Origin of the sequence: Amycolatopsis sp. 505 (assembly GCF_031625235.1) — a bacterium.
GTDB lineage: Bacteria > Actinomycetota > Actinomycetes > Mycobacteriales > Pseudonocardiaceae > Amycolatopsis.
In genome coordinates, this window is sequence record NZ_JACKQP010000006.1 from 343173 (window position 1) to 398513 (window position 55341).

Genomic DNA, 55341 nt, shown 5'->3' on the forward strand with positions numbered 1-55341 from the left:
ATCCCGGTCCTGCTGGCGGCGGCTTCGGAGGCCTCGTCGGCGTTGACATCGGCGTCCCCGGGCACGGCGTTCGCCCCGGCGGACACCCGCCTGTCGGCCCGCCGCTTCTGGCTGGGCTACGCGGCGGACACGACGGGCAAGCTCCGCCTCGACGACGGCGCCGTGACGGCGGTGGTCCGCCGCCGCCGCTCGCTGCTGGCGGCGGGCATCACGGGCGTGGACGGCGAATTCCAGGCCGGCGACGTGGTCGACCTGGTCGACGCGAAGGACCGCCCGGTGGCCCGCGGAGTGGTCGCCTTCGACGCGACCGAACTCCCGGACCTGATCGGCCGGTCGACCCCGGAGCTGCCGGAGGAGCAGCGGCGAGAGGTCGTCCACGCCGACGACCTGGTCCCGCTGCGCCGCTAGAAGCAGCCCCGCCGGCTCCATCGCCAACGAGACCTCCACCCCGATCGCGCGGCGCCGGCTCCAGCGGCCCCGCGCGGCCGATCGCGCGGCGCTGGCGAGTCCCCGCCGCCCGCCCCTCCACGCGCGGTCCTCGCCCTACCCGGCGCCTGCACAGGAAAGCGCCATCACCCGAGCGAGACCAGCCGGGCACCGCCGTCGGCTTCCAGCACCGTTCCGGTCAGATTCCGGTTCGTCGCCGCCAGCGTCACCACCTCCGCCACGTCGTCCGCCGTCGCCACGCGCCGTGCCGGGATCGAAGCCGCCGTCTGCGCGAAGAACCCCTCCCGCACCTCCGCCGGGAATCCGCTCCACCACGCCGTGTCCACCACCCCCGGCGAAACCGCGTTCACCCGCCGCGGCGCCAGTTCCACCGCCAGCGGCTTGACCAGCGCTTCGATCGCCGCGTTCAGGGCGCCGATCCCGGCCGTGCCCGCCATGGCCGCGCGGGCCGTGATCGCGCTCAGCAGCGTGATCGAACCGTCCGCGGCCAGGTGCGGCAGCACCGCCTGGACCGTGGTCAGGTGCGCCCAGAACTTCGCGTCGAACGCCCGCCGCAGCATCGCCAGGTCCAGCGCCTCGATCGGACCCATGCCCTCCACGCCGGACAAGCTCACCACCAGCACGTCGACCGTCCCGAGCGACGAGGCCAGTGCGCCCATCGCCGTGGCGTCGCCGCCGTCCGCCTGGTGCCCGGTCAGCGACGGGTCACTCGCGGCCACGTCGTCCAAGCGCTCCTTCCCCCGTCCGGTGACGTGGACGGTGTACCCCCGTTCGTGCAGCCGCCGCGCGGTCGCCAGGCCGATGCCCGAAGTGCCGCCGGCGACGAGTGCGATGCTCATGCTTGTTCCCCATTTCGAACCGGTACGTCTCGTTTCGAAATCGACGCTACCATCGGATCCCATGACCGACCAGACCCGTCCCGGCCGCAAGCGCAGTGAGCAGAGCCGGCTGGCGATCCTCGCCGCCACGCTCGACTTGGTCGCGGAGGCGGGCTACGGCACCCTGACCGTCGAAGGCATCGCTGCGCGCTCCGGCGTCGGCAAGCAGACGATCTACCGCTGGTGGCCGTCGAAGGCCGACGTCCTCCTCGACGCGCTCGCGACGAAGGCCGACCTGCAGATCCCGATCCCCGACGAAGGGTCCTTGCGCGCCGATCTCGGGCACTTCCTGGACAGCACGTTCGAACTGGGGGAGAAGAACCAGGTCGCGGACACCCTCCGGGCGCTGATGGCGCAGGCGCAGCTCGATCCGGAGTTCGGCAAGCGGTTCCGCGAGGACTTCCTGTACCGCCGCCGCGAAGCGCTGGGCACGATCGTCGCCCGCGCCCGCGAGCGCGGCGAACTGCCCGCGGGCGTCGCGCCCGGCACGGTCGTCGACGTCGTGTTCGGCACGCTCTGGTACCGGCTCCTCGCGACGCGGGAGCCGATCGGCCGCGGCCTGGCCGGCGAACTGGTGACGCTGCTAGCGGATCACGGCGCCTCGACCGCCGAAATCCGATAGCGCGCCACCGACGCTTCCAGGATCCGCGCCGTCTGCTCGTCCGACGGCCCGGAGCCGCGGAACCGTTCGAGGTCCGCGTCGGATTCCCAGCGTTCGTACACCGTGATCCGGCCGGGGTCGAGCAGGTCGGCGCCCAGCGCGTACTCCAGGCAACCGGGCGCCTCCCGGGCGAGCCGGACGGCTTCGGCGCAGCTGTCCAGGTAGGCGGCCCGGTCGTCGGGAGCCACGGCGAGCCAGCCGGCGATGATGATCACGACGTGATCCGGTCCGCTTTGATCGTGAGCAGCAGCCGCGTCTGGTCGCGCCCGCCCCACCACGGGTACGGGCCGCCGAGGTAACGCTGTGCAAGCTCTTCGATGTGCTCGACGGCGCCGTCCTCGGTCATGTCCAGGACCCGCCCGCGGATCGCGTAGTAGCGCGACGGCCGTTCACGGTCGGCGACGTTCAGCGCCACCCGCGGGTCGCGCGCGATGTTGCGCTGCTTCTGGTGGCCCAGCACGGTGTTGACGAGGATGTGCGTGCCGTCGGTGTCCACCCAGGTCTGGGTGAGCTGCGGCGAACCGTCCGGCATCACCGTCGACAGGAAGCAGAGGCTGGGCCCGCGCAGCAGCGTGAGCAGGTCGCCGGGCAGTTCCACAGTGGTCTCCCGCTAGAGCTGGTCGGGCGCTTCGATCCCGAGCAGGGAAAGCCCGAGCGCGAGCGTGTTCGACGTCAGCGTAGTCAACCTCAGCCGTGACGCGCGCAGTGACGGCGAAGGCGCCTTCAAGACCGGACATTCCTCGAAGAACCGCGAGAAGGCAACCGCCGTCTCGTACAGGTACGTACAGAGCTTGTGCGGCGCGTACGCGCTTGTCGCCGCCTTCAGTGCTTCGCCGAACCGGAGCAGCTTCGGTGCCAGCGCGCGTTCCGCCGGTGCTTCGAGCTCGATTCCGGTCCTGTCGGGCAGGCCGCCCGCCTTCCGGAGGATCGACTGCGTCCGCGCGTGCGCGTACTGGAGGTACACCGACGTGTTGCCCTCCTTGGCCAGCATCCGGTCCCAGGCGAAGACGTAGTCGCGCTCGCGGTCGCCGGACAGGTCCGCGTACTTGACCGCGCCGATGCCGACCGCCCGCGCGACTTCGGCCTGGCCTGCGGTGTCGAGCTCACTGCGTTCGGCGACCACCGCCGCGGCCTGCGTGACGGCTTCGGTGAGCAGGTCGGCCAGTTTGACGGTCTCGCCGGCCCGGGTCCGCATGGCCTTGCCGTCCGCGCCCAGCACCGTGCCGAAGCCGATGTGCTCGGCGTGTCCGGTCAGCCAGCCCGCCGCGCGGCAGGCGGCGAACAGCATCGCGAAGTGCTGCGCCTGCGGCGTCCCGACGACGTAGAGCAGATCGGTGGCGCCACGCTCGGCCGTCCAGTACCGGACAGTCGCCAGGTCTGTGGCGGCGTACCCGTAGCCGCCGTCGCGCTTGCGGACGATCAGGGGCAGCCGGTCGCCTTCGCGGTTGCGGAACCCTTCGGGGAACACGCAGATCGCGCCGTCGCTGACTTCCGTCAGCCCGGCTTCTTCGAGGTCGTCTACGACCGAGGCGAGGTAGGGGTTGTAGAAGCTCTCGCCGTAGATGTCCTTGTCCGTCAGGGAAATGCCGAGCAGCGCGTAGACTTCGTTGAAGTGCCGGGTCGACTCGTCGACGAGCTCCTGCCAGACGGCGAGGGTGTCTTCGTCGCCGCTCTGCAGCTTGACGACCCTGGTGCGCGCCCGCGTCGCGAACGCTTCGTCGCTGTCGAACTTCCGGCGCGCTTCGCGGTAGAAGGCGTCGAGGTCGGCGATCGCGCGTTGCCCGGCGGAGACGTCGAGAAGGTGCTCGATGAGCATGCCGAACGGCGTGCCCCAGTCGCCGAGGTGGTTGTGCGGCAGCACTTCGTGTCCGGCGAACCGCAGCAGGCGGGTGAGCGCGTCGCCGATCACGGACGAGCGCAGGTGCCCGACGTGCATCTCCTTGGCGACGTTCGGGCTGCTGTAGTCGAGCGCGATCCGCCGCGGCGCCGTGGTTTCCGGCACGCCGAGACGCGGATCGCCGAGCAACTCGTCGGCCGTCGCTTCGAGCCACTCTTTGCGCAGCACGAAGTTCAGGAACCCCGGCCCGGCGACTTCCGGCGGATCGGCGATCCCGTCGAGTTCCAGCGCTCCGGCGATGAGCGCGGCCACCTCGCGCGGCGGACGGCCGAGCCGCTTGCCCAGGCTCATCGCGAGGTTGGCCTGGAAGTCGACGCCGTCGCGTGGCGACGCCTGGACGAGCGCCTGCTCCGGCGTCAGTTCGACGTCGAGTGCCCGGCCGGCGGCGGCCACCACGCGGCGCGCCAGCTCCTCGGTAACGTCGGCGGTCTGCTGCACGGTGTCCCTCCTTCGGCTCGGTCACGGAAACCCGCACCCTAGCGAGCGTGAGCGGCCGATGCCGAAGGGTTTACCGCAGCTCGCTGCCCTTGGTTTCCGGGAGCGTGAGGATGACCGCGAAGGCGATCGCGGCGCCCACGGCGACGTACCAGAAGTAGAGCGTCTGCGACACCGTGCCGAACAGGGTGATGAGCAGGGGAGCGGTGCCGCCGAAGATCGCGACGGTCAGGTTGTACCAGGCCCCGATGCCGAGCCCGCGCAGTTCGGTGGGGAACAGCTCGCTCATGATGGCCGGCGCGATCGAGGTCATCGCCGTGTACAGCCCGAGCCCGACGCAGAACACCACGAGCAGCCCGCCGACCCCCGGACCGATCAAAGTGGACAACGGCACGACGGCGACCGCGGTCGCCCCGGACCAGACGAGCAGCTGAGGTTTCCGGCCGAACCGGTCCGACAACGCCCCGAGCGGGTACTGCAGCGCGATGAACAACGCTGTGCCGACGGACAGGGCGAGGAAGACGGTGTCGGCGTCGGCGTGCCGGTTCTTCACGGCGAACGACGTGAGCGCGCTGAAGAACGTGTAGTAGCAGAGGGTCGACAGCATCGTGAAGCCGACGAGCCTGCCGACCGCCTTGGGGTGGTGGGTCAGCGTCGTCAGCAGCGGTCGCTCGATCTTGCGCGCCTTCGTCTTCGTCTGCTCGAACAGCTCGGTTTCGGCGAGGCTGCGGCGCAGCCACAGCCCGACCAGGCCGAAGACGCCGCCCAGCAGGAACGGCAGCCGCCAGCCCCACGACGCGAGCTGTGCCTTGTCCAGCGTCCGGGCCAGCACGTAGCCGAGCACGGTCGCGACGAGCACCGCCGAGCCGGTCGAGATGTAGAAGAACGCCGAGTACCGGCCGCGACGCTCCGGTGGCGCGATCTCGCCCAGGTAGGCCGACGCGTTCGACACCTCGCCGCCGAGCGACAGCCCCTGGGCGACGCGCGCGAGCAGCAGCAGGATCGGCGCGAGCCAGCCCACCTGCGCGAACGTCGGCAGCAGCCCGATCGCCACCGACCCGCCTGCCATGAGCAGGATGGTGAGGATCATGGCCGGTTTCCGCCCGCGGGTGTCGGCGAACCGCCCGAGCAGCACACCACCGAGCGGCCGGAAGAAGAACGCCAGCGCGTAGGTCGCGAAGGTGTTGATCAGGGCCAGCGTGTCGTTCCCGGCCGGGAAGAACGCACTGGCGAAGTAGATGCTGAACGTCGCGTAGATCGTCCAGTCGAACCACTCCAGCGCGTTCCCGGCGCTCGCGGCGAACAGCTTGCGCACCGGCAGCCGGTGGCGCTGCGACACCTCGACGGCGGATTCGGTCATGGCGGCCTCCACGTCACCCGAAGGTGGAACGGGACTTTGCCACATTCGTTCGCAGTGCGAAAGGTTCCAACCGCTCTCCCTTCTCCTAAGCCGTGCTCGCCAGCGCGAACGGGAGTACCGCGGGCGCCCCGGCCCGTCGCAGCAGCCGTGCGGCCAGCGTCATCGTCCAGCCGGTGTCGATGACGTCGTCCACCAGCAGCACCGGCCCGGACGGCAGCGTCGCCGCCAGGTCGGCCGGCATGCTCAGCCGCCGCCACAGGTCGGCCAGCCGCTGCGCGCTGTTCGCCTGACGCGGCGGCGGGCCGTCCGCGTCGAGCGCGCCGAGGAAGTCCAGCCTGCCGATCTCGGCCAGCCGGGTCGCCAGGCTGTAGACCAGCTGCGGCCGCGTCGACGACGGCACCGCCACCACCGCCACCGGCCGTTGCGCCCACTGCCAGCCGGCGAGCACCTGGACGCAGGCCTGGAACACCGAATCCGGGACCTCGGCGTCCACCGCCTGCGGCCCGACGAGCTCCCGCAGCCGGTTGCCCCACCCGACGTCGGTGAGCCGCCCGAGCACCTGACCGGGCTCGGCCTGGTCGTCGGCCGAGATCCGCCCGGACACCGGGACGTCCAAAGAGGACATCCCGGTGGGCCACTGCTTCCGTGGCGCGACCTCGACACCCGGGCGTTGCAACCGTTCCCGGGTCGCGTCGACGACCTCGTCCGCCACCGCCGTGTCCCAATGCTGCCCGGTGCAGTTGTCGCACCGCCCGCACGGCGCCGCTTCGGGGTCGTCGAGCTGGCGGCGCAGGTATTCCATCCGGCAGCCGCCGGTCGCGAGGTAGCCGAGCATCGCCTCCTGCTCGCGGTCGCGCGCCTCCGCGACCCGCCGGTACCGCCCGCGGTCGTACTGCCAGTCCTCGCCCGTGCTCGTCCAGCCGCCCTTGACGCGCCGGACCGCACCGTCGACGTCCAGGACCTTGAGCACCATTTCCAGCCGGGACCGGGAAAGCTCGACCGACGGCTCGAGCGCGGCCGTCGACAGTGGACGGTCGGCGTAGGAAAGGGTGTTCAGCACCTGGGTCACCCGCAGCTCGTCCGGGAAGGCCAGCGAGCCGAAGTACGCCCAGATCGCCTTGTCCTCCTCGCCGGGCAGCAGCACGACCTCGGCGCGTTCCACGCCACGCCCGGCGCGGCCGACCTGCTGGTAGTAGGCGATCGGCGACGACGGGGCGCCGAGGTGCACGACGAACCCGAGGTCCGGCTTGTCGAACCCCATGCCCAGCGCGGACGTCGCGACCAGGGCCTTGACGCGGTTGCCGAGCAGGTCGTCCTCGGCGGCCTGCCGGTCGGCCGGGTCGGTCTTGCCGGTGTAGGCCGCCACCGGGTAGCCGCGGTCCTTCAGCAGCGACGCGACGTCGTGCGCCGCCGCCACGGTCAGCGTGTAGATGATCCCGGACCCGGGCAGTTCGGCCAGGTGCTCGGCGAGCCAGGCCAGCCGCGCCTGCGACGTCTGCAGCCGGCACACCGACAGGCGCAGGCTTTCCCGGTCGAGGCTGCCGCGCAGCACCAGCGTGTCCGCGCCGGTGCCGAGGCCCAGCTGCTCGGCGACGTCGGTGACCACGCGGTCGTTCGCGGTCGCCGTCGTCGCCAGCACCGGCACGCCTTCCGGGAGATCACCGAGCAGCGTGCGCAGCCGCCGGTAGTCCGGCCGGAAGTCGTGGCCCCAGTCCGAAATGCAGTGCGCCTCGTCGACCACCAGCAAGCCGGTGCTCGCGGTCAGCTTCGGCAGCACGTTGTCGCGGAAGTCCGGGTTGTTCAGCCGTTCGGGGCTGACCAGCAGGACGTCCACCTCGCCGGCCGCGACCGACGCCTGGACCTGGTCCCACTCCTGGGGGTTCGCGGAGTTCATCGTCGCCGCGTGGATCCCGGCGCGCGCCGCCGCCGAGATCTGGTTGCGCATCAGCGCCAGCAACGGCGAGACGATCACCGTCGGCCCGCTGCCCTGTTCGCGCAGCAGGGCCGTGGCCAGGAAGTACACCGCCGACTTGCCCCACCCGGTGCGCTGCACGACCAGCGCGCGGCGCCGCTGCGCGACCAAGGCCTCGATGGCCGTCCATTGGTCTTCGCGCAGCTTCGCCGCATCGCCGGCCAGTGCCCGGAGGAGGGTCTCGGCGCGGTCGCGGAGGGCTGAGGTGGTGCTGGTCGTGTCCACGTCCCCACGTCTACCCCATGACACCGACAGAACGGGAATCGGCGGCGCCGCGAACGGAGAGTTTGCGACCGATACGGCCTGTAATGTGACCTGATTCACACCTGTTGCCCGGTCGGGCGGGGTGGCGAAGAGCACCCGGCTTCCCGGCGTCCGGCCTTATAGGCTCTCCGGTCATGTCACCACGGCGGATCGGGGTCATGGGCGGCACCTTCGACCCCGTGCACCACGGCCACCTCGTCGCGGCCAGCGAGGTCCAGTCCCGGTTCGGGCTCGACGAGGTGATCTTCGTCCCCACCGGGCAGCCGTGGCAGAAGACCGCCCGCGAGGTGACCAAGGCCGAGGACCGCTACCTGATGACGGTGATCGCGACCGCGTCCAACCCGGTCTTCTCCGTCAGCCGCGTCGACATCGACCGCGGCGGCCCGACCTACACCGTCGACACGCTGCGCGACCTGCACGCCGAATACCCCGAAGACGAGCTCTTCTTCATCACCGGCGCCGACGCGCTCGAGCAGATCCTGACCTGGCACAAGGCCGACGAGCTGTTCGACTTCGCGCACTTCATCGGCGTCACGCGGCCCGGCTACCGGCTCAACTCCCACCACCTGCCCAGCGGCAAGGTGAGCCTCGTCGAGGTCACCGCGATGGCCATTTCGTCCACCGGCTGCCGCGATCGGGTCGAGCGCGGGGAGCCGGTCTGGTACCTCGTGCCCGACGGCGTCGTCCGCTACATCGCCAAAAAGGACCTTTACCGGAAGAGCGACTGAACCACCGCCGGTGCCTGCGGGTACCCTTCTCGGGCGAACCCGATCCGGAAAAGGAGCACTGTGGCAGCCACGTCCGAGGCTCGAGAGCTGGCCGTAGCGGCCGCCCACGCGGCGGCGGACAAGAAGGCCAGCGACGTCGTCGTGCTGGACGTGTCCGAACAGCTCGTCATCACCGACGCCTTCGTCATCGCCTCCGCGTCCAACGAGCGCCTGGTCGGCGCGATCGTCGACAACGTCGAGGAGAAACTGCGGGAGAGCGGCCACAAGCCGGTCCGCCGCGAAGGCGCCCGCGAAGGGCGCTGGGTCCTGCTCGACTACGTCGACGTCGTCGTGCACGTCCAGCACGTCGAAGAGCGCACGTTCTACGGCCTCGAGCGGCTGTGGAAGGACTGCCCGCGCATCGAGGTGGCCGGCCTGGAGGAACCACCCGCCGACGAGGACCCGGACGTCCCGTGAGCCCGCGGCGGCTGGTGCTCTGGCGGCACGGCGAGACGGACTACAACGCCGCCGGGCGGATGCAGGGTCACCTCGACTCGGCGCTGACCCCGCGCGGCTGGAACCAGGCCCGGTTCGCGGTGCCCGCACTGGCCCGCTTCTCCCCGGACCTCGTCATCGCCTCCGACCTGCGCCGGGCCACCGACACCGCCACCGTACTCACCGACGCCATCGGCGTCCCCCTCCGGATCGACAAGCGGCTGCGCGAGACGCACCTGGGCGAATGGCAGGGCCTCACCGGCGAGCAGGTCGACAAGGCCTACCCCGGTGAACGCGACCGCTGGCGCACCGACGCGACCTGGGCCCCGCCGGGCGGCGAGAGCCGGGTCGACGTCGCCGAGCGCGCCGTCGAGGTCGTCACGGACCTGCAGCAGGCCAATTCCGCGGTGGGCGAAACCGTGCTGCTGGCCGCGCACGGCGGGCTGATCATCGCGCTGACCGCGCGCCTGCTGGAGCTGCCGGTCGGCACCTGGCCGTCGTTCGGTGGCATCTCGAACTGCCACTGGGTCGAGCTGGGGCGTCGCGACGGGAAGTGGCGGCTGCACGCCTACAACGCGGGGATGCACGGCTAGCCGATGGGGCCGCGCCTGCTGGTGTTCGGCGATTCGCTGAGCTTTCACGGTCCCGAAGGACCCTGCGCCGCCGACGAGCCGCGGCTGTGGCCCAACGTCGCGGCCGCCGCTCTCGGTGGCACCGCCGACCTGGTGGCGGGGATCGGCTGGAACGCCCGGGACGCCTGGTGGTCGCTGACCGGCGACCCGCGCGTCTGGGCCGACCTGCACCACGTCGACGCGGTCGTGCTCGCGATCGGCAGCATGGACACGCTGCCCTCGCCGTTGCCGACCTACCTGCGCACCGGGCTGCGCTACCTGCGGCCCGACCCGGTGCGGCGCGTCGTGCGGAAGGCTTACCTCGCGGCGCAACCGCGGCTGGCGGTGGCGCTGCGCGGCCGGCCCGCGGTGCTGCCGGCCAAGCTCACCGTGCAGTACCTCGACACCGCCGTGGGCGCGCTGCGCGTCCTGCGGCCGGAGCTGCCGATCTTCGGCTGGCTGCCGTCGGTCCACCGCGCCGCGGCCTACGGCGGCGTGCACACGGCGCGCCCGGCCGCGGCGGCGGCCATGGCGGCCTGGGGTGCTCGGGCCGGAGTTCCGCTGCTGGACCTGGAAGCCGTGGTGGGGGAGCACGTCCTCGGCGGCGAGGGCAATCCGGACGGCATGCACTGGGGCTGGAAGGGGCACGCCGCGGTGGGCGACGCGATGTCCGTGTTGCTGGCGCCGGTGCTGGCCCCCGGCCACGTAGGCTGACGGCGTGTCGGTCGCCGTAGTCACGGATTCCACCGCCCACCTGCCGGAGGGCTTCGCCGAACGGCACGCGGTCCGGGTGGTGCCCCTGCACGTCCTGGTCGACGGCGTAGTGTCCCTCGACGGCGTCGAGACCGGACCGGCGGCGGTCGCGGAGGCGATGAAGCAGCGGAAGATCGTCACGACGTCGCGGCCGACGCCTACCGAATTCGTCAAGGAGTACCAGGCCGCCTTCGCCGACGGCGCGGACGCGATCGTGTCGGTGCACCTGTCGCGCGAGCTGTCGGGCACCTGGGAAGCGGCGGTGCTGGCGGCGCAAGAGGTGGGGCCGGACCGCGTCCGCGTCGTCGACTCGCGGACTACGGCGATGGGGCTCGGGTTCGCGGCGCTGCACGCCGCTGCGGCGGCCAGCGAGGGAGCTTCGGCGGCCGCCGTCGAAGCCGCCGCGGTGACGGCGGCCGGCTGCTCGTCGACGTTGTTCGTCGTGGAGACCTTGGACCACCTGCGTCGCGGCGGCCGGATCGGCCCCGCGGCGGCGCTGCTGGGCACGGCGCTGGCGGTGAAGCCGGTGCTGCACATGTCCGAGGGCCGGATCCTGCCGCTGGAGAAGGTCCGCACGATGAACCGGGCGGTCGCGCGCCTGGTCGAGCTGGCGGCCCAGGCAGCGGCCGAAGACGACGTCGAGCTCGCGGTCCACCACCTGGCCTCGCCGGAGCGGGCGGTCGAGCTGGCGAACCGGCTCGAAGTGGCGGTGCCGCGCTCGGCGGGGTGCGTGGTTTCCGAGCTGGGCGCGGTCATCGGGGCGCACACGGGTCCCGGGGTGCTGGGGGTGGTCGTCCAGCGGACGGTCCCGCGCGCCACACTCCCGCAGGATTGAAACACCAGGTCCCGGGCGCGCCACCGGCAATCCATCCACAACACCCCGGTTGTCCACAGGACGCCCCACCACCCCTGTCGCACCCCTCCCCACGCCCCCTAACGTCGATCGTGTGTTCGAGCAGTCCGCCCGGGATCCGGGCTCACCCGTCAACGACCGGCTCTCCTGGCTGGCCGACCAGCTCTCGCCCGATGCGAGCACGGTCGGCCCGGGCGGCCGGCTGATCCGGCGCTGGCTGCCGGGCGGACCGGCCACGGCCGGCCGCCGCCGGTGGGCACTGGCCGGCGTCCTCGCCGCAGTGGTGGCGATCGTCCTGGGCGCGGTCGGGCTGGCGGGCGGCGGTCCGCCGCCGGAGCCCCCGCCCGCACTGCCCACCGCAAAACCGGCGGCCGAGGTGCGCGCGGCACCCCCGCCGGGCCTGGTGATCAGCGTGATCGGCCGCGTCCGGTCTCCGGGCCTGGTCACGGTGCCGCAGGGCGCCCGCGTGGCGGACGTCCTGCGCGCGGCCGGCGGCCCCGAGCCGGGAGCGGACCTGGCCACCCTGAACCTCGCCCGCAAGGTAGCGGACGGCGAGCAGCTGGCGGTCGGCGTCCCGGCACCACCACCGCCCCCGGACCAGGACCCGGCCTCCCCAGTGGCCGGCGCAAAGGTCGACCTCAACACGGCCTCGGCCGCCCAGCTGGACACCCTCCCGGGAGTGGGCGAGGTGATGGCCAAGCGCATCGTCCAGTGGCGCACAGACCACGGCGGCTTCACGAAGGTGGAGCAGCTGCGGGACATCGACGGCATCGGAGAGAGCAAGTTCGCCCGCTTGCGAGACCAGGTGACGGTCGGATGACCACCTTCTCCGTACCCGGCCCCCACCCCACCGGCGGCGCGGACTCCGGCCTCAACCAGCGACTCGCCGCCTGCCCACACCCCAGCGCGGCGTCGCCGGTCTCGTCCGACAAGCCGAGCCGCCGACGGGCGGCCGGATGCGGCAGGCCGGTCATCCGCGGGCTCGCTCGCTTTTTTTGGGCGGGCGATCGGATGAGTGCCTGCTGTCGCCGGCACCCGGCCGGGCGTGTGGCTCTCCGGTCGCATGGGCTCGTTCTCAGGCTGCGGCTCGCCGCTCACCTGCAGCCACGGCGCCTGTCGACCAACCCGCACCGCTCGCGGGTCGGCTGCCGGTGCATCTGGGAAGCGGTCCGCTCGCATGCTTTCGGGGGTGGCGGTCCGACGAGTACCTTCTGTCGTCGGCACTCGGCAGGGCGTGTGGCTCTCCGGTTGCGTGGCTCGTCCTCAGGCTGCGGCTCGGCGCTCACCTGCATCCACGGCGCCGGTCGACCAACCCGCACCGCCCGTGGACCGGCGGGTGCAGCGGGCCGGGTGCCGGTGCTTTCGGGAGCGGTCAGCTCGCTCCTTTGCGAGATGGCAGTCCTACGGATGCCTCCTGTCGCCGGCACTCGGCAGGGCGTGCGGCTCTGCGGTCGCGTGGGCTCGTTCGAGCGGCGGCTCGCCGCCCACCCGCATCGACAGCGCCGATCGACGAATCCACACCGCCCGTGGACCGGCGGGTGCAGCGGGCCGGGTGCCGGTGCTTCTCGGAAGCGGTCCGCTCGCATGCTCTCGGAAGGTGGCGGTCCGATGAGCACGGTGCCTTGTACCCGGCTGCCATGGCCGGCGCCGACGGTGTGGCCGAGACGGCTCCCTCGCGGGCGGTGGCCACCGGATGACCACCGTCCCGGGCACCGCGCTCCCGGTTCACCACAGCACGCACCAGCGGTGTGCCCATGTTCGCCGTCACGCAGGAGGTGACACCAGAATGACCACCCTCCCAGCAACCGACACCCGCCAGGACATGCGGCTCGTCCCGGCGGCAGCGGCCTGCTGGCTGGCAGCGCTGGCCGGCTTGCTGCTCGGCTGGTGGACGGCCGTCGCGACCGGCCTGGCCACCACAATGATCGCCGGCCTCGTCCTGTGGCGAGCCCGCAACCACCCCCGGGCACGCGACGCGGTAGCGGCCCTCCTCATCCTCGGCCTCCTTGCCGCCGGCCCGGTCGCTTGGCGAATCCGCGACGCCCAACGTGACGAGCTCCGCACGGCAGAAGGCCTGCCGGCCGCATTGCGAGTCGTCGTCGCCGAGCGCCCGAAACCCGTGCGTAGCGCTGGATACGCCGACCGCCAAGCAGGCGCCCGGTCGGTTGTCCTCGCGGCCGACGTCCGCACTGCCTCGGTCGACGGACGGCCGGTTCCTTCGTCCGGCCGCGTCCTCCTGCTGGCCCCCGTCGAGCAGTGGACGTCCCTGCTGCCAGGCCAGGAGGTGACCGCGAGCGGCCTACTGATGCCGCCGCGCGGCTCGGACCTGACCGTCGCGGTGCTGTCCGTACGCGGCCCACCGGCCGACCCAGGCCCTTCACCGTGGTGGCAGCGGGCTGCTGCCGAGCTGCGCACCGGGCTCCACGACCTGTGCCAGGTCCTGCCGGACGAACCCGCAGGTCTTCTCCCAGGCCTGGTGCTGGGCGACACGAGCGCGTTGTCCCCTCGCGTCGAGCAGGAGTTCATCTCCGCCGGCCTCGCGCACCTCACCGCGGTCAGCGGGGGCAACCTCGCTGTCGTCTGCGGGGCGGTCCTGCTCCTGCTGCGCTTGCTCCGGCTCGGCCCCCGGCTGTCGGCCGCCGCGGCCGGGGCGTGCCTGGCCGGGTTCCTCGTCCTGGTCGGCCCGGAGCCGAGCGTGCTGCGCGCCGGCGTCATGGCGGCCGTGGCACTCCTGGCCCTGGCGCTGGGACGCCGTGGTTCGGCACTGCCCGCGCTGGCCTTTGCGGTGTGCCTGCTGGTAGTGGCGGATCCGGCGATGGCCACGGACTTCGGTTTCGCCCTGTCGGTGTGCGCCACCGGCGGGCTGGTCCTGCTCGCGCCGCGCTGGGCCGGTGCCCTGGTCCGTCGCGGGATCCCGCCGGGGTTCGCGGAAGGGCTGGCCGTCCCGCTGGCGGCCTTCCTGGTGACGGCGCCGGTGCTCGCGGGCATGGCGGGGTCGGTGAGCCTGGTTTCGGTGCTGACCAACGTCCTCGCCGCGCCCGTCGTGGCCCCGGCGACGGTGCTCGGCGTGCTGGCGACGATCACCGGTCCGTGGTGGCCGGGCGCCGGGAAACTCCTGGTGCACCTGGCCGACCCCGAGGCCCGGTGGCTGATCGCGGTGGCCCGGCACGGTGCCCGGGCTCCCGGCGCGGTCATCGCCTGGCCCGGCGGCTGGGTGGGCGGTCTCCTGGCCGCCACCGTCCTGGCGGTGCTGGCGCTCGCGGTCCGGCACCGGAAGGTGCGGGTGCTGATGGCCGTGCTCGTCGCCGGTGCGCTGCTGGTGTTCGTGCCGGTCCGGGTGGTGGCGCCGACGTGGCCGCCGCGGAACTGGGCGATGGTCGAGTGCGACGTCGGCCAAGGCGACGCGGTCGTGCTGGCGACCGCCGAGCCGGGGCGCGCGGTCGTCGTCGATGCCGGGCCCGAGCCGGGGCCGGTCGACGAGTGCCTGCACCGGCTGGCGGTCGACCGGGTTCCGCTGCTGGTGCTGAGCCACCTGCACGCCGACCACATCGGCGGCCTCGCCTCGGTCTTCGACGGTCGCGCGGTCGGTGCGATCGCCGTCGGCCCCGGGCGGTCGCCGGGGTGGGCGTGGCGCCAGGTCGCCGCCGAGGCCGGTCGGCGGGCAGTGCCGCTGGTCGAGCTGAGCCCGGGGGAGCGGCTGGACTGGCCGGGCCTGGCGCTCGACGTCCTCGGTCCCCGTTATGTACCGGCGCGGCAAGACGGGCCGCAGGACGGCACGACGATCAACAACAGCTCGGTGGTGCTCCGAGCGGAAACCACGGCCGGGCGGGTCCTGCTGACCGGCGACGTCGAACTGGCCGCGCAGGCGGACCTGCTGGCCGACATCGGAGATCTGAAGGCGGAGGTGCTGAAGGTGCCCCATCACGGCAGCCGTTACTCGCTGCCGTCGTTCCTCGCGGCGGTGGCCCCGCGGGTGGCGTTGGTCAGCGTGGGGGCGGGAAACACGTACGGCCACCCCAGCAAGTCCACAGTGGACACGCTGGTGGCGCTCGGCGCGCGAGTCACCCGCACCGATTTGGACGGCGACACCGCGGTGGTCACCGGAACGGCGATAGTCCGGCGAGGCGAGCCGCGCGGCCCGCCGCGCCGCTGAGTGCCGGGGCGGGCCCGAAGCCCGCCCCGGCCGGAGCTCAGTAGCCGAGGGCCTCGTTCACGGCCGCGGCCGAGGGCGGCAGGGTGGCCTTGGGGCCGACGTGGTTCTCGATCGCGTCGAGGGTCTTGAGGCCGTCGCCGGTGATCAGCAGGACCGTCTCGGCGTCCGGGTCCAGCTTGCCCGTCTCGACCAGCTTCTTCGCCGTGGCGACGGTGACCCCGCCCGCCGTCTCGGTGAAGATGCCTTCGGTGCGGGCGAGCAGGCGGATGCCCTCGACGACCTCTTCGTCGGAGACGTCCTCGATCGCGCCGCCGGTGCGGTTGACGATGTCGAGCACGTACGGGCCGTCGGCCGGGTTGCCGATCGCCAGCGAACGGGCGATCGTGTCCGGCTTCACCGGCTGGACCACGTCGTGGCCCTCGCGGAACGCGGCCGAGACCGGCGAGCAGCCGGTGGCCTGCGCGCCGAACACCTTGTACGGGCTGGCGTCCACGAGACCGAGCTGACCCAGCTCGCGGAAACCCTTGTCCACCTTGGTCAGCTGCGAACCGGAGGCGATCGGGACGACGATCTGCGGCGGGATGCGCCAGCCGAGCTGCTCGGCGACCTCGAAGGCCAGCGTCTTCGAGCCCTCCGAGTAGTACGGCCGGACGTTCACGTTGACGAACGCCCACTTCGGGTGCTCGCCGGCGAGCTCGGTGGCGAGGCGGTTGACGTCGTCGTAATTGCCGTCGATGGCGAGGAGGTCACCGTCGTACACCGCGGTGGTGAGGATCTTGGCGCGCTCGAGGGTCTTCGGGATCAGCACGACCGACCGCCAGCCGGCGCGGGCCGCGGCGGCGGCCGTCGCGTTGGCCAGGTTGCCGGTCGACGGACACGCGAGCACCTCGAACCCGAACTCGCGGGCGGCGGCCAGCGCGACGGCGACGACGCGGTCCTTGAACGAGTGCGTCGGGTTGCCGGTGTCGTCCTTGACCCACACGCGCTTGAGGCCGAGCGCCTTGGCGAGGCGGTCGGCGCGGACCAGCCGCGTCGCGCCCGGTTCGGTGTTCGGGATCTCTTCGACGTTGGACGGAACCGGAAGGAGCTTCTTGTAGCGCCAGATGTTCTTGGGGCCGGCCTCGATGTCCTCGCGGCGGACGCGGCCGAAGTCGTAGGCGACCTCGAGCGGCGAGAAGTCTTCGGCGGAGACGAACTCCGGGGCGAGCGGCTGCCGGTGGCCCTCTTCCTTCGACACCAGTTCGACGGCGGGACCGAGATCCGGGGTCTTCGTGGTGGAGGTCGTGCCGAGGGTGGCGGTCATCGCGAGGTTCCTTTCCTCATCTGCCCCGCCGAAGCGGGCCGGAATTGGCACCGTGGTCGTCAGCTACCCCGCGATCGCGGGATGACGGGCTGTACGCCGGTTGCCGGGGCTTCGTCGGGCCGTTCCCTCTGCCCCTCTGGATGAGCGGTATTCGGTTGTCGGTGCCGCGCACGCCGGATCGTCCGGGGCGGGCTGCCTCGGCTACACCGTACGACATCGCGCTCGCGCCGTGCCACGGTGGCCGCCCGACATCACCGGAGCGGGGGCATCGGAGCGCAAGTGAGAGGATTCCCGGGTGACCGCGCAAGCCACCGCCCCGACCCCGCTGCAGCTGGTGCTGGGGGAGGAAGAACTGCTGATCGAGCGGGCCGTCCGCGAGACGCTCGCCGCCGCCCGCGCGACGGACCCCACCGCGGAGCTGACCCGCGTCCGGGTGTCCGATCTCACAGCGCCCGAGCTGGCCGAACTGGTCAGCCCGTCGCTGTTCAGCGAGGGCCGGGTGATCGTCCTCGAGTCGGCGCAGGACATCTCGCAGGAGCTGGCCGACGCCGTCGCGAGCTACCTGAAGGACCCGGCGGACGGGGTCGTGCTCGTCGTCGTGCACACCGGCGGTGGCCGCAGCAAGGCCGGCAAGTCGCTCCCGGCCGCGCTGAAGAAGGCCGGCGCCGAGGTCACCGAGTGCCCGAAGCTGACCAAACCGGCCGAGCGGGAGCAGTTCGTGCGCCACGAGGTGCGCCGGGTGGGCGGCAAGATCGACCCGGCCGGGGTGGCCGCCCTCCTCGACGCCGTCGGCTCCGACCTGCGGGAACTCTCCTCGGCGGCGACGCAGCTGGTCGCGGACACGGGCGGGACCGTCGACGCCGACGCGGTCCGCCGCTACCACCGCGGCCGCGCCGACGTCACCGGGTTCGCGGTCGCGGAGAAGGCCGTCAGCGGGGACCGCTCGGCGGCGCTGGAGTCGCTGCGCTGGGCGATGCAGCTGGGTGTCCCGCACGTCCTGGTCGCGGACGCGCTGGCCGACGCGGTCCGCACGATCGCCCGGGTCTCCGGCGCGGGCCGGGGCAACCCGAACCAGCTGGCGGGCGAGCTCGGCATGCCGCCGTGGAAGATCCGCAAGGCGCAGGGCCAGTCCCGCGGCTGGAACCCGGACGGCCTGGCGACGGCGATGCGCGTGGTCGCGCGGCTGAACGCCGAGGTCAAGGGCGCGGCGGCGGACCCGGGCTACGCGCTGGAGCGAGCGGTCCTCGAGGTGGCCGCGGCCAAGGGGTGACATGAAGAAGGCCCCGGCCGAAGCCGGGGCCTTCCCAGAAATCAACCAGCTCAGAGCGCGTTGACGCGCTTGGCGAGCGCCGACTTCTTGTTGGCGGCCTGGTTGGCGTGGATGACGCCCTTCGAGACGGCCTTGTCCAGCTTCTGGGCGGCGTCGCGCTGCAGCTCGACGGCCTTGGCCTTGTCGCCGGCCTCGGCGGCTTCGCGGACCTTGCGGATCGCGGTCTTCACCGAGGACCGGATCGCCTGGTTGCGCTGACGCGCCTTCTCGTTCGTCGTGATGCGCTTGATCTGCGACTTGATGTTGGCCATAGGGCAACTCCTGTTTCACTCGGTGAGATCGCCGCCGCGCTGAAGTGGCCCCGGTGAAACCGGGTTTCCTCCATGACGGAATGCCGCACGGGCAGCGAGCGACCACTCTAACAGCCGGGCCGCGGGCGTCCGGAGCCGGGAGTACGGTGGACGGCGGTAGTGCCTAGGGTTCCGTCGCCGGTCCGCGCTTCCAGCTCGACACAACCAGGACCGGTGGGCCTGGTCCGAGCGGCACCATCGGCGGGCCCGGACGGCCGGTCGTTCATCTGACGGGGCAAAAGCCTGGAGGACCCGGCTTTCGCGCGCGCGAAAACCCGAAGGGGTCCGATGAACGCCACCGCCTTGTCCCTCGTCCTCGTCGCGGCCGTCGTGCACGCCGCCTGGAACCTCGCCGCCAAGCGGATTTCTTCCGGTGGCACCCAGTTCGTCTGGCTCTACTACACCGTCGGCGCCGTCGCGCTGCTGCCGATCACGGTCGTCCAGCTCGTCGTCGAAGCCGACCGTCCACAGTGGAGCTGGCTGCTCGCCGCCGTCGTCACCTCCGTGCTGCACATCGCCTACGGCATCGTGCTGCAACGCGGGTACCGCGTCGGGGACCTGTCCGTCGTCTACCCCGTCGCGCGGGGCACCGGGCCGCTGCTGTCGGTGCTGGCCGCCGTCCTCGTGCTCGGCGAACGGCCCGGCCCGCTCGGCCTGCTCGGTGCGTTCCTGGTGATCGCCGGCGTCCTGGTGATCAGCACCGGCCGCAAGGCGGGTGACCCGCGGGCGGTCAAAGCGGGGATCTTCTACGGCCTGCTGACCGGCGCCGTCATCGCCGGCTACACGCTCTGGGACGCGCACTCGGTGACCGGCCTCGGCGTGCCGCCGGTCGTCTACTTCGGCCTCGGCTCGGTCCTGCAGAGCGTCCTGCTCGTGCCCGGCGCGCTGGCCGGGCGCGCCGAGGTCGGCCGCGTCTGGCGCGAGCACCGCCGGGAGGTGCTGCTCGTCGGGCTGCTGTCGCCGGTCGCCTACATCCTCGTGCTGTTCGCCCTGACGATGGCGCCGGTCAGCCTGGTCGCGCCCGCCCGCGAGCTGAGCATCGTGCTCGGCGGCCTCGCCGCGTGGCTGGTCCTGGGCGAGCGGGACGCCGTGCGGCGGCTGGCCGGCTCGGTGATCGTGCTGTCCGGCATCGCGGCGATTGCGGCCGCCTGAGCCCGTCCGGTAGGGATGGTCGGATGGAGATCCTGAAGAGCCGGCTGCTGATCCGCCCGCGGGACGCCGCCGCTTCCACGGCGTTCTACCGCGACACCCTCGGCCTGGCCGTGGAGCGGGAGTTCCCGGGCGGCACCGTGTTCTTCCTCGGCCACGGCTCGCTGGAGGTCTCCGGCGCGGGCGAGGCGGGCGCGTCACCCGATCTGGTGCTCTGGCTGCAGGTCCGGGACCTCGCCGGCACCCTGGCCGACCTCGCGGCGAAGGGCCTGGAACCGGTGCGCGACGCCCGGCGCGAGCCGTGGGGCCTCGACGAGGCCTGGATCGCCGATCCGGACGGCACGCGCATCGTGCTGGTCGAGGTGCCCGAGGGCCACCCGATCCGCACGGACACCCGCTAGGCGGGCTTGACCGCGCGCAGCTGGGCGGCGAGCGCGGCGAACCCCGGCGGCTCCCAGGTCCAGGTCTGCAGGTCGGCGAAGCCCGCGGCGGCGGCTTCGTCGGCCAGGACGTGCCTGGTCACGGGCAGCCACTTCTCGTGCGCGGACAGCAGCAGCCGCCCGCCCGGGCGCAGCACCCGGAACAACTCGGCGAACCCGGCCGCGCGGTCTTCCCACAGCATGACGTTGTTCACGCTCAGGACGACGTCGACGGACCCGTCGGGCTCGCCGGTGTGCGCCGCCGACCCTTCGCGCAGCTCGGCGCGGTCGCCGCAGCGCTCCTGGCACAGCGTGAGCATCTCGAGGGAGGGGTCGACGCCGACGGCGCGCCCGGCCAGGCGCGCGGCGGCTTCCAGGCCGACGCCGGGGCCGGGGCCGACGACCAGGACGGTCTCGTCCGGCTCGATCTTCGCGAGGTCGACGACGCGGTGTTCGGTCGCCGCGTTGCCGCGGGCCATGACCCAGCCGCCGAGGCGGCCGAGCGCGCCGGAGGGGTGACCGAACGTCCGGTCGAGGACGCGGGCGAACCCGCTGGTCTCCGGCTGGGGAGGGGGTGCCGGCTGGTGCGGAGTGCTCATACTTCGAGGGCACCACGGATCGCGGAACCCCGCATCGGGGATGACCCCCACCCGCACCCGGAGGGCCATGGGAACATAGAGGTGGCCATCCCCGACTTTCCGAGGACTCATTCGAGTGACGACGTTCGCCGACACCACCTTCACGCCGCCGGAGCTGATCCGGAACTTCTGCATCATCGCGCACATCGACCACGGCAAGTCGACCCTGGCCGACCGCATGCTGCAGCTCACCGGCGTCGTCGAAGAGCGCGCCATGCGGGCCCAGTACCTCGACCGGATGGACATCGAGCGCGAGCGCGGCATCACGATCAAGGCGCAGAACGTCCGGCTGCCCTGGAAGGTCGACGGGCAGGACCACGTCCTGCACATGATCGACACGCCCGGCCACGTGGACTTCACCTACGAGGTCTCCCGGGCCCTGGAGGCGTGCGAAGGCGCGATCCTGCTGGTCGACGCGGCGCAGGGGATCGAGGCCCAGACGCTGGCCAACCTGTACCTGGCGCTGGAGAACAACCTCCAGATCATCCCGGTGCTCAACAAGATCGACCTGCCCTCGGCCGACCCCGACAAGTACGCGGGTGAGCTCGCCCACATCATCGGCTGCGAGCCGGAGGACGTGCTGCGGGTCTCGGCCAAGACCGGCATGGGCGTCGGCGAGCTGCTCGACGAGGTCGTGAAGCAGGTCCCGGCGCCGCAGGGCGACGCCGACGCGCCCGCCCGCGCGATGATCTTCGACTCGGTCTACGACACCTACCGCGGCGTCGTCACCTACATCCGCGTCGTCGACGGCAAGATCACCCCGCGCGAGCGGATCCGGATGATGTCGACCGGCGCCACGCACGAGCTCCTCGAGGTCGGGATCATTTCGCCGGAGCCGAAGCCGAGCAAGGGCCTCGGCGTCGGCGAGGTCGGCTACCTGATCACCGGTGTGAAGGACGTCCGGCAGTCGAAGGTCGGCGACACCGTGACCTCCGAGCGCCACGGCGCCAAGGAGGCGCTGGCGGGCTACCGCGAACCGAAGCCGATGGTCTACTCCGGGCTGTACCCGGTGGACGGTTCCGACTACCCCGAGCTGCGCGAGGCGCTGGACAAGCTCCAGCTGAACGACGCCGCGCTCGACTACGAGCCGGAGACGTCGGTGGCGCTGGGCTTCGGCTTCCGCTGCGGCTTCCTCGGCCTGCTGCACCTGGAGATCACCCGCGACCGGCTCGAGCGTGAATTCGGCCTCGACCTGATCTCGACGGCGCCGAACGTCATCTACCGCGTGGTCCTCGAAGACCGGAGCGAGGTCGTCGTGACGAACCCGTCCGACTGGCCGACCGGGCTGAAGATCGCCGAAGTGCACGAGCCCGTGTCGAAGGTGAGCATCCTGGCGCCGTCGGAGTTCGTCGGCACGATCATGGAACTGTGCCAGACGAAGCGGGGCTCGCTGCTCGGCATGGACTACCTGTCCGAGGACCGCGTCGAGCTGCGCTACAACATTCCGCTGGCGGAAATCATCTTCGACTTCTTCGACACGCTGAAGTCGCGTACGCGCGGCTACGCGTCTCTCGATTACGAAGAGGCCGGCGAGCAGATTTCGGATCTGGTCAAGGTGGATATCCTGCTGCAGGGCGAAACCGTGGACGCGTTCTCGGCGATCGTGCACAAGGACGCGGCCTACGGCTACGGCAACCGGATGGCGACGCGGCTGCGCGAGCTGATCCCGCGTCAGCAGTTCGAGGTCCCGATCCAGGCGGCCGTCGGCTCCCGGATCATCGCCCGCGAGACGATTCGCGCGATCCGCAAGGACGTTCTGGCCAAGTGCTACGGCGGTGACATCTCGCGGAAGCGGAAGCTGCTGGAGAAGCAGAAGGAAGGCAAGAAGCGGATGAAGACCGTCGGCCGGGTCGAGGTTCCGCAGGAAGCCTTCGTCGCTGCACTGTCCACTGAGGACTCCGGCAAGAAGAAGTAACTGTTCTGTTGATGTGACAGCGGCGCCCATATTCACGCCACCGAGTGAATATGGGCGCCGAACCCGCGTTCGATGCGGTTTCTGTCGGTGCTCTCTGGTGTCCTCTGGTGCGAAGAGCGAAAGGAGAGCACCATGACGGTCATGGCAGACATCGAGCATCCCGCCGATTCGGGCCCCCTGACGGTGCAGGACCTCGAGGGGATGCCGGACGATGGCCGACGCCACGAACTCATCGACGGGGTGCTCGTCGTGAGCCCCGCGCCGGGACTGAGACACCAGAAGATCGCGTACGGGCTCTATGGCGTATTGGAAGCTGCGTGCCCGCCTGATTGCGAAGTGGTCGGAGCACCGTTCGCGGTGCACTCGGGCGACCGGATCGAGCTCCAGCCGGACGTCCTGGTCGGCCGGGGCGAGGACTTCACCGAGCTGGACCTCCCGGCGCCACCGCTGCTGGCGGTCGAAGTGCTGTCGCCCAGCACGGCGATCCACGACCTCAACACCAAGAAGGCGGTCTACGAACGGCTCGGGACGGCCAGCTATTGGGTGATCGACCCCCAGGAACCCGCGCTGACGGTGTTCGAGCTGGACGCGGACGGCTGCTACCACCAGGCGGCCAAGGCGGCGGGCGACGAGGTGATCGAGCTCGAGCGGCCGTTCCGGGTCCGGATCGTGCCACGGGACCTGCTGGGCCGCCTCGGCTGACCCCGGCCGCGGCGGGGCGGGCGGGTTGCCGGTGCGGCTGGCCTGCTGGTGCTGGGCCTGCCGGGTGGCCGGGTTGGCCGGCCTGCCGGTGCGGTTGGGCCTGCCCGGGTGGGCGGGTTCGCCGGGGTAGCCGGTCTACTGGGCGGCTGGCCGGTTGGTGTGGCTCGGCCTGCCTGGGTTGCCGGGGTGGCTGTGTTTGCCCAGGGTGGCCGGTTTGCTGGGGGGCTCGGGTTTGGCGGGCCAACTGGCTTGCTGAGGCGGCTGGGCCTGCGCGGACGGCGGGTTTGCCGGGGCGCCGGTCACTGGTGCGGCTGGGTCTGCCCCGGGCGTCCGGGCTCGCTGGGGCGGCCGGCCTGCTGGGACGGCCGGGCCTGTCGAGGCAGTCCAGTCGGCCGACCGGGGTGGCTGGCTTGCCGGGGTGGCCGGTCTGCTCGAGTGGCCGGGCCTGCCCCGGCGGCGTGGCAGGCTTCGCGGGTGGGGCCTCCGCTCAGTGCGGCCGGAAGCGCGGTGTACCGCGGAGCTGGGCGTCCAGCTGCCGGTGGCGCAGTTCCTTCCGGAGCCGCTCGATGACCGCGTCGAACAGGGCCGGCGGGAGGATCGCCGTCTGCTCGAACTGCCTTCGCTGCGGCGGTGCCGGCTCGAGCTTGCCGCGGGGCGCGTAGCGCTGCACCGAGCTCTCGACACCTCCTCCGGTCACCAGGTCCACCCACAGGGCGTCGCGCAGGTAGCCGTCGCCGAAGCGGGCTGAGCGGCGGGTCGTCACCTCCGCTATCTCCGGCCACGGCACCAAGCGGGTGCTGAGGGTGCCCGCCGGCAGGCGGATGCCCTCGTCGCCGATCGTGAGGTCGCGCAGGCCCTCGAAGCCACGCTTCAGGTCCCGCGCTCGCGAAATGCGGTAGGCGACGACAGCCACCAGCACGCTCGCCGCGTAGGCGGCGCCGATCAGCCACGGCGAGACGCCGCGCACCAGCCCGGTGGCGAGCGCCGCGCCGAATCCGGCGTCGGCGACGATGAGCAAGCCGACCAGGATCTTGACCGGCGTGCTGACGCGGGGCGGGGACTCGGACAACGGGACGACTCCTGGGGCCGGACGGGTCAGGGATTGCCGATTATCCGGTCTGCCCGGATGAACACCGCGACCCGCCGCTCTTCGGCCATCACGCGGTCGTACTCGGCCCAGTCGTCGTGGGTTCCGGTGGCGGCGATGAAGACGTCGCGCAGCAGCTGCGGCAGGCCGGCCGGGTCGAACGCCGGGTCGGGGTCGTCGGGTCCGATGAGGTGGGTGGCGCCGGTGACCGACAGCCAGTTCCAGCCGCGCCGGAAGGTGACGGTGGCGTGCCCGGCCCGCCGCAGCAAGGCGAGCTTGTGCGCCCTCCCGACGGCGACGTACGCGACACCCGGGGCACCGGTCACCGGATCGTCGAAGACACCGGCATTGACGACGGAGGCGTGCACGGTGCCGTCCGCCCGCGTCGTGGCGACGGTGGCGAGGCCGTGCTCCTGCAGCGACAGCGTGCGAACCTGCTCCAGATCAGCGTTCATGGCCCCAACCTAGCGTCCGGAGGCCCGACATGGCCCGCATCGCCGTCCACCACCTGGACCTGGTCGAGCACGACGTCCCGCTCGAAGGTCGCCGCAGCGAAGGAGACAGCGCCGCCGAACAACGCCTCGTCGCGGAACACGGCTTCCTGGTCGGCCGCCTTGGTGTAGAGCTCGGTGATGCGCCGGTTCGCGCGTCCTCGGCCAGCCGCCGCTGGTGCGCGGCGTTGTCCGCGGCGACCTGCTCGGCGCGGAAGCCGGACAGCTCCGGTTGCTCCGGGGCGTGGCCGTGCGGGCGTCTTACTCACCCGTCGACCGTGCCACGCCCCGGCCACTCACGTCAGCAGGTGCCGTTGTCGGTCCACACTCCCCACTGGCCCGTCGTTCCCGGCTCCTCGCCCTGCGTCCACCACTGCGCCGTCCACTTGTGGCCGTTGTGGGACACCACGTTGCCGCCCGTGTACACCTGCGTGGCGCTCCACGCCGGGTCCGTGCACGTGCCCGGGTTCGTCGTCCCGCCCGTGTCCCACGCGACCTGCGATGACCGGTAGAAGCCGATGCCCTGCGCCACCCACCGCGGCGCCTGCGCGCCCAGCCGGGTGCGGAAGGCCGTCCAGTCGTGCGTCGACCACGGGGACCAGCCGAGCTCCGCGTGCGCCGCCAGGCGCGGGAACGCCAGGTAGTCGATGTCCGCCGGCTTGACCACCGTCTCCGTCCACAGTGGTGACTCCACGCCGCGGACCGCCGACTCGCCCACGCCCGACAGGTACGCTCCCGGGTTCCAGTTGTACGCGTCCTGGACCTCGATGTAGCCCGCCCACGACAGGCCGATCGGTGACGAGCTGTTGTACTTCATGTCCAGGTACGCCTTGTTCGCCGGCGACAGGATCACCTTGCTGCCGCGGGAAACCGCCGTCGAGACGCCCGAGTCGGACGTCGTCGTCCCCCAGAACTGCGGCGACGCCGAAGCCGGCAGGGTCGCCTTGGCGATGTCGTGCCAGCCGATCACCGACTTGCCCGTCGCCGCCACCAGGGGGAGCACCTTGTTCATGAACGTCAGGTAGTCCGCCTGCGACGTCGCCGATGCTTCGTCGCCGCCGATGTGGAGGTACGGGCCCGGGGTCAGGGCCGCCAGTTCGCGCAGGACGTCCGCCACGAACGTGTACGTGATGTCCTTCGAGATGCACAGCGAGCTGTAGCCGACCGCGGTGTCCGTGCGCAAGGCCGGCGCCACCCCGTTGCAGTTCAGCTCCGCGTACGACGCCAGGGCCGCGTTCACGTGTCCCGGCATGTCGATCTCCGGGATGATCGTGATGTGGCGGGAAGCCGCGTAGTTCACGATGTCCGTGTACTGCGCCTTCGTGTAGTAGCCGCCCGCGCCGCCGCCCACCTGGGTGCTGCCGCCGTAGGTCGTCAGGCGGGGCCAGCTGTCGATCTGGATGCGCCAGCCCTGGTCGTCGGCCAGGTGCAGGTGCAGGTGGTTGATCTTGTACTGGGCCAGCTGGTCGAGGTACCGCTTGACCGTCGACACCGGGTGGAAGTGGCGGGCGACGTCGAGCATCGCGCCGCGGTAGGCGAACCTCGGGTAATCCAGGATCGTCGCGCCCGGGATGCTCCACGGCCCGGGCTGCGCCGACGCGCTTTCGACCCGGCCCGGCAGCAGCTGCCGCAACGTCTGGACGCCGGCGAACAGCCCGTCGGCGGTGGTGGCCCGCACGGTGACCGACGACGCCGTCGATACCAGCTGGTAGCCCTGCGCGCCGACGGACGCGGGTGCGCCGCTGAGCAGCAGCGCGATGCTGCCCGACGGCACGGACGCCGGCGCGTCGGACACCGGCAGCGCGAAGCCGGTCGACGGCCGCAGGACGCCGGCCAGGTAGTCGCCGACCTGCCGCGCGGGGGCCGAACCCGCCTCGGTGACGATCGCAGTGGTCGAGACCAGCGGGAACGCGACGCCGGCCGCCGGGGTCACCGAGACCGGCACCGGCACGATCGACTGCAACGCCGGCGTGGCCGCCACGGCCGGCGTGCTGTGTGCGGCTGTCGTACCGGCGCCGACCAGGGCCAGCACGGCGAGTGCGCGGCCGAGCCGCCGCGTCAACGGATGCTTCACCGGGGGACCTCCAGGCAGAAGGGATGCGACCTCGCCGTCGCACCTGCCCGGATCGTCGCATTTCCCGCCGATGTGGTCTAGACCAAACTGGGTGGTTAGGCTCGCTTCGTGACGCGGGACTTCGCGCCGGGCTCGCCGTTCGCGCTGCTCTCGAGCGCCGAGACGGCCGCCTGGTACGCCTACATGAAGGTGCACCTCCGGCTCGAGTACGAGCTGAACCGGCAGTTGCGCGCCGACAGCGGGATCTCGCTCGCCGACTACCACGTGCTGGTCGCCCTGACGAGCGAGCCCGGCGGCCGGATGCGGGTCACCGACCTCGCGATCCGCATCGGCTGGGAACGCAGCCGGCTTTCGCACCACCTGAAGCGGATGCGGGCGCGTGAGCTGGTCGAGACCGGGACCGCCGCCGACGACCGCCGCGTGACCGAGGTCGTGCTGGCGGAAACCGGCTGGGAGGTGCTGCGGCGGGCCGCGCCGGATCACGTCGGCTTCGTGCGCGAAGCGTTCCTGGACGCTCTGGGGGACGACGAGAAGGCGCAGCTGACCACCCTGCTGGACCGCGTCTACGACACGCTCGTCGAGAAAGGCAGCCTGCCCCGGCCGGACGACCACCCCTGACATTTACGTGACATGTCACGTAATATGGCCGGGACTCGAGGAGGACGTGAATGGCGACGGTGGCCGAACTCATGGAAGCCAACCTGCTCAAGGTGTTCAACGAGCGCGACGACGAGCGGCGCGCGAAGGCGATCGCCGAGACCTACGCGCCCGACGTCGAGTTCGCCGACCCGGAAGGGGTCGCGATCGGCCACGAAGAGCTGAACGCGAAGGCGAAAGGCCTGCTCGAGCAGTCGCCGGGCTTCGTCTTCTCGCCCGCGGGCCCGGTGCTGGTCAACCACGACCTGGGGCACCTCGCGTGGCAGCTCGGCCCGGAAGGCGAGCCGCCCGTCGTGCGGGGGATCGACGTCGCGCTCGTCGAGGACGGGCTGATCACGAAGCTCTACACGATGTTGCTGCCCGGCTGAGTACTACGCTCGGGAGCATGTTCGACGAGCTGACGTTCCCGGTCGTCGCCGCGCCGATGGCCGGCGGTCCCACCACCCCGGAGCTGGTCGCCGCGGTGTCCGAGGCCGGTGGCTTCGGCTTCCTGTCCGCCGGCATGCTCACCCCCGCGGCGCTGAAGGCGCAGATCGAGCGCACCGCCGAGCTGACCGGGCGGCCGTTCGGCGTCAACCTCTTCGTCCCGCAGCCCGACACCGGCGCCGACATCTCGGGCCACGAAACCCGCCTGCGGGAGTTCGCCCGCGAGTACGACGTCGAGCTCGGCGAGCCGAAGTGGGACGACGACGCCTACCCCGCGAAGCTGGACGTCGTGCTCGAGAAGCGCGTTCCCGTGGTCTCGTTCACCTTCGGCCCGCCCACGCCGTCGGACGTGGTGCGCCTGAAGGACGCCGGTATCAGGATCGTCATCACGGTGACCACGCCCGAGTCCGCGCAGCGGGCGGCGGACCTCGGCGCCGACGCGCTGGTCGTCCAGGGCTTCGAAGCCGGCGGGCACCGCAGCCTGTTCACCGACGACCCGAGCCTGCCCGGCGGCGGCGCGGAATACGGCGTGCTCGCGCTGCTGCGGCTCGTCGCCGCCCGGGTCGACCTGCCGCTGATCGCCGCGGGCGGGCTGGTGCACGGCGCCGACGTCGCGGCCGTGCTTGCCGCCGGGGCCGTCGCCGCCCAGCTGGGCACGGTCTTCCTGCGCGCGGACGAAGCCGGGACGTCGGAGGCGCACCGCAAGGCCCTCGCCCTCGCCGAGCGCGAGACGGCCTTCACCCGCGCGTTCAGCGGCCGCCCGGCGCGCGGGCTGGTCAACAAGTTCATGGACGCCCTGTCCGAGGGCGCGCCGGCCGCATACCCGCAGCTCAACCACCTCGCGGGCCCGGTGCGCAAGGCGTCCGCGAAGGCCGGCGACCCCGAAGCGATCTCGCTGTGGGCCGGCCAGACCTACCCGCTCGCCTACGACGCCTCGGCCGCCGTGATCATCGAGCGGCTGAAGGTCGAGGCGCGCGAAGCCGCCGCGCGCCTCGACCGGATCCGCTAGCCGTCGGAGCGGTTCAGCACCGAGTGCCGGCGGCTGTACAGGAAGTAGATGATCAGGCCGATGACGAACCAGACGGCGAACCGCAGCCAGGTCGCCGGCTGCAGGAACGTGATCAGCCAGATCGAGAACACGACGCCGATCGCGGGCACCACCGGCATGCCCGGCGTCTTGAACGTCCGGGGCAGGTCCGGCTGCTTGTAGCGCAGCACGATCACCGCGACGCAGACGACGACGAACGCGAGCAGGATGCCGATGTTCGTCAGCTCGGCCGCCTCGCCGATCGGCAGCACGCCGGCGATGATCGCGGACGCGCCGCCGAGGATCCAGGTCATCCGGCTCGGCACCTGGCGCTTCGGGTTCGTCTTGCCGAACCACGGCGGCAGCAGGCCGTCGCGGCTCATCGAGTAGCCGACGCGGGTGGCGCCCATCAGGAACGTGAACAGCACGGTCAGGATGCCGACGATCGCGCCGATCGCGATCACCGTGGCCAGCCCGTCGAGGCCGACCGACTTGAACGCCGTCGAGAACCCGCTCTTCGGGTCGATCTCGGTGTACTTCTGCATGCCGGTCAGCACCAGGCAGGCCAGCACGTACAGCACCATCGAGATGGCCAGCGAGTACAGGATCGCCTTCGGCATGTGCCGCTGCGCGTCCTTGGACTCCTCGGCTGCGGTCGACATCGCGTCGTAGCCGAAGACGGCGAAGAACACCGTTGCGGCGCCGGTCACCGCGCCGCCGAAGCCCGCGGGCGCGAACGGCGTGTAGTTGCCGGTCTTGACGTAGAAGAAGCCGACCAGGATGACGACCAGCACGATCAGGACCTTGATCCCGACCATCGCCGTCTCGAACCGGGCGGCGCTGCGGATGCCGCGGTTGAGCAGGAACGCGATCAGCAGGCACAGCAGCGCGGCGAACAGGTCGACCTTGTGCCCCGGCCCGGTTCCGGGCGCGCCGAGCATCCACGCGGGCAGGTCGAGGCCGATCTGGCCGAGCAGGAAGTTGAAGTAGCCCGAGATGCCGATCGCCACCACCGACACGATCGCGGTGTACTCCAGCAGCAGGTCCCAGCCGATGAACCAGCCGACGACCTCGCCGAGCACCGCGTAGCCGTAGGTGTAGGCCGAGCCGGCCTTCGGGATCAGGCCGGCGAACTCGGCGTAGGAGAACGCCGCCGCGGCGCTGGCGACCCCGGCGATGAGGAACGAGATCAGCACCGCCGGGCCGACTCCCGGGATGCCCGCCGCGTCGTCGCCGTGCGCGACGCTGCCGGCGAGGGCGAAGATCCCGGCGCCGATGATGCCGCCGATGCCGATGGCGGTCAGCTGCCACAGCCCCAGGGTGCGTTGCAGCCCGCCGCTTTCCGTCGTGTCCTGGATCTGGTCGATCGGCTTGCGCCGGAAGATGCCGGAGCTCGAGCCCAGGCCCTCTGGAGCGGACATCGTCGTCTCCCGAACGGTCGGTGGAAGGCCCGGATCACGGACCCTCGCCGGAACCTACCGCCAACTCCGCGGGCTTACAGCCTGAGCGCGTCAGCCGGCCGCGGTGCCCTCGCTGACCGCCTTCGGCGCCGTCGCGGCCGCCCGCTTGGCCTGGGTGGTCCGGACCGCGCTCGCCGCGAAGTAGGTGAGCAGTTCGGCGATCTCGACCGGGTCGTCCAGCTGCGGGCAGTGCCCCCAGTCCTCGCGGACCAGCAGCCTGCTGTGCGGCACGAGCGTGTGCAGCTGGCGCCCGGACGCCGCGGTGACGAGCTTGTCCTTGCCGCACGCGACGACCAGCAGCGGGACCTCGACGGAGTCGAGGCGGTAGGCGTCGGCGAGCTCCGCGACGAGCTGCCGGGCCTCCTCCAGCCGGCTCTTGGTCGCGCGGTAATCCGGGAAGAGCGCGGTGAAGCGCTGCACCTGGGTCGCGTCCGCCGCACCCGAATCGGCGTACAGCAGCCGCGGGACGACCTGCTCGGCGACCTTGCGCACCAGGAACCCCGGCACCGGGACGGGCAGGGACGAGTACAGCCGCAGCGGCAGCGGATAGCGCGCCACCGCCCGGATCAGCCACGAATCGACGAAGCCCGGCGCGGCGATGGACACGACGCCGGAGATCGGCAGCCTGCTGTTCTGCGCCGCGCGCAGGCTCATGGTGCCGCCGAGGGAGTTCCCGGCCAGCACGACCGGACCGAGGACGGCCTGCTCGCGGACGACGGCCGTGGTGAAGGCGTCGAGCTGCGGCAGCATCGGGCCGGGCCGCAGCGGCTGGGCGTCGCCGAACCCGGGCAGATCGACCGCGACCGCCGGGATCCCGGCGGCCGCGAGCTGCTCCAGGGCGGGGCGCCAGGTGTCGGCGCTGTCGCAATAGCCGTGCAGGAGCACCAGGCGCGGGGTAGTGGGGCGGACGTGCGGCGCCGCGGCCCGGCGGCGCAGCGAGCGGCGCGGAGCCTCCGGCTCGGGGGCGGTTTCGCCGACCTCCAGCACCCGGGTGCGTACGCCGGCGTAGCGCCGGAAGGAGACCCGGATCGGGTCGTCGTCACTGGGCCGGCCGCCCGGTTCAGCCGGCGCGGGCCGCTTCGTCGCGGTCATGTGTCCCAGATTACCTGGCCGCGCTTGGGTTTTGGGGGAATTTCGGTGCTAACGACCAGGTCTCGAACTGAATACGTCGAAAAATCACCAGCTGCCGAAAAGTGTTCCCCGCTGGGCGGATCCGGTGATCCGCCCAGCTCACGGCCGGTCTAGCGGGTGAAGACGATCTTGCCCGCGGTGTCCCCTTCGAGCATCGCCCGGAAACCCTTGGGTGCCTCGGAAAAGGAAAGTTCCGCGCCGATCTGGGGCCGGACGCCGGTCAAATCGAGGTAGGCGAGCAGGTCCGCGAGCTCGTCACGGGTGCCCATGGTCGAGCCCGCGACGCGCAGCTGGAGGAAGAAGACGCGCTGCAGCTCGGCGTGCGCGTCCGGGCCGCTGGTCGAGCCGGAGACCACGATGATACCGCCCGGCTTGAGCGATTTGACCGAATGTGACCAGGTCGCCTTGCCGACGGTCTCGAAGACGGCGTCGACGCGCTCGGGCAGCCGCGCGCCGGATTCGAACGCCTGATGGGCGCCGAGGCCGGTGGCGAGGGCCCGCTTCTCCTCGGTGCGGCCGGTGACCCAGACCCGGAACCCGGCCGCGCGGCCGAGCTGGACCAGCGCCGTCGACACGCCGCCGGAGGCGCCCTGCACGAGCATGGTCTGCCCCGGCCGCAGCCCGGACTTCACGAAGAGCATCCGGTAGGCGGTCAGCCAGGCCGTGCCCATGACGGACGCCTCGGCGAAACTGAGCGCCGTGGGCTTCGGGACGACGTTGCGGGCCGGCACGACGACCTGGTCGGCGAACGTGCCCTGGTGCTTCTCGGTGAGCAGGGTGCGCTTCGGGTCGAGCGTGTCGTCGCCCTGCCAGCCCGGCGCGTTGATCACCGAGTGGATGACGACCTCGGTGCCGTCGTCGAGGGTGCCGGCGCCGTCGCAGCCGAGGATCATCGGGAACTGCTCCGGTTTGATGCCCACGCCGCGCAGGGTCCAGAGGTCGTGCATGTTGAGGCTGGCCGCCTTGACGTGCACGCGGACCCAGCCGTCCGGCACTTCGGGTTCGGGGCGCTCGCCCACGACGAGCGAGTCCAGCGGGCTGTCGGCGTTGGGTTCCTGCGCGTACACGGCGAACATGTCCTGCAACGTACCGCCCCTGGCACGCGGTGGCAGCAGGGCGCGCGTAGGCTCACACCGTGTTCAACGGGCTGGCCGACTGGTGGGACGGGGTCGAGCTATGGCTCGCCCAGGCCTGGTTCCCGGTGCAGTTCGTGCTGGTCATGGTGGTCGTCGTGCCGCTGTGCCTGGCCGCCGCGTGGGTGCTCGACAAGGTGGTCGGGCTGTTCGCCCGCCGGCTCGCTCCGGGGCGTGACGACGACTCGGACCCCTCGGCATAGGCTCGCGCACCATGTTCAACCGAAGGCGGATCACCGCCGCGCTGATCGGGCTCCTCGTGCTGGTGCTGGGGGGCTGGCTGGTCAAGGACAACCTCGGCAGCGGATCGTCGTCGCCGGCCACCCCCTCGAGCGCGAGCAGCACCGCGCCCGCCAAGGGCGGTGCCGCCGTACCGGGCGCGGACTCCGGGCTGCCGGTGAAGGCGCTTTCCGCGTTGCCGCCGCAGGCCACGGACACCTGGAAGCTGATCGAGGCGGGCGGCCCGTACCCCTACCCGCGCAACGACGACGTCGTCTTCGAGAACCGGGAGAAGCGCTTGCCCGGCAAGAAGTCCGGCTACTACCACGAGTACACCGTGAAGACGCCGGGCAGTCCCGACCGCGGGGCCCGGCGGCTGATCACCGGGCAGGCGCACGAGCTGTACTACACCGGCGACCACTACGCGTCGTTCGTCGTCGTGGACCCGGCCCGATGAGCGCCGGCGAGCAGGCGAAGGCCGCCGCGGAAGAGGCCTTCGCCCGGGGCGCGTACCCGCACCTGGTGAACTCGCGGCCGACCGTCGACAAGCCCAGCACCCTCACCGCGTTCGCCGAAGCACTGTCCTTTCCGGACTACTTCGGCCACAACCTCGACGCGCTCTACGACTGCCTGACCGACCTGTCGTGGCTGCCGCCGGGGGAGCACGTGCTGATCTGGCCGGGCTCGGACGCGCTGCGCAAGGCCGAGCCCAAGACCTACCTGGCCATCCGCAGCGTGCTTTCGGACGCGCAGCGCGCGCTCGGCCCGAGCGGCCGCAGCGCCGGTTCCTGGCGGCTCACGGTGGTGCTGCCGGACGCCTGAGCGGCGTCCGGCAGCGTCCCGGCTCAGTCCTGGGGGACCCAGTTCGGCTTGCGCTTCTGGGCGAAGGCCAGGATGCCCTCCTGGCCTTCCTCACTGGCGAAGAACTTCGCCGACAGGCCGAGCATCTCCTCGAAGCCGTCCGATGGGGTGGCCGGGCGGGGCCGGCTCAGCAGCGCCTTCGTCTCGGCCAGCGCCTTCGGGCCGCCCGCTGCCAGCGACTTCACGAACCGGGCCACTTCGGCGTCGAGGTCATCGGTCGCCGAGTTCAGCAGGCCGATCTCGACCGCGCGGCGGGCGTCGAAGGTGTCGCCCGTCAGGAACAGTTCGTGCGCCGCCCGCGGGTTGAGGCGCGGGAGGACGGTCAGGGAGATGATGGCCGGGACGACGCCGATGCGCACTTCGGAGAAGGCGAACGTCGCTTCCGGGACCGCCACGGCGATGTCGCACGCCGCCACCATGCCGATGCCGCCCGCGCGGGCGGGGCCGGCCAGCCGGGCGACCACCGGCTTCGGGCTGGTCCAAAGCTGCTCGAGGATGCGGGGGAACTCGTTCACGCCCTGGTCGCCCGCGCCGGCGCCACGGGCCTCCTTGAGGTCCATCCCCGCGCAGAACACCGGCCCGGTGTGGGTCAGCACGATGACGCGGACAGCGTCGTCGGCGGCCGCCTTCGTGAGCGAGTCCGAGAGTTCGCGGCGCAACTGGGCCGAGAGCGCGTTGCGGTTGTGCGGGGAGTCCAGGGTGATCGTGGCGGTGCCGCCCACCACGTCGTAGTGCACCAGTTCGTCAGCCATGCCGACACCCTTGCACACTCCCCGCGCGCGGCCGGTGTTACGCGGGCCACCCCGCGGGTGCCCGCCCGCGGGGTGGCCGGTGCTCAGCCGATGGTCGTCGTGGTGAAGACCGGGCTGGGGTTGGGGAAGCAGGCCGTCGGCGCGGTGAGGTCGCCGATGATCGTGCTCGCCACCGCCTTGAACGTCAGGCCCGGGTCGGTGTAGCTGGTGCCGCCCAGCTTGGTCTGGATCGTGCCCGACTGGCCCGCCTTCAGGTGCGCGGTGACGGTGGGCAGTTCGAACGTCGCGCCGCCGGCGATCGGGCCGGGGAAGCTCAGCGTGGCGACGCCGTTGGCGACCGAGATGGCCGGCGGGGTCGAGCCGAGCCCGGACCCGCCGGCCAGCGTCGCGCCGACGTACGACGAGTTCGCCGGGATCGGGATCTTGAGCGCGAACGTGTTGATGTTCTTGACCTTGTTCCCGCTCACCGTGCCCGGCACGGTGTTCGGAGCGGGATCGATGACGACGTCGAACGCGCCGCCGGGCGCGACCGTGGCGGGCGCGCTGACGTCGGCGTCCTGGTTCAGCGCCACCTTCTGCGGCCCGACGATCGGCGCGTTGGCCTGGCAGTCGAAGGTGACGCTGGTGGCCGCCGACGCCGGAGCGGCGAGAGCGAGGGGGAGGACCGCGGCCGCGGTCAGCGCGGCGATCCGAGAAAAGTGAAGCGCTTTCATCTGTATCCACCTACCTGCGGTTTCACGAGGGAAGGGAGGAAAGCTGCGCAGCCGTCCCGATTGTTACCGGCAAGTTAAGCAAGACGTCAAGGATTTACCGTTCCCATGCACAAGCGGTAACAGAAATGTGAATTTGTCTCACCTTGCGGCGGTGGTGTGACGGTTCCGGATACGCACGGTGGCCAGTAGGCTTCGATCATGGCCACGACTCGCCGCCGAGCCGCCGTGCGAGGCCTGGCCTCGAACCCCGCCACTCCCGAAGACCTGGCGCTCCGGCTGTTCGAGGATCCCGGACTGGCCTACGCCGTGGTCCGGACGAGGCCGGAGATCAGTGAGCGCTTCGCGGACGCCGTGATCGGACGGGGACCCGACAGCGCCAGGTGGCTGGCCGCCAACGAGTCGGCGCCGCAGAGCGTTCTGCTTCGCCTGTCCGAACACCCTTCGGCCGAGGTGCGCGCCGCCGCGGCCGGCCGGATCGCTGATGAGGACGTGCTCGTCCGGCTCGCCGCCGACCCCGCGACCGGAGTGCGCAAGGCACTGGCCGAACGTTGGCACAACCCGCCGCCGGAGGTGCTGCGGGCCTGGCTGACCGACGAAGACGGCGACGTCCGCCACGCCGCACTGCACTGGTCTGCCGTCCGGCCGCCGCCCGATCTGCTGGACGCCCTTCTCGCCGACCCGGTGACGAGCGCCGACGCCCTCAGGCACGCCGACCTCACGCCGGAGCTGATCGCCCGGTTCACCGAGTCCGATGACGCCGAAGAGAACTTCGGCCTGGCCGAACACCCCGGTCTGCCCGCCGGGACGGTCCGGTCGCTCGCCGAGACCGACAACGAAATGTTCCTGGTCGGCCTGCTGCTGAACCAGGTCACGCCGGACGACGTCCGGGACGCCCTGCTCGCCAAAGTGCCCGCGCTGCACCCCATCCGCCAGTGGACGGTGGACTTCTACCTGTCCCACATGTCGCTGGACGTCAGGCAGGTGCGATGGCTCCGCGAGATGCCCCTCGCCGGACGCCTGGAGTACCTCGACTCCCCGTACGAGTTCTTCCGGATGGTCGTGGCCGGCAGCCGGGATCTCCCGCCATCGGCCGTCGACCGCCTGATGGCCGACGAGTCGACGATGGTCCGCCGCGTCACCGCGGCACACCACGATTCCGTGTCCGGCGCCGCGCTCGAAGAGCTGTTCCTCTCGCACGGCGAAAGCCGGGACTTCCGGCGGCTGACCGCACATCCCCGCTTTCCCCGGGCCGCCTTCCTCCGGTTCGCGCACAGCCGCGATTCCGGCCTGCGCGCCGTCGCTTGCACCTACGCCGACCTCCCGGCGCCACTGGTCGCGGACATCGCCACGGATTCCGTGCCCGCGACGCGAGAAGCGGCCGTCCGGCACCCGAAGGTTCCCTTCCCGACGGTGCGACGGCTTCTGTCCGATGAGGACCTGAGCGTCGTCTCCGCGGCCGCCGCCTCACCCGTGCTGCCTGTGGCCGACATGTACGCGATCTTCGGCGGGTAGCGCTACGCGTACTGCCGCAACAGCCCGCTGACGGCGGTGGCGTACCGCGCCACGACGACGTCCGCGACGCGCGGGTCGTCCGCCAGCGGTTCCGCGATGAACGCCTTCGGGTCGGCCTCGCGGGCCAGCCGGGCGATCCGGTCCGGGAGCAGGCCGGGCGCCAGGAACCACGAAGCCACCACCAGGTGCCGCACCCCGCGGGACCGCAGCCGGGCCGCGGCCGCCGGAATGTCCGGCTGGGTGGCGGAAGCGAACGCCTCGCTCACCGGCACACCCAGCCGCTCTTCCCACCGCGCGGCCAGCGAAGCCACCACGGCGTTCGCGGATGCGTTCGACGAACCGACCGCGCTGACCAGCACTCCCGTGCCTCCACGGCGAGGCGCGGCCGCCAGCCGGTCCAGGGCGACCGCCTCCAACGCGCGGTCGGCGCCCAGCACGTCCGAGACCTGCACCCGGAAGCCCGGGCAGTCCGTGACGACCGAGTCGATCAGCGCCGGCAGGTCGACCCGGGCGTGGAACGCGCTGCCCAGCAGCAACGGCACCACGATCGCGGTCCGGTGCCCGTCCGCGTACAGCGACCGCAGCACCTCCGTGACGAGCGGTGCCGACAGGTCCAAAAAGGACTCGTGCACCGGCACGCCCGGGGCCTGGGCGCGCACGACGTCGACGAGGGCCCGCACGGTCGCCGCCGAGCGGGGGTCACGACTGCCGTGCGCGACGGCGACCAGGGGCGGCGTCACGAGAAGCGCTCACCCACCAGGCCGGCCGCGAGGGTGTCGCCGTCCTTCGGGTCGATCACCAGGAACGCGCCGGTGCGCGGGCTGACGCCGTAGTCGTCGACGCCCAGCTCCTCGGCCAGCCGCAGCGTGACGCGGCCGATGTCGTTGAGCTCCAGCGACGCCGGCGAGTCCACACTGGACAGGGTCTGCTCGTCGAACCGCGCGTGCAGCTCGTCGACCAGTGCCTGCACCGTGCGGGTGCCGTGCTTGACCAGCAAGCGTGCGCCCGGCTTCAGCGGCTTGGACGACAGCCAGCACAGCGTGCCGGTGATCTCGTCGGTGATCCGCGGCGGCGCGTCCGCGGCGGCGATCAGGTCGCCGCGGGAGATGTCGATGTCGTCGGTGAGCAGCAGCGTCACCGACGTCCCGGCGCCGGCCTCGGCCAGCGGCCCGTCCGCGGTGTCGATGCGTTCGACACGACTGCGGATGCCCTGTGGCAGCACGACGATCTCGTCGCCCGGCCGGACCGTGCCCGCCGCGATCTGACCCGCGTAACCGCGGTAGTCGAGGTACTCCGGCGTGCGCGGCCGGATCACGTACTGCACCGGGAACCGCAGCGCCGAATCGTGCGGGTCCGGCGCGACCGGCACGTCCTCCAGGTGCTCCAGCAGGCTCGGCCCGGTGTACCACGGCGTCCGCTCCGAGCGCGTCGCCACGTTGTCGCCTTCCAGCGCCGACACCGGGATGGCGAGCACGGACCCGCGTTCGTAGCCCAGCGAAAGGGCGTGCTCGGCGAACTCCTCCGCGATCACCGTGAACGTCGCCTCGTCGTAGCCGACCAGGTCGATCTTGTTCACCGCCAGCACCAGCTGCGGCACGCCCAGCAGGGCCAGCACGGCCGCGTGCCGCCGGGTCTGCTCGATGACGCCCTTGCGCGCGTCGACCAGCAGCACGGCCAGCTGCGCGGTGGACGCGCCGGTCACCGTGTTGCGCGTGTACTGCACGTGCCCCGGCGTGTCGGCCAGCACGAACGACCGCTTCGGCGTGGCGAAGTAGCGGTACGCGACGTCGATGGTGATGCCCTGCTCGCGCTCCGAGCGCAGGCCGTCGACGAGCAGCGAGAGATCCGGTGTGGACAGTCCCTTGTCGACGGACGCGCGGGTGACGGCGTCGAGCTGGTCGGCCAGCACCGACTTCGTGTCGTACAGCAGCCGGCCGACCAGGGTGGACTTGCCGTCGTCGACGCTCCCGGCGGTGGCCAGGCGCAGCAGCGAACTCATCAGAAGTACCCCTCACGCTTGCGGTCTTCCATGGCCGCCTCGGACATCCGGTCGTCGGCGCGGGTCGCGCCCCGCTCGGTGAGCCGCGAAGCCGACACCTCGGCAATCACCTCTTCGACGGTGGCCGCGGTGGATTCGATCGCGCCGGTGCACGAACCGTCGCCGACGGTCCGGTAGCGGACGGTCAGCTCCCGGACCTCTTCGCCGGGCCGCGGGCCGCCCCACGGACCCTCGGCCAGCAGCATCCCGTCGCGCAAGTAGACCTCACGCTGGTGCGCGTAGTAGATCGACGGCAGCTCGACCTTCTCGCGGGCGATGTAGTTCCAGACGTCGGCCTCGGTCCAGTTGGACAGCGGGAAGACGCGGACCTGCTCGCCCGGGCGGTGCCGCCCGTTGTAGAGGTTCCACAGCTCGGGCCGCTGCCGGCGCGGTTCCCACTGGCCGAAGGCGTTGCGGAGGCTGAAGATCCGCTCCTTCGCCCGGGCCCGTTCCTCGTCCCGGCGGCCGCCGCCGAAGACGGCGTCGAACTTGTTCTCGGCGATCGTGTCGAGCAGCGGCGTGGTCTGCAGCGGGTTGCGCATCCCGTCCGCGCGCTCTTCCAAGCGCCCGTCGTCGATCCAGTCCTGCACCTTCGCGACGACCAGGCGCAGGCCGTGGCGCTCGACGACGCGGTCGCGGAACTCGATGACCTCGTCGAAGTTGTGCCCGGTGTCCACGTGCAGCAGCGGGAACGGCACCGGCGCCGGCCAGAACGCCTTGATCGCCAGGTGCAGCAGCAGCGTCGAATCCTTGCCGCCGGAAAACAGGATCACCGGACGGTCGAACTCGCCGGCCACCTCCCGGAAGATGTGGATGGCCTCGGACTCCAAGGCCGCCAGGTTGTCTTGTGCCGCATCGGTCGCGGGCTCCAAGGTCGTCATGCGTCCCTTCCTCAGCCGTGCAGTCCGCACTCGGTCTTGCTCTGGCCCGCCCACCGGCCGCTGCGCGGGTCCTGCCCCGGCTCCACGCGAGCTGTGCAGGGTGCGCAGCCGATCGACAGGAACCCGATCGACACCAGCGGGTTCTCGAGGATCCCGTGCTCGCGGATGTAGCCGTTGAACTCGTCGTCGGTCCACGCCGCGATCGGGTTGATCTTGACCAGGCCGTTGCGGTCGTCCCAGGTGACGATCGGGGTGTTCGCGCGGGTCGGGGCGTCCACGCGCCGGACGCCGGTCACCCAGGCCGAGTAGTTCGCGAGGGTCTTGCGCAGCGGCACGACCTTGCGCAGGTTGCAGCACAGCGTGGCGTCGCGGTCGTGCAGCTTCGGGCCGTACTCCGCGTCCTGCTCGGCGACGCTCTGCTCGGCCTGGGCGTTCACGATCTTCACGTCCGGGTAGACCGTCTGGACGGCGTCGCGCGTGCCGATCGTCTCGGGGAAGTGGTAACCGGTCTCCAGGAACAGGACGTCCACATCGGACTTCACCTTGGTGGCGAGGTCGATCAGCACGGCGTCCTGCATGTTGGACGCGACGATGAAGTCGTCGCCGAACGTGTCGACGGTCCAGCGCAACGCTTCTTCCGCGGTCGCGTCGGCGAGTTCCCGCGAAGCGCGTTCGGCGAGGGTCTTGTAGTCGGCGGTGGCGGTCATCGGGAAACCTCCGGAAGGGACAGTCCGAGGAACTTGACCGAGAAAACCCGGCGGCAAGCAGAACACAGCCAGCCGCCGTTCTCTTCCGGCCGGAGGTCCTCGTTGCCGCAATAGGGGCAGTAGTACGGCGCCGCGCGCTCGGTCACTGGAGCGCGCTTTCGTCGGCGCGGGCAGCCCATTGCGCGAACCGCTCGCCGTCTTCGCGCCCGGCGACGTAGTTGCGCACGACCCGCTCGACGTACCCGGTCAGCTCGCCCGAGGTCACCTTGTGCCCGCGCAGCTTCCGGCCGAACCCGGCGTCGAGTCCGAGCCCGCCGCCGAGGTGCACCTGGAAGCCCTCGACCTGGTTGCCGTCGGCGTCGGTGACGATCTGGCCCTTGAGGCCGATGTCCGCGGTCTGGATCCGCGCGCAGGAGTTGGGGCAGCCGTTGAGGTGCACGGTCACCGGCGTGTCGAGGCCGTCCTGGATGTCGGCGAGGGACTTCTCGAGGTCCGCGACGAGCTGCTGCGCGCGGGCCTTCGTCTCGACGATGGCGAGCTTGCAGAACTCCAGCCCGGTGCAGGCCATCACGCCGCGCCGCCACGGCGACGGCTTCGTCTCCAGCCCCAGTTCGGCCAGTTCGGCGGACAGGGTGGCGACCTGGGCCTCGGGGACGTCGAGCACGACGAGCTTCTGCTGCGGGGTGAGCCGCACCCGGCCGGAGCCGGCCCGCTCGGCGGCCTTGGCGACGGCGACGAGCGTGCCGCCGCTGGACCGGCCGGCGATCGGCGCGGCGCCGACGTAGAACTTGCCGTCGACCTGGGGGTGGACGCCGACGTGGTCGATCGGCACGGCGGGGTCCACCGGTGGCGGGCCGTCGATCAGCTCGCGTTCGAGGTACTCGTCCTGCAGCACCTGCCGGAACTTCTCCGCGCCCCAGTCCTTGACCAGGAACTTGATCCGGGCCCGCGAGCGCAGCCGCCGGTAGCCGTAGTCGCGGAAGATCGAGATGACGCCTTCCCAGACGTCCGGGACCTCGTCCAGGGGGATCCAGGCGCCGAGGCGCTGCCCGAGCATCGGGTTGGTGGACAGGCCGCCGCCGACCCAGACGTCGAAGCCGGGCCCGTGCTCGGGGTGGTCCACGCCGACGAAGGCGACGTCGTGGATCTCGTGGGCGACGTCGGGCTGGCCGGAGATCGCGGTCTTGAACTTGCGCGGCAGGTTGGCGAATTCCGGCTTGCCGATGTAGCGGCGCTTGATCTCCTCGATCGCCGGGGTGCCGTCGATCACCTCGTCGGCGGCGATGCCCGCGACCGGCGAGCCGAGGATGACGCGCGGGCTGTCGCCGCAGGCTTCCATCGTGGTCATGCCGGCGTTCTCGAGCTTGGTCCAGATCGCCGGGACGTCCTCGATCCGGATCCAGTGGTACTGGATGTTCTGCCGGTCGGTGATGTCGGCGGTGTCGCGCGCGTACGCCTGCGAGATCTCGCCGAGCACGGTGAGCTGGGCGGTGGTCAGCGCGCCGCCGTCGATCCGGACCCGCAGCATGAAGTAGCGGTCGTCGAGCTCTTCGGGCTCCAGCGTCGCCGTGCGGCCGCCGTCGATCCCCGGTTTGCGCTGGGTGTAGAGGCCGAACCAGCGGAACCGGCCGCGCAGGTCGCCCGGGTCGATGGCGTCGAACCCGCGGTGGGCGTAGATGTTCTCGATGCGCGCCCGCACGTTGAGCGGGTGGTCGTCCTTCTTGGACCGCTCGTTCGGGTTCAGCGGCTCCCGGTAACCGAGCGCCCACTGCCCTTCGCCGCGCTTCTGCTTGGCACGCGCGGGGCGGGCTGGGGTCTGGCGCGTGGGCGTGGTCATGGGGGTGTCCTCCGGGGGCGGTTGGGAGGGCGTGGGCCGCGCGGCAGCGTTGCCGTGCGCGACCGGTGCCCGGTCCGTCGTGGTGGTGGCGGGGAGTCAGCGGGACACGACACAGAGTGCGCTCGCCACACGCCGGAGGTCGACGTGGCGGCGGGCCACCAGGCGGATTCCGGCGCGAGTCACGTCGCCAGCGTCTCACGTGCCCACAATGTGGTCGAGCCCCGTCCGGATGTTGGGACCGGGCTCACTCACGCCGTCTACCTGGCCTTTTGGCCGCGAACGCCGGTCCGCGGCCGCGAGGGGACCATGGTCGTCCAGTGGGCGAGGTTCGCGCGGCCGCCGGGGAGCCGGTCTGGCCGATCTGGCTTGCGTTCCGTTAACCACTATGATTAAAGTACTACGAACGCAGTGATTTGAACGAGAGGATCCGCTGATGCAGGTCAAGGGTTTCGGGGCGGGCTACCTGGTCGACGACGTCGCCGCGACCACCCGCTTCTACGCGGACGTCGTCGGCCTGCCGGTCACCGTCGAGCTCGACTGGTTCGCCAGCGTCAACGCCGGCGCGCCGGGGTACGAGATCAGCTTCGTGCAGCGGGGGCACGAGTCGGTGCCGCCGGCCCACCGCGCGCGGGAGACGTCCGGGCTGATGTTCGGCCTCGTCGTCGAAGACGCTCGTGCCGAGGCGAAACGGCTGGAAGAGGCGGGGGTCGAGCTGGTGACCCCGGTCGTCGACGAGATCTACGGGCAGCGGCACTTCTACGTCGCCGACCCGAACGGCGTGCTGCTCGACGTCATCGAGCTGATCCCGGTCGATCCGGACTGGGCGGCGGCCAACCTGCCGGCGTCGTAACAGGGGTTAACCCGATCGGCCCCTTGAGGCGACCGGGCGTGACGGGGTGGACAATTCGAGTGTGCCCCAGCTGCGTCCCGACCCCGCCACACCGATCGATCCGGCGTTGCCGGAAAGCGCGCTGAAGGGGCTGGGCAGCAGAGCGTTCGGGGTGTACGTGCACGTCCCGTTCTGCGCCACGCGCTGCGGGTACTGCGACTTCAACACCTACACCGCGGGTGAACTCGACACCGGTTCGTCGCCGCAGTCCTGGCTCGAAGGGCTGCGGCGCGAACTCGAACTCGCCGCGCGCGTGCTCGTCGTGCCGCCCGCCGCCGACACCGTGTTCGTCGGCGGCGGCACGCCGTCGCTGCTGGGCGCGGACGGGCTGCGGTCGGTGCTCGACGCCGTCCGCGACGTCTTCGGGCTGGCGCCGGGGGCCGAGGTGACGACGGAGTCGAACCCGGAGTCGACGTCGCCGGAGTTCTTCGCCGGGATCCGCGAAGCGGGCTACACGCGGGTGTCGCTGGGCATGCAGTCGGCCGCGCCGCACGTGCTGAAGATCCTCGACCGCGTGCACACCCCGGGCCGCCCGGGCGCGGCGGCCGCCGAAGCGCGCGCGGCCGGGTTCGAGCACGTGAACCTCGACGTGATCTACGGCACGCCGGGGGAGCGTGCCGACGACCTGCGGGCGACGCTCGACGCCGTGCTGGCCGCCGGCGTCGACCACGTCTCGGCGTACGCGCTGATCGTCGAGGAGGGCACGGCACTGGCCCGCCGCGTCCGCCGGGGCGAGCTGCCGGCGCCGGACGACGACGTCCTGGCCGCGGACTACGAGATGATCGACGCCATGCTGTCCTCGGCGGGACTGCGCTGGTACGAGGTGTCGAACTGGGCGGCGTCCGACGCGGCCCGCTGCCGCCACAACCTCGGCTACTGGCGGGGTGACGACTGGTGGGGCGCCGGTCCGGGCGCGCACAGCCACGTCGGCGGGGTGCGCTGGTGGAACGTCAAGCACCCGGCCCGGTACGCGGCGCTGCTCGCCGCCGGCGACTCGCCCGCGGGCGGGCGCGAGGTGCTCACCGACGACGACCAGCACCTCGAGCGGATCATGCTCGAGCTGCGGGTCGCCGAAGGGCTGCCGCTCGACGTGCTCGACGAGCCGGGGCTGGCCGAGGCGCGGGCGGCCGCGGCCGAAGGGCTGCTCGATCCGTCCGCTTTGGACTCCCGGGGCCGCGCGGTGCTCACCGACCGCGGCCGGCTGCTGGCCGACGGCGTGGTCCGCCGCCTCGCCGGGTAGGGATTAAAACCGGGGGCCGGGTCGTTGCTTGTATTCAGCAACGACTTAGAGGAGGCCCCATGGCGCGCGCGATCAGGTTCGACGAATACGGCGACGTGGAGGTCCTGCGGGTCGAGGACGTCCCCCGGCCGGTCCCGGGACCGGGTCAGGTGCTCGTCGAGGTGCGGGCCGCCGGGATCAACCCGGGCGAGGCCGCCATCCGGCAGGGATTCCTGCACGAACGCTTCCCGGCGACGTTCCCTTCGGGACAGGGCAGCGACTTCGCGGGGGTTGTCGCTTCGCTCGGCGAAGGCGTCTCGGACATCGCTGTCGGCGACGAGGTGATCGGGTTCGTCGACACGCGGTCGAGCCACGCCGAGTTCGTCGTCGCCGAGGCCGAAAACCTCACGCCGCGCCCCGACGGTGTGCCGTGGGAAGTCGCCGGTTCGCTGTTCGTCGCCGGGACGACCGCGTACGCTGCGGTGGCCGCGGTTTGCCCGCGAGAGGGGGACACCGTCGTCGTCTCGGGCGCAGCGGGCGGGGTCGGCTCGCTGGCCGTCCAGCTCGCGAAGCTGGCCGGGGCCACGGTGATCGGCCTGGCCGGCGAGGCGAACCACGAGTGGCTGCGCGGGCTCGGCGTCATCCCGGTCTCCTACGGCGACGGCGTGCTGTCGCGGATCCGGGAAGCCGCGCCTTCCGGCGTGCACGCGTTCGTGGACACCTTCGGCTCCGGCTACGTGGAACTGGCGCTGCACCTGGGCATCCACCCGGGACGGATCGACACGATCATCGACTGGGCCGCGGCCGAGAAGTACAACGTCAAGACCGACGGCAACGCGGCGGGCGCGTCGGCCGACGTGCTGCGCGAGCTGGGTCTGCTGCTGGACAAGGGATTGCTGGAGCTGCCGATCGCCCGGGTGTACCCGCTGGAGGAGGTCAGGGACGCCTACCGCGAACTGGAGCGGCGGCACACCCGCGGCAAGATCGTGCTGCGGCCCTAGTTCTTCGCCAGGACTTTCAACCCGGCGAGGTACGCCTCGAGCGCGAACTCGAGGCGTTCCTTCGCCGTTTCCGCGGAGAAGAACTCGCCGACCTGCAGCAGGTTGGGGAACGACTCTGCGGGCAGTGACCGCATGTACGCGACCATCTGCTTGCCGCGTTCGCCGGCTTCGGCCTGGTCGATCTCGCCCCAGGTCCAGCCGCTTGCTTCGTACGCGTACGCCTTGGCGTAGAGGGAAAGGGCGTCGCCCGCGAAGGTCGCTTGCTTGAGCGTCAGCCCGCCGGCGCGAAGCAGGGCGAGCATGCCCTCACCCTGCTTCAGCGAGTTGGGCGTGACCGGCACGGCGATGTCCCACGCGATGCGCGCGATGCCGCGGTGCGCGGCCATCACCTGGATCTGGTCGCGGACGAGGTCCTTGACCTGCTCGTCCCAGCGCGCCGGGTCCGGCTCGGGGACCAGCACGTCGGCGAGCACGGCGTCGAGCATCAGTTCCGCCAGCTCTTCCTTATTGGAGACGTGCGCGTAGAGCGAGGCGGGCCCGGTCTCCAGTTCCTGGGCGATCCGCCGCATGGTGACCGCGTCGAAGCCCTCGTCGTCCAGGACGATCAAGGCCGCTCGGACGATCGAGGCCTGGGAAAGAACGGGTTTCGCGGCACGGCGGCGGGGAGCGCTGCGCCACGGCGGCGGGGGAACGGTCACCCGAACACTGTACTTGACGCGAACGCCGTTCGAGAGTAGAACGGTGTTCGTGAGGCGAACGTTGTTCGCGGGCGCTGTGTTGAGGGGGTTGTGATGACTGCTGTTGCCGAAGTTCGCGGGGTGCTGGGCCGGCTGGCTGACGCGTGGAACGCCGGTGATGCTGCCGCGTACGGGCGGCTCTTCACCGAGGATGCGGACTACGTGACGTTCTTCGGGATGAACTTCCCCGGCCGGGAGGCGATCGAGAGCTCGCACCGGGCGCTGTTCGAGGGGCCGTTGCGGGGGTCGAAGCTGACCGGGTCGCTCGGCGGGGAAGCGAAGGTGCGGTTCGTCCGGCCGGACGTCGCGGTGGCGGTCGTCGGCGGCGGTTCGTCGCTGACCGGGGCGGAGGTCGCCGACGAAGGGCGCGAGTCGACCGTGTCCTTCGTGCTCGTCCGGGAGGAGGGCGAGTGGCTGATCACGGCGTTCCAGAACACGCGGGTTTCGGATCCACGCGGGTGAAAACGCTTGCGGAGGCGTCGGGCGTGGTCGCGCGGCCGCCCGCCGAGGTGTTCGAACGGCTGCGGCTGATGCTGGGCGGCGGTGGTCACCCGATGCGGATGGAGGTCGACCGGGAGCGCGGGTGCGTCGCGGTGCAGGGCGGCTGGTGGTACCGGGGCGAGTACCGCGTCACGGCCGATCCGGCGGGAGCGCGCGTCGAGCACCGGGTGGTCAACGCGGCGTCGTGGGGCCGGTGGGGAGTGCCGTTGGCGAACCGGTTTTTCTTCGGGTTCCGGAAGGAGGTGACCAGGGGATTCGGGAGGCTGCTCGCGGAACTGAGCACACCTGAGTAGCCCCGCGCCGATTCCGGCGCGTAGGCTGACTTAGGTAAGCCTTAGCGATGGTTGGAGTGGCCGATGGCTGAAGCACCCCGGCGGTCCGGGCGTCCCGCGGCACGGCTGCGGGTGCTGCGGACCGAGCGGCTGACCCCGCACATGATCCGGATCGTCGCGGGCGGCGAGGGGATCGCGCAGTTCACGCCGAACGAATTCACCGACGCCTACGTGAAGGTGCTGTTCAAGGTCCCCGGTGTCGAGTACCCGGAGCCGTTCGACGTCCAGGAGTGCCGGGCGACGATGCCGCGCGAGCACTGGCCGCGGCAGCGTTCCTACACGGTGCGCGCGTTCGACCCGCAGGCCGGCGAGCTCGTCCTCGACTTCGTCCACCACGGTGACGACGGCATCGCGGGTCCGTGGGCGGCCTCGGCCCAGCCGGGTGACGAGCTGCTGGTGCTGGGCCCCGGCGGTGCGTACGCGCCAGGCGCCGAGGCGGACTGGCACCTGCTGGCGGGGGACGAAAGCGCGTTGCCGGCCATCGCGTCGTCGCTCGAAGCGCTGCCCGCCGGCGTCCTGGCCCACGTGGTGATCCTGGTCGAGAACGAGGCCGAGGAGCAGTCGCTGGTCACGAAGGCGGACGCGCAGATCACGTGGCTGCACCGGGCATCGGGCGGCGACGTCGCGGCGGCGGTGCGCGAGCTGCCGTGGCACGAGGGGGTCGTCCAGGCGTTCGTCCACGGCGAAGCGGGCTTCGTGCGCGAGCTGCGGCGCTACCTGCTCGACGAGCGCGGCGTGCAGCGCGGGCTGCTGTCGATCTCGGGCTACTGGCGCTACGGCAAGAATGACGAGGCGTGGCGCGAGGAGAAGGCGGCCGAGCGGGCGCGGGAGAAGTAGCCTCGCCGCATGGCGGATTTCGAAGTGGACGTCGACCCGGCCGAGGCCGGCTTCGACGCGGCGCGGCTGGCCCGGATCGACAGGCATTTCGACCGGTATGTCGAGGACGGACGGTTGCCGGGCTGGCTCGCGGTGGTGAGCAGGCACGGCCGCATCGTCCACCTCGGCCGCGGCGGCTCCCGGGACGTCGAGGCTTCCTCGCCGGTGGAGACCGACACGCTGTGGCGCATCTTTTCGATGTCCAAGCCGATCACCTCGGTCGCGGCGATGATGCTGGCCGAAGAGGGCCTGCTGGAGCTGGATGACCCGATCTCGCGCTGGTTGCCCGAGTTCGCTGCGCCGCGGGTGTACGTCAAGGGATCGGCACTGGCGCCGCTGACCGAGCCGGCCACTTCGCCGATCCGCGTGTGGCACCTGCTGACGCACACGGCGGGCCTCACGTACGGCTTCCACCACGGCCACCCGGTGGACGCGATCTACCGCGCGGCGGGCTTCGAGTGGGGCACCCCGCCGGGCCTCGACCTGGCGGCGTGCTCGGAGCAGTGGGCCAACCTGCCGTTGCTCTTCCAGCCGGGCACGGAGTGGAACTACTCGATCGCCACCGACGTCCTCGGCCGGCTCGTCGAAGTGGTGTCAGGCTTGCCGCTGGACGAGTTCTTCGAGTCCCGGATCTTCGCACCGCTGGGCATGACGGACACGGGTTTCGTGGCATCGTCCCCATCCCGCTTGGCGGCGATGTACGTCCGAGACCCGGCCTCGGGCCGAGCGGTCCGCAACGACGCATTCGGCCGCATGGGAGCATCCCGCCCGGACTGCCTCTCCGGCGGCGGAGGGCTGGTGTCCTCGGCCCAGGACTACTGGCGTTTCACGGAGATGCTCCTCCGCGGCGGCGCCCTCGACGGCGTCCGGCTGCTGTCCCCGCGAACGGTGGCGTTGATGGTGAGCAACCACCTGCCGGGCCGAGTGGACCTGGAGGCCTTCGGCCGCCCCCTGTTCGCGGAAATGCCCTTCCACGGCCACGGCTTCGGCCTCGGCTTCTCGGTCCTCGAGGACCCGGTGAAGGCCCGAACGTTGTCGTCCCCAGGCGAGTTCGCCTGGGGAGGAGCGGCATCAACGGCCTTCTGGGTGGACCCGGACGAGGACCTGACGGTGGGCTTCTACACGCAATTGCTCCCCTCGAGCACCTACCGCCTCCGCCCCCAGCTGCGGCAGCTGGTCTACCAGGCGCTGGTGGACTGAGCCGGAGCCACGGTCCCCCGGGCGGCACCGTTTCCGGCGTGCGCGCGGCGGGGACCTCGCCGCAGACGATGGCGCGGACAATCCGATAGCCCTCGAGCTCTTCCTCGGTCGTGACGACCCGCTCGGTGTCGTCGCCCGGCCGGCCCCGGCGCCGGCTGGACGACGCTGCCGCTCGACACGCTCACAGAGGAGTCGGGCCCGGACCGAATTGGTCACGGACCCGCTGGGGTGAACGCGCCGTCGCACACCCGCGTCGTCAGGAACTTCACCCACTCGTCCTCGGGCTCCTTGAACTGAGCCGCGAGGATGCGTTCCATGCCGGTGCCGTTCTGCTACCGGCCGCGGAAAAGAAATCGCCGCGGCGCTCCGCGGTGGCGGGTCGTCGTCGCCACCGCGGAGCCGTTCGCGACGACGCCCGCCGTGCCCCACTCGCTCCGGCTGGCGCTCGGTCGGGCTCGCCGAGCTGCGCGACGCCCTCGAGGCCGTCCGGCAGGGAGTCTCAGCCGAACGGGCCTCGGTCCGGTGCGCAGACCGTGCCCGGCGCCGGGACCGCGCCCGTATTGAAGTAGCGGTCCAGCCACTCGTCGATGCACGCGCTCTTGCCGCGGGCGCCGTGGCCGTACGTGTCGAGGCTCAGCAGGCGCGCGTTCCCCAGCAGGCGCTCGGTCCGCTGCGCTCCCGCGTACGGCGTCTCCAGGTCGCCCCGGCGGTTGGCCAGCAAGAGGATCGGGGCCGTCGGGCGGTTCCACGGCCCTGCGTAGCGGCCCGGATCCTTGACCTCCCAGGTCGCGCACGGCAGCGTCTTGTAGACGTCGAACGGCCCGAAGCCACGCCCTACCCCGTCTGCCCGCCGGGCGTAGTCCCACCACACGGCCGGGTCGCGGGGGTTCGCCGCGTCCGAACACAGCGTGGCGCCGCCGCCCAGGAGGGAGTCGATGTCCGGTGGGCCGCCCTGTGCTGCCGGGGCGGGAGATGCCGGGTCCGCCAGGGCCTGGAGGAAGGCCGCCAGGCGGGGCGCGGACTGGGCGTCGGTCAGGTAGTCGTGGATGCGGGCGATCGCGCCCTGGTAGGTGACGACCACCTGGCGCCCGGTCGTGTCGGTCACCGTGATCGGGCCGCGCTCGAGCCGGTCGAGGATCGCCGGGTAGTCGAACGTGCAGCGGGCGCCGCAGGCCGCCAGGAAGGATTCGAGCGCTCGCGGGGCGTCCGCGAAGCCGTGCAGGCGGTAGCTCATCGGCGCGGCGCCGGTCGACCAGCGCACCGGGTCGTCGACCGCGTCGAGGGCCAGTGCGCCGACCCGGCCGGGGAACAGGTTCGCGTACGTCTCGCCGAGGTACGTGCCGTACGACTTGCCGTAGTACCGCAGCTTCGGCTCGCCGAACGCCGCGCGCAGCCGGTCCAGGTCGCGGGCGATCGTTCCGGTCGAGAGGTGGTTCGCCAGCGGACCGGCGTTCCGCTCGCAGAGGTCGGTGACCACGCGGGTGTCGGCGACCTGCTGCTGTTCGGCCGCGCGGGTCAGCGGGAACGTGCCGAGGGCACGTTGCAGGACTTCCAGTTGCGAGGGGTCGGTGAAGCAGCTGATCTTCGCACTCGCGCCGACGCCGCGCGGGTCGAATCCGACGATGTCGAAGCGGGCGTGCAACGCCGGTGTCAGCGCCGGCGCGAACCGGCCGGATGAGCCGGGGCCGCCCGGGTTGTAGAAGATCGTGCCCAGCTTGTGGGCCTGGTCGGTGGCGGGCAGGCGACCCACCGCGAGGCGGACCGTGCCCGCCGAGGGGTCCTGATAGGACAGTGGAACGTCGAGGTGGCCGCATTCGTAGCCGGCCGGGCAGGAGGCTTCCCAGACGATCGGTGCGGGGCTCGCCGCGGCCGCGGGCGCAATCCCGGCGACTGCACTCGCGGCGGCCCCCAGGGCCAGCGCAACACGAAGGTTCATCGCCCGATCGTCCCGGCACTGGGACCGGGGGCGCGCTGGTGCGCGCCCCCGGATCCGCGGTGGGGCAGGCCCTACGCGGTGAGCTTGGGGATGATCTGCGTCCCGTAGGACGCCAGCGTCGCCTCCCGGTCGTCGTGCATCAGGTACAGCGAGAACTGGTCGACACCCAGCTCGGCCAGCTCCTGCAGCCGTTCGACCTGGGCCGAGGCCGGTCCCAGCAGGCAGAACCGGTCGACGATCTCGTCCGGGACGAACTCCGTCGACGGGTTGCCCGCCTTGCCGTGGTGGCTGTAGTCGTACCCCTCACGCTCGCGGATGTAGTCCGTCAGCTCCCGCGGCACCGCCCCCGACGATCCGTACCGCGCCACCAGGTCGGCGACGTGGTTGCCGACCATCCCGCCGAACCAGCGCAGCTGTTCGCGCTGGTGCGGCAGGTCGTCGCCGACGTACGCCGGGGCCGCGACGCAGATCGTGATGCCGCCCGGATCCCGGCCGGCCGCCCGGGCGGCGTCGCGGACCGCGCCGATCGTCCAGCGCGCGATCGCCGGGTCGGCGCACTGCAGGATGAAGCCGTCGGCGTGTTCGCCGACCGTCTGCAGCGCCTTCGGCCCGTACCCGGCCATCCACATCTCCAGGCGGCCATTGCGGATCCACGGGATCTGCACGGTCTTGTCGTTCATCGTCACCGCGCGGCCTTCGGCCAGGTCCTTGACCACGCGCATGCAGTCGCGCACGGTGGCCAGGGTGGACGGTGGCTTCCCGACGACCCGGTGCGCGGAGTCGCCGCGGCCGATGCCGCAGACCGTCCGGTTGCCGTACATGTCGTTGAGGGTGGCGAACGTCGACGCCATCACGGACCAGTCCCGCGTGCCCGGGCTGGTCACCATCGGCCCCACCACGAGGGACGACGTCGCCGCGAGGATCGCCGAGTAGATGACGAACGGTTCCTGCCACAGCACGCAGGAGTCGAACGTCCAGCCGTAGCGGAACCCGCAGTCCTCGGCGTCCTTCATCAGCCGCACGACGTCCCGCGCGGGCGGGTCGGTTTGCAGCACGATCCCGAAGTCCATGCCCCGCTCCTAGTTCAGGTACTGGTTCAGCGAGCGGGACAGGAATTTGCCGTGCGACGTCGAACCCGAGAACCCGGAAGGCGACACGACGACGCGCCCCCGCGACAGCACCGTGTGCACCCGCCCGGTGATCTCGAATCCTTCGTACGCCGAGTAGTCCACGTTCATGTGGTGCGTCTCGGCCGACAGCGTCTGCGTCGCCGAAGGGTCGTAGATCACGATGTCCGCATCCGAACCTGCCGCGATGACACCCTTGCGCGGGTACAGCCCGAACATCCGCGCCGGTGTCGCCGAGCACGTCTCGACCCAGCGGCCGAGCGTCAGCTCGCCGGCGACGACGCCCTGGTGCAGCAGGTCCATCCGGTGCTCGACGCCTGGGATCCCGTTCGGGATGGCCCGGAAGTCGCCGCGGCCCAGTTCCTTCTGGTCCTTGAAGCAGAACGGGCAGTGGTCGGTGGACACCACGGACAGGTCGTTCGTCCGCAAGCCCCGCCACAGGTCGGCCTGGTGCGACTTCTCCCGCAGTGGCGGCGAAGCGACGTACTTCGCGCCCTCGAAGTCCGGCTTCGCGAGGTCCTCGATGGACAGGTAGAGGTACTGCGGACAGGTCTCGGCGAAGATGTTCTGACCGTCGTTGCGCGCCTCCGCGACCGCCGCCAGCGCTTGCGACGCCGACAGGTGCACGATGTACAGCGGTGCTCCGGTCACCTTCGCGAGCTGGATCGCCCGCGACGTCGCTTCTCCTTCCAGTTCCGGCGGCCGGGTGAGGCCGTGCTGCACCGGTTCGATGTGGCCCGCGGCGAACGCCTGCGCCGCCAGCTGGTCGATCGCGATGCCGTTTTCCGCGTGCATCATGATCGTAGCGCCGATTTCACGCGCTTTCTGCATCGCGAGCAGGATTTCCCCGTCCGTGGAGTAGAACACCCCCGGGTAGGCCATGAACATCTTGAAGCTGCCGACTCCGGCGTCGACGCAGGCTGCCATCTCCTTCAACGACTGGTCGTTGACGTCGGAGACGATCATGTGGAAGCCGTAGTCGATCGCGCAGTTCCCGTCGGCCTTGCTGTGCCACTTGTCCAAAGTGGACAACAGGGAGGTGCCTTTGGCCTGCACGGCGAAGTCGATGATCGTGGTCGTGCCGCCCCACGCCGCGGCCGTCGTCCCGGTCGAAAACGTGTCGACCGAGTGCGTGCCGCCGAACGGCATCTCCATGTGGGTGTGGGCGTCGATGCCGCCGGGCAGCACGTACTTCCCGGCGGCGTCGATCGTCTCGTCGCCGGTCAGCGTCCCGGGCGCCCCGACGGCGGCGATGGTCTCGCCGTCGACGAGGACGTCCGCCAGGAGGGCTCCCGACGGCGAAACGACCTGACCGCCCGTGATGAGCGTGGTCATCAGGCCTCCGCGAGGGGGCCGTAGGTGTCCGGGCGGCGGTCGCGGTAGAACGCCCAAGTGTTCCGGACCTCTTCGAGCAGCGACAGGTCGAGGTCGCGCACCACCACCTCGTCTTCGGTGTCGGACGCCGCGTCCCCGACCAGCTGCCCGCGTGGGTCGACGAAGTATGTCTGGCCGTAGAAGTCGTTGTCGCCCAGCGGTTCCACGCCGACCCGGTTGATCGCGCCGACGAAGTACTCGTTCGCCACCGCGGCCGCCGGCTGCTCCAGCTTCCACAGGTACTGCGACAGGCTGCGGCTGGTCGCCGACGGGTTGAACACGATCTTCGCGCCGGCCAGGCCGAGCGCGCGCCAGCCCTCCGGGAAGTGCCGCTCGTAGCAGATGTAGACGCCGATGCGGCCCACCGCCGTGTCGAACACCGGGTAGCCGAGGTTGCCGGGGCGGAAGTAGAACTTCTCCCAGAACCCCTTGACCTGCGGGATGTGGTTCTTGCGGTACTTGCCGAGGTAGGTGCCGTCGGCGTCGATCACCGCGGCGGTGTTGTAGTAGACGCCGGGCTGCTCGACCTCGTACATCGGCACGATCAGCACGACGCCGTGGCGCTCGGCCACCTCCTGCATGAGCTTCGTGGTGGGCCCGTCCGGGATGGCCTCGGTGTAGGAGTAGTAGTCGGCGTCCTGCACCTGGCAGAAGTACGGCCCGTAGAACAGTTCCTGCAGGCAGACGACCTGGGCGCCCTGGGAAGCGGCGGTGCCGATGTGGTCGACCGCCGCCTTGATCATGGACTCCTTGTCACCCGTCCACCGCTGCTGGATCAGGCCGGCTCGAACCACGCTCACTGATTTCCTCCTTCGTCGTGGACAAGGGCATGGAGAGGGCGGCGAAGACGGCGAACGCGCCGACCAGGCCGACCACCCAGTTGTAGTCGTAAAGGGGCTTGAGGAACGGGATGAGACCGCCGTCGGGGAACGGCCCGCCGTAGGCGCCACCGACCGCGAGCAGGGCTCCCACCAGCGTCGCGACCAGGGCGCGCCAGTTCCAGCCGCCGCTGAACCAATACACCCCATCGGGTGTGTAGAGGTCCTTCAGCCGCAGCTTCGTGCGATTGATGACCCAGTACCCGGCGACGAGCACCCCGGCGACCGCGCCGAGCAGGCCGCCGTAGAAGCCGAGCCAGGCGAAGATGTAGATGTCCGGGTCGGAGTACAGCCGCCACGGCTGGATGAGGACGCCGATGACGCCGGTGATGCCGCCGCCGACGGCGAACGTGATCCGCTTCGGGAACGCGTTCGAGAAGTCGTAGGACGGGCTGACGACGTTGGCCGCGAGGTTCGCCGAGATCGTCGCCAGCACCAGCGCGACCAGCGCGACGACGACCACGACCGGGCTGGCGAACTTGTCGGCCAGCTGCGCCGGGTCCCAGATGTCCTCGCCGTAGAGCACGTGCCCGCCCGACGTGGTCAGGATGGCCACGATCGCGATGAACGTCATCGTCGTCGGCAGGCCGAGGATCTGGCCGCGGACCTGCTTGCGCTGGCTGCCGCCGAAGCGGGTGAAGTCCGGCATGTTGAGCGACAGCGTCGACCAGAACGCGATCATCGCCATCAGGGCCGGCGCGAACACCTTCCAGAAGTCCGGGCCCCAGCCGAGCTTGCCGCCGTCGGACAGGATCGGGCCGAGGCCGCCCGCCTTGACCAGCACGTACCCGAGCATGATCAGGAAGCCGACGGACACCAGCGGTGCCGTCCAGTTCTCGAACCGGCGGACCGCCTCCATGCCGCGCCAGATGATGAGCATCTGGCCGATCCAGAAGACCACGAAGGACAGCCAGAGCGTCCAGTGCTGCCCGGCGACGACGGCGGAATCGCGCCACCACGAGCCGAGCAGCCGGCCGAGGATGACGTGGATGGCCTCGCCGCCGACCCACGTCTGGATGCCGAACCAGCCGCA

General features: G+C 71.4%; 59 protein-coding genes and 1 riboswitch (2 of these 60 running past the window's edge). Of the genes, 28 read left to right on the forward strand and 31 right to left on the reverse strand.

Annotated features, from left to right (window positions below):
• Nucleotides 1–408: the final stretch of a glutamate 5-kinase gene (gene proB / locus H5965_RS23500; RefSeq protein WP_310972334.1), read on the forward strand. It extends 702 nt beyond the left edge of the window; the window shows 408 of its 1110 coding nt (coding positions 703–1110); the start codon falls outside the window, past its left edge; it ends in the stop codon at nt 406–408.
• Nucleotides 409–572: 164 nt separating this feature from the next.
• On the opposite strand, the gene H5965_RS23505 is transcribed toward proB, so the two are convergent.
• Nucleotides 573–1286: an SDR family oxidoreductase gene (locus tag H5965_RS23505; protein WP_310972335.1), complete on the reverse strand. Its 714-nt coding sequence runs from the start codon at nt 1284–1286 to the stop codon at nt 573–575.
• A gap of 61 nt (nt 1287–1347) precedes the next feature.
• On the opposite strand from H5965_RS23505, the gene H5965_RS23510 reads away from it, so the two are divergent.
• Entirely contained in the window at nt 1348–1947 is a 600-nt protein-coding gene (locus tag H5965_RS23510; protein ID WP_310972337.1) for a TetR/AcrR family transcriptional regulator, read from the forward strand.
• Here H5965_RS23510 and H5965_RS23515 read toward each other — a convergent pair.
• From H5965_RS23515 to H5965_RS23535, 5 genes are all read right to left on the reverse strand, one after another.
• Complete coding sequence (locus tag H5965_RS23515; protein ID WP_310972338.1) at nt 1917–2201, reverse strand: antibiotic biosynthesis monooxygenase family protein; 285 nt, start codon at nt 2199–2201, stop codon at nt 1917–1919. The two genes, H5965_RS23510 and H5965_RS23515, sit on opposite strands and share 31 nt — an antisense overlap.
• Nucleotides 2198–2584, reverse strand: a complete 387-nt coding sequence (locus H5965_RS23520; protein ID WP_310972339.1) for a PPOX class F420-dependent oxidoreductase — start codon at nt 2582–2584, stop codon at nt 2198–2200. The genes H5965_RS23515 and H5965_RS23520 overlap by 4 nt, the downstream gene beginning before the upstream one ends.
• 12 nt (nt 2585–2596) lie before the next feature.
• Complete coding sequence (argS, locus tag H5965_RS23525) at nt 2597–4321, reverse strand: arginine--tRNA ligase (RefSeq protein ID WP_310972340.1); 1725 nt, start codon at nt 4319–4321, stop codon at nt 2597–2599.
• 70 nt (nt 4322–4391) lie between these two features.
• Complete coding sequence (locus tag H5965_RS23530; RefSeq protein ID WP_310972341.1) at nt 4392–5678, reverse strand: MFS transporter; 1287 nt, start codon at nt 5676–5678, stop codon at nt 4392–4394.
• An 85-nt stretch (nt 5679–5763) separates the two neighbouring features.
• Nucleotides 5764–7875 carry a RecQ family ATP-dependent DNA helicase gene (locus tag H5965_RS23535; RefSeq protein ID WP_310972342.1) on the reverse strand — a complete coding sequence of 704 codons (2112 nt, stop codon included), beginning with the start codon at nt 7873–7875 and terminating at the stop codon, nt 5764–5766.
• A 197-nt stretch (nt 7876–8072) separates the two neighbouring features.
• On the opposite strand from H5965_RS23535, the gene nadD reads away from it, so the two are divergent.
• The 7 genes from nadD (at nt 8073) to H5965_RS23570 (ending at nt 15486) form a co-directional block, all read left to right on the forward strand.
• Nucleotides 8073–8642, forward strand: a complete 570-nt coding sequence (gene nadD / locus H5965_RS23540) for a nicotinate-nucleotide adenylyltransferase (RefSeq protein WP_242547171.1) — start codon at nt 8073–8075, stop codon at nt 8640–8642.
• 60 nt (nt 8643–8702) lie between these two features.
• Nucleotides 8703–9098 carry a ribosome silencing factor gene (gene rsfS, locus H5965_RS23545; RefSeq protein ID WP_003067112.1) on the forward strand — a complete coding sequence of 132 codons (396 nt, stop codon included), beginning with the start codon at nt 8703–8705 and terminating at the stop codon, nt 9096–9098.
• On the forward strand, nt 9095–9709 hold the full coding sequence (locus H5965_RS23550) for a histidine phosphatase family protein (RefSeq protein ID WP_310972346.1): 615 nt from the start codon (nt 9095–9097) through the stop codon (nt 9707–9709). Before rsfS ends, H5965_RS23550 begins: the two co-directional genes overlap by 4 nt.
• A 3-nt stretch (nt 9710–9712) precedes the next feature.
• Nucleotides 9713–10441 (forward strand): diglucosylglycerate octanoyltransferase, encoded by a 729-nt coding sequence (gene octT, locus H5965_RS23555; protein ID WP_310972348.1) that lies wholly within the window; start codon nt 9713–9715, stop codon nt 10439–10441.
• A gap of 4 nt (nt 10442–10445) precedes the next feature.
• Nucleotides 10446–11315 carry a DegV family protein gene (locus H5965_RS23560; protein WP_310972349.1) on the forward strand — a complete coding sequence of 290 codons (870 nt, stop codon included), beginning with the start codon at nt 10446–10448 and terminating at the stop codon, nt 11313–11315.
• Nucleotides 11316–11427: 112 nt separating this feature from the next.
• Nucleotides 11428–12153: a ComEA family DNA-binding protein gene (locus tag H5965_RS23565; RefSeq protein WP_310972350.1), complete on the forward strand. Its 726-nt coding sequence runs from the start codon at nt 11428–11430 to the stop codon at nt 12151–12153.
• A gap of 966 nt (nt 12154–13119) precedes the next feature.
• Nucleotides 13120–15486, forward strand: a complete 2367-nt coding sequence (locus H5965_RS23570; RefSeq protein ID WP_310972352.1) for a ComEC/Rec2 family competence protein — start codon at nt 13120–13122, stop codon at nt 15484–15486.
• Nucleotides 15487–15523: 37 nt separating this feature from the next.
• Here the strand turns inward: H5965_RS23570 and thrC are convergent, their stop codons facing one another.
• On the reverse strand, nt 15524–16789 hold the full coding sequence (gene thrC, locus H5965_RS23575) for a threonine synthase (protein WP_310972354.1): 1266 nt from the start codon (nt 16787–16789) through the stop codon (nt 15524–15526).
• 13 nt (nt 16790–16802) lie between these two features.
• Nucleotides 16803–16936: riboswitch (SAM riboswitch) on the reverse strand.
• A 148-nt stretch (nt 16937–17084) separates the two neighbouring features.
• On the opposite strand from thrC, the gene holA reads away from it, so the two are divergent.
• Nucleotides 17085–18059: a DNA polymerase III subunit delta gene (gene holA / locus H5965_RS23580; protein ID WP_310972357.1), complete on the forward strand. Its 975-nt coding sequence runs from the start codon at nt 17085–17087 to the stop codon at nt 18057–18059.
• Nucleotides 18060–18109: 50 nt separating this feature from the next.
• Here holA and rpsT read toward each other — a convergent pair whose 3' ends face one another.
• Nucleotides 18110–18370: a 30S ribosomal protein S20 gene (rpsT, locus tag H5965_RS23585; protein ID WP_013228460.1), complete on the reverse strand. Its 261-nt coding sequence runs from the start codon at nt 18368–18370 to the stop codon at nt 18110–18112.
• A gap of 327 nt (nt 18371–18697) precedes the next feature.
• Between rpsT and H5965_RS23590 the strand changes: the two genes are divergently transcribed.
• Together H5965_RS23590 and H5965_RS23595 are read left to right on the forward strand one after the other, a co-directional pair.
• A complete protein-coding gene (locus H5965_RS23590; protein ID WP_310972358.1) occupies nt 18698–19561 on the forward strand; it encodes a DMT family transporter in 864 nt (287 codons plus the stop codon).
• A 23-nt stretch (nt 19562–19584) separates the two neighbouring features.
• Nucleotides 19585–19959 (forward strand): VOC family protein, encoded by a 375-nt coding sequence (locus H5965_RS23595; protein WP_310972360.1) that lies wholly within the window; start codon nt 19585–19587, stop codon nt 19957–19959.
• On the opposite strand, the gene H5965_RS23600 is transcribed toward H5965_RS23595, so the two are convergent.
• The gene (locus tag H5965_RS23600; RefSeq protein ID WP_310972362.1) at nt 19956–20576 is read right to left on the reverse strand and encodes a class I SAM-dependent methyltransferase; all 621 of its coding nucleotides are present in this window, start codon (nt 20574–20576) and stop codon (nt 19956–19958) included. The genes H5965_RS23595 and H5965_RS23600 overlap by 4 nt on opposite strands.
• A 115-nt stretch (nt 20577–20691) precedes the next feature.
• Here H5965_RS23600 and lepA point away from each other — a divergent pair, with 115 nt between their 5' ends.
• Together lepA and H5965_RS23610 are read left to right on the forward strand one after the other, a co-directional pair.
• Nucleotides 20692–22530, forward strand: coding sequence for a translation elongation factor 4 (gene lepA / locus H5965_RS23605; protein WP_310972363.1), 1839 nt, complete (start codon nt 20692–20694; stop codon nt 22528–22530).
• A gap of 132 nt (nt 22531–22662) precedes the next feature.
• Nucleotides 22663–23232, forward strand: a complete 570-nt coding sequence (locus H5965_RS23610) for a Uma2 family endonuclease (protein ID WP_310972365.1) — start codon at nt 22663–22665, stop codon at nt 23230–23232.
• 487 nt (nt 23233–23719) lie between these two features.
• Here the strand turns inward: H5965_RS23610 and H5965_RS23615 are convergent, their stop codons facing one another.
• From H5965_RS23615 to H5965_RS23630, 4 genes are all read right to left on the reverse strand, one after another.
• Entirely contained in the window at nt 23720–24301 is a 582-nt protein-coding gene (locus H5965_RS23615) for a PH domain-containing protein (protein ID WP_310972366.1), read from the reverse strand.
• Nucleotides 24302–24327: 26 nt separating this feature from the next.
• On the reverse strand, nt 24328–24774 hold the full coding sequence (locus tag H5965_RS23620) for a pyridoxamine 5'-phosphate oxidase family protein (protein ID WP_310972367.1): 447 nt from the start codon (nt 24772–24774) through the stop codon (nt 24328–24330).
• The gene (locus H5965_RS23625) at nt 24771–24914 is read right to left on the reverse strand and encodes a hypothetical protein (protein ID WP_310972368.1); all 144 of its coding nucleotides are present in this window, start codon (nt 24912–24914) and stop codon (nt 24771–24773) included. Before H5965_RS23625 ends, H5965_RS23620 begins: the two co-directional genes overlap by 4 nt.
• 197 nt (nt 24915–25111) lie before the next feature.
• The gene (locus tag H5965_RS23630; RefSeq protein WP_396136931.1) at nt 25112–26884 is read right to left on the reverse strand and encodes a family 20 glycosylhydrolase; all 1773 of its coding nucleotides are present in this window, start codon (nt 26882–26884) and stop codon (nt 25112–25114) included.
• A 108-nt stretch (nt 26885–26992) separates the two neighbouring features.
• On the opposite strand from H5965_RS23630, the gene H5965_RS23635 reads away from it, so the two are divergent.
• Genes H5965_RS23635 through H5965_RS23645 form a run of 3 tightly spaced genes read left to right on the forward strand, consistent with a single transcriptional unit; the run spans nt 26993 to nt 28976 of the window.
• Nucleotides 26993–27502 carry a MarR family winged helix-turn-helix transcriptional regulator gene (locus tag H5965_RS23635; RefSeq protein WP_310972369.1) on the forward strand — a complete coding sequence of 170 codons (510 nt, stop codon included), beginning with the start codon at nt 26993–26995 and terminating at the stop codon, nt 27500–27502.
• Between the two features lie 50 nt (nt 27503–27552).
• Nucleotides 27553–27909 carry a nuclear transport factor 2 family protein gene (locus H5965_RS23640; protein ID WP_310972371.1) on the forward strand — a complete coding sequence of 119 codons (357 nt, stop codon included), beginning with the start codon at nt 27553–27555 and terminating at the stop codon, nt 27907–27909.
• 17 nt (nt 27910–27926) lie between these two features.
• A complete protein-coding gene (locus H5965_RS23645) occupies nt 27927–28976 on the forward strand; it encodes a nitronate monooxygenase (RefSeq protein WP_310972373.1) in 1050 nt (349 codons plus the stop codon).
• Here the strand turns inward: H5965_RS23645 and H5965_RS23650 are convergent.
• The 3 genes from H5965_RS23650 to H5965_RS23660 all read right to left on the reverse strand — a co-directional run bounded on the left by H5965_RS23650 (nt 28973) and on the right by H5965_RS23660 (nt 32661).
• Nucleotides 28973–30415: an amino acid permease gene (locus H5965_RS23650; RefSeq protein ID WP_310972374.1), complete on the reverse strand. Its 1443-nt coding sequence runs from the start codon at nt 30413–30415 to the stop codon at nt 28973–28975. The genes H5965_RS23645 and H5965_RS23650 overlap by 4 nt on opposite strands.
• 90 nt (nt 30416–30505) lie before the next feature.
• On the reverse strand, nt 30506–31546 hold the full coding sequence (locus H5965_RS23655; RefSeq protein WP_310972375.1) for an alpha/beta hydrolase: 1041 nt from the start codon (nt 31544–31546) through the stop codon (nt 30506–30508).
• Between the two features lie 149 nt (nt 31547–31695).
• Nucleotides 31696–32661, reverse strand: a complete 966-nt coding sequence (locus H5965_RS23660; RefSeq protein WP_310972376.1) for a zinc-binding dehydrogenase — start codon at nt 32659–32661, stop codon at nt 31696–31698.
• A gap of 59 nt (nt 32662–32720) precedes the next feature.
• Between H5965_RS23660 and H5965_RS23665 the strand changes: the two genes are divergently transcribed.
• Genes H5965_RS23665 through H5965_RS23675 form a run of 3 tightly spaced genes read left to right on the forward strand, consistent with a single transcriptional unit; the run spans nt 32721 to nt 33759 of the window.
• Nucleotides 32721–32921, forward strand: a complete 201-nt coding sequence (locus tag H5965_RS23665; protein ID WP_310972378.1) for a hypothetical protein — start codon at nt 32721–32723, stop codon at nt 32919–32921.
• 11 nt (nt 32922–32932) lie between these two features.
• Complete coding sequence (locus H5965_RS23670; RefSeq protein WP_310972379.1) at nt 32933–33394, forward strand: ribonuclease domain-containing protein; 462 nt, start codon at nt 32933–32935, stop codon at nt 33392–33394.
• Nucleotides 33391–33759 (forward strand): barstar family protein, encoded by a 369-nt coding sequence (locus H5965_RS23675; RefSeq protein ID WP_310972380.1) that lies wholly within the window; start codon nt 33391–33393, stop codon nt 33757–33759. The genes H5965_RS23670 and H5965_RS23675 overlap by 4 nt, the downstream gene beginning before the upstream one ends.
• 23 nt (nt 33760–33782) lie before the next feature.
• Here the strand turns inward: H5965_RS23675 and H5965_RS23680 are convergent, their stop codons facing one another.
• Together H5965_RS23680 and H5965_RS23685 are read right to left on the reverse strand one after the other, a co-directional pair.
• Nucleotides 33783–34550 (reverse strand): enoyl-CoA hydratase family protein, encoded by a 768-nt coding sequence (locus tag H5965_RS23680; protein ID WP_310972381.1) that lies wholly within the window; start codon nt 34548–34550, stop codon nt 33783–33785.
• A gap of 83 nt (nt 34551–34633) precedes the next feature.
• Nucleotides 34634–35263: a cyclase gene (locus H5965_RS23685; protein WP_310972382.1), complete on the reverse strand. Its 630-nt coding sequence runs from the start codon at nt 35261–35263 to the stop codon at nt 34634–34636.
• Between the two features lie 198 nt (nt 35264–35461).
• Here H5965_RS23685 and H5965_RS23690 point away from each other — a divergent pair, with 198 nt between their 5' ends.
• Entirely contained in the window at nt 35462–36775 is a 1314-nt protein-coding gene (locus H5965_RS23690) for a hypothetical protein (RefSeq protein WP_310972384.1), read from the forward strand.
• A gap of 2 nt (nt 36776–36777) precedes the next feature.
• On the opposite strand, the gene H5965_RS23695 is transcribed toward H5965_RS23690, so the two are convergent.
• The 7 genes from H5965_RS23695 to H5965_RS46205 all read right to left on the reverse strand — a co-directional run bounded on the left by H5965_RS23695 (nt 36778) and on the right by H5965_RS46205 (nt 42421).
• On the reverse strand, nt 36778–37515 hold the full coding sequence (locus tag H5965_RS23695; protein WP_310972385.1) for a sirohydrochlorin chelatase: 738 nt from the start codon (nt 37513–37515) through the stop codon (nt 36778–36780).
• On the reverse strand, nt 37512–38774 hold the full coding sequence (locus H5965_RS23700) for a GTP-binding protein (protein WP_310972386.1): 1263 nt from the start codon (nt 38772–38774) through the stop codon (nt 37512–37514). Before H5965_RS23700 ends, H5965_RS23695 begins: the two co-directional genes overlap by 4 nt.
• Nucleotides 38774–39694 carry a sulfate adenylyltransferase subunit CysD gene (gene cysD / locus H5965_RS23705; RefSeq protein WP_310972388.1) on the reverse strand — a complete coding sequence of 307 codons (921 nt, stop codon included), beginning with the start codon at nt 39692–39694 and terminating at the stop codon, nt 38774–38776. Before cysD ends, H5965_RS23700 begins: the two co-directional genes overlap by 1 nt.
• A gap of 11 nt (nt 39695–39705) precedes the next feature.
• Nucleotides 39706–40401, reverse strand: a complete 696-nt coding sequence (locus tag H5965_RS23710; protein WP_310972390.1) for a phosphoadenylyl-sulfate reductase — start codon at nt 40399–40401, stop codon at nt 39706–39708.
• Entirely contained in the window at nt 40398–40580 is a 183-nt protein-coding gene (locus H5965_RS23715; protein WP_310972392.1) for an Insertion element protein, read from the reverse strand. The genes H5965_RS23710 and H5965_RS23715 overlap by 4 nt, the downstream gene beginning before the upstream one ends.
• The gene (locus tag H5965_RS23720) at nt 40544–42238 is read right to left on the reverse strand and encodes a nitrite/sulfite reductase (RefSeq protein WP_310972394.1); all 1695 of its coding nucleotides are present in this window, start codon (nt 42236–42238) and stop codon (nt 40544–40546) included. Before H5965_RS23720 ends, H5965_RS23715 begins: the two co-directional genes overlap by 37 nt.
• A gap of 96 nt (nt 42239–42334) precedes the next feature.
• Nucleotides 42335–42421, reverse strand: coding sequence for a putative leader peptide (locus H5965_RS46205; protein ID WP_396136942.1), 87 nt, complete (start codon nt 42419–42421; stop codon nt 42335–42337).
• Between the two features lie 250 nt (nt 42422–42671).
• Between H5965_RS46205 and H5965_RS23725 the strand changes: the two genes are divergently transcribed.
• Genes H5965_RS23725 through H5965_RS23735 form a run of 3 tightly spaced genes read left to right on the forward strand, consistent with a single transcriptional unit; the run spans nt 42672 to nt 45347 of the window.
• Nucleotides 42672–43088 carry a VOC family protein gene (locus H5965_RS23725; RefSeq protein ID WP_310972395.1) on the forward strand — a complete coding sequence of 139 codons (417 nt, stop codon included), beginning with the start codon at nt 42672–42674 and terminating at the stop codon, nt 43086–43088.
• Between the two features lie 46 nt (nt 43089–43134).
• Nucleotides 43135–44367 carry a radical SAM family heme chaperone HemW gene (hemW, locus tag H5965_RS23730; protein ID WP_396136932.1) on the forward strand — a complete coding sequence of 411 codons (1233 nt, stop codon included), beginning with the start codon at nt 43135–43137 and terminating at the stop codon, nt 44365–44367.
• Between the two features lie 59 nt (nt 44368–44426).
• Nucleotides 44427–45347, forward strand: a complete 921-nt coding sequence (locus H5965_RS23735) for an NADP-dependent oxidoreductase (RefSeq protein WP_310972399.1) — start codon at nt 44427–44429, stop codon at nt 45345–45347.
• Here H5965_RS23735 and H5965_RS23740 read toward each other — a convergent pair.
• Complete coding sequence (locus tag H5965_RS23740) at nt 45344–46045, reverse strand: TetR/AcrR family transcriptional regulator (RefSeq protein ID WP_310972401.1); 702 nt, start codon at nt 46043–46045, stop codon at nt 45344–45346. The two genes, H5965_RS23735 and H5965_RS23740, sit on opposite strands and share 4 nt — an antisense overlap.
• A gap of 90 nt (nt 46046–46135) precedes the next feature.
• Here H5965_RS23740 and H5965_RS23745 point away from each other — a divergent pair, with 90 nt between their 5' ends.
• The 4 genes from H5965_RS23745 to H5965_RS23760 all read left to right on the forward strand — a co-directional run bounded on the left by H5965_RS23745 (nt 46136) and on the right by H5965_RS23760 (nt 48993).
• Nucleotides 46136–46546 (forward strand): SgcJ/EcaC family oxidoreductase, encoded by a 411-nt coding sequence (locus H5965_RS23745; RefSeq protein ID WP_310972402.1) that lies wholly within the window; start codon nt 46136–46138, stop codon nt 46544–46546.
• On the forward strand, nt 46543–46878 hold the full coding sequence (locus tag H5965_RS23750) for a hypothetical protein (RefSeq protein WP_310972403.1): 336 nt from the start codon (nt 46543–46545) through the stop codon (nt 46876–46878). The genes H5965_RS23745 and H5965_RS23750 overlap by 4 nt, the downstream gene beginning before the upstream one ends.
• Nucleotides 46879–46941: 63 nt before the next feature.
• Complete coding sequence (locus tag H5965_RS23755; protein ID WP_310972404.1) at nt 46942–47754, forward strand: siderophore-interacting protein; 813 nt, start codon at nt 46942–46944, stop codon at nt 47752–47754.
• 9 nt (nt 47755–47763) lie between these two features.
• Entirely contained in the window at nt 47764–48993 is a 1230-nt protein-coding gene (locus H5965_RS23760) for a serine hydrolase domain-containing protein (RefSeq protein WP_310972406.1), read from the forward strand.
• A gap of 499 nt (nt 48994–49492) precedes the next feature.
• On the opposite strand, the gene H5965_RS23765 is transcribed toward H5965_RS23760, so the two are convergent.
• The 5 genes from H5965_RS23765 to H5965_RS23785 all read right to left on the reverse strand — a co-directional run.
• A complete protein-coding gene (locus H5965_RS23765; RefSeq protein WP_310972408.1) occupies nt 49493–50929 on the reverse strand; it encodes an alpha/beta hydrolase in 1437 nt (478 codons plus the stop codon).
• A 71-nt stretch (nt 50930–51000) separates the two neighbouring features.
• The gene (locus H5965_RS23770) at nt 51001–51999 is read right to left on the reverse strand and encodes a TIGR03842 family LLM class F420-dependent oxidoreductase (protein WP_310972409.1); all 999 of its coding nucleotides are present in this window, start codon (nt 51997–51999) and stop codon (nt 51001–51003) included.
• A gap of 9 nt (nt 52000–52008) precedes the next feature.
• Nucleotides 52009–53391: a dihydropyrimidinase gene (gene hydA / locus H5965_RS23775; protein WP_310972410.1), complete on the reverse strand. Its 1383-nt coding sequence runs from the start codon at nt 53389–53391 to the stop codon at nt 52009–52011.
• Complete coding sequence (locus H5965_RS23780; RefSeq protein ID WP_310972674.1) at nt 53391–54173, reverse strand: nitrilase-related carbon-nitrogen hydrolase; 783 nt, start codon at nt 54171–54173, stop codon at nt 53391–53393. The genes hydA and H5965_RS23780 overlap by 1 nt, the downstream gene beginning before the upstream one ends.
• A 10-nt stretch (nt 54174–54183) precedes the next feature.
• On the reverse strand, nt 54184–55341 hold the 3' portion of the coding sequence (locus tag H5965_RS23785) for an NCS1 family nucleobase:cation symporter-1 (protein ID WP_310972412.1). 402 nt of this gene lie beyond the right edge of the window; the window shows 1158 of its 1560 coding nt (coding positions 403–1560); the start codon falls outside the window, past its right edge — the gene reads right to left on this strand; its stop codon occupies nt 54184–54186.

Coding starts and splice junctions, on each gene's coding strand:
- octT (WP_310972348.1), top strand. CDS start 9,713: ATGGGGCCGCGCCTGCTGGTGTTCGGCGATTCGCTGAGCTTTCACGGT.
- hydA (WP_310972410.1), bottom strand. CDS start 53,391: ATGACCACGCTCATCACGGGCGGTCAGGTCGTTTCGCCGTCGGGAGCC.
- rpsT (WP_013228460.1), bottom strand. CDS start 18,370: ATGGCCAACATCAAGTCGCAGATCAAGCGCATCACGACGAACGAGAAG.
- H5965_RS23640 (WP_310972371.1), top strand. CDS start 27,553: ATGGCGACGGTGGCCGAACTCATGGAAGCCAACCTGCTCAAGGTGTTC.
- H5965_RS23725 (WP_310972395.1), top strand. CDS start 42,672: ATGCAGGTCAAGGGTTTCGGGGCGGGCTACCTGGTCGACGACGTCGCC.
- H5965_RS23530 (WP_310972341.1), bottom strand. CDS start 5,678: ATGACCGAATCCGCCGTCGAGGTGTCGCAGCGCCACCGGCTGCCGGTG.
- H5965_RS23710 (WP_310972390.1), bottom strand. CDS start 40,401: ATGACCGCCACCGCCGACTACAAGACCCTCGCCGAACGCGCTTCGCGG.
- H5965_RS23570 (WP_310972352.1), top strand. CDS start 13,120: ATGACCACCCTCCCAGCAACCGACACCCGCCAGGACATGCGGCTCGTC.
- H5965_RS23660 (WP_310972376.1), bottom strand. CDS start 32,661: ATGTTCGCCGTGTACGCGCAGGAACCCAACGCCGACAGCCCGCTGGAC.
- nadD (WP_242547171.1), top strand. CDS start 8,073: ATGGGCGGCACCTTCGACCCCGTGCACCACGGCCACCTCGTCGCGGCC.
- H5965_RS23600 (WP_310972362.1), bottom strand. CDS start 20,576: ATGAGCACTCCGCACCAGCCGGCACCCCCTCCCCAGCCGGAGACCAGC.
- H5965_RS23510 (WP_310972337.1), top strand. CDS start 1,348: ATGACCGACCAGACCCGTCCCGGCCGCAAGCGCAGTGAGCAGAGCCGG.
- H5965_RS23670 (WP_310972379.1), top strand. CDS start 32,933: ATGTTCAACCGAAGGCGGATCACCGCCGCGCTGATCGGGCTCCTCGTG.
- H5965_RS23700 (WP_310972386.1), bottom strand. CDS start 38,774: ATGAGTTCGCTGCTGCGCCTGGCCACCGCCGGGAGCGTCGACGACGGC.
- H5965_RS23595 (WP_310972360.1), top strand. CDS start 19,585: ATGGAGATCCTGAAGAGCCGGCTGCTGATCCGCCCGCGGGACGCCGCC.
- H5965_RS23680 (WP_310972381.1), bottom strand. CDS start 34,550: ATGGCTGACGAACTGGTGCACTACGACGTGGTGGGCGGCACCGCCACG.
- H5965_RS23650 (WP_310972374.1), bottom strand. CDS start 30,415: ATGTCCGCTCCAGAGGGCCTGGGCTCGAGCTCCGGCATCTTCCGGCGC.
- H5965_RS23720 (WP_310972394.1), bottom strand. CDS start 42,238: ATGACCACGCCCACGCGCCAGACCCCAGCCCGCCCCGCGCGTGCCAAG.
- H5965_RS23675 (WP_310972380.1), top strand. CDS start 33,391: ATGAGCGCCGGCGAGCAGGCGAAGGCCGCCGCGGAAGAGGCCTTCGCC.
- H5965_RS23755 (WP_310972404.1), top strand. CDS start 46,942: ATGGCTGAAGCACCCCGGCGGTCCGGGCGTCCCGCGGCACGGCTGCGG.
- H5965_RS23655 (WP_310972375.1), bottom strand. CDS start 31,546: ATGACCGCGACGAAGCGGCCCGCGCCGGCTGAACCGGGCGGCCGGCCC.
- H5965_RS23760 (WP_310972406.1), top strand. CDS start 47,764: ATGGCGGATTTCGAAGTGGACGTCGACCCGGCCGAGGCCGGCTTCGAC.
- H5965_RS23685 (WP_310972382.1), bottom strand. CDS start 35,263: ATGAAAGCGCTTCACTTTTCTCGGATCGCCGCGCTGACCGCGGCCGCG.
- cysD (WP_310972388.1), bottom strand. CDS start 39,694: ATGACGACCTTGGAGCCCGCGACCGATGCGGCACAAGACAACCTGGCG.
- H5965_RS23780 (WP_310972674.1), bottom strand. CDS start 54,173: ATGATCAAGGCGGCGGTCGACCACATCGGCACCGCCGCTTCCCAGGGC.
- H5965_RS23590 (WP_310972358.1), top strand. CDS start 18,698: ATGAACGCCACCGCCTTGTCCCTCGTCCTCGTCGCGGCCGTCGTGCAC.
- H5965_RS23765 (WP_310972408.1), bottom strand. CDS start 50,929: ATGAACCTTCGTGTTGCGCTGGCCCTGGGGGCCGCCGCGAGTGCAGTC.
- H5965_RS23505 (WP_310972335.1), bottom strand. CDS start 1,286: ATGAGCATCGCACTCGTCGCCGGCGGCACTTCGGGCATCGGCCTGGCG.
- H5965_RS23620 (WP_310972367.1), bottom strand. CDS start 24,774: ATGAACGCTGATCTGGAGCAGGTTCGCACGCTGTCGCTGCAGGAGCAC.
- H5965_RS23610 (WP_310972365.1), top strand. CDS start 22,663: ATGACGGTCATGGCAGACATCGAGCATCCCGCCGATTCGGGCCCCCTG.
- H5965_RS23770 (WP_310972409.1), bottom strand. CDS start 51,999: ATGGACTTCGGGATCGTGCTGCAAACCGACCCGCCCGCGCGGGACGTC.
- H5965_RS23735 (WP_310972399.1), top strand. CDS start 44,427: ATGGCGCGCGCGATCAGGTTCGACGAATACGGCGACGTGGAGGTCCTG.
- H5965_RS23715 (WP_310972392.1), bottom strand. CDS start 40,580: ATGGGCTGCCCGCGCCGACGAAAGCGCGCTCCAGTGACCGAGCGCGCG.
- H5965_RS23690 (WP_310972384.1), top strand. CDS start 35,462: ATGGCCACGACTCGCCGCCGAGCCGCCGTGCGAGGCCTGGCCTCGAAC.
- H5965_RS23645 (WP_310972373.1), top strand. CDS start 27,927: ATGTTCGACGAGCTGACGTTCCCGGTCGTCGCCGCGCCGATGGCCGGC.
- thrC (WP_310972354.1), bottom strand. CDS start 16,789: ATGACCGCCACCCTCGGCACGACCTCCACCACGAAGACCCCGGATCTC.